We start from the raw sequence: 57,671 nt of genomic DNA, 5'->3' as shown, positions 1-57,671 counted from the left end.
GGGAAAAGCCGGTCCGCATAAGATCCAGGGGATTGGCGCCGGATTTGTTCCGGATATCCTGAACACCAAGATTTATGATGAAGTGATCAAGGTAGAAAATGAGGATGCTTTTGAAACATCCAGAAAGCTGACTAAGAATGAAGGAATCCTTACCGGTATTTCCTCAGGTGCAGCTCTGTATGCAGCTATTTTGCTGGCTAAACGCCCGGAAAATAAAGGGAAAACCATCGTTGCCCTTCTTCCCGACAGTGGTGACAGATATTATTCTACACCATTATTTACAAAATAATTACGGAGGTATGGTATGAAGATATCCACCAAAGGCAGGTATGCCCTTCGTCTGATGCTGGATCTTGCCAGCAATGATTCGGGAACACCGATCCGTTTGAAAGATGTGGCAAAGAGGCAGGGAATTTCCGAAAAATATCTGGAACAGATAATTTCTATATTAAATAAAGCCGGATTTGTCAGAAGCGTGCGAGGTCCCCAGGGCGGTTATTCTTTATCCAGGACACCGGCAGATTATACGGTTGGTATGATACTCAGGCTTACAGAAGGCAGTCTTTGCCCGGTTGACTGTGCTGCTGAAGAAAATGGCAGCTGTGACAGGGAAGACACCTGCGTCACACGTATGCTGTGGAAGAAGCTGGATGATGCCATCAGTAGTGTGGTAGATCATGTAAGTCTGGAGGAACTTCTTTCCTGGCAGAACGCCAGAGCAGACGATTATGTGATTTAACATTTTTATAAGATAATTGAAAACTCCCCTGTACAGGTATTGTACCTGACTGGGGAGTTTTATGCATTATAGTTCATGATGAAAGAAGTAAATATTTCCATATGAAACGTAGGCAATTAGTTTGTCGAATTTGATAATATTTGGAAAACAACAAACATTTGACGAAATTTTGACTCTGGGGTATCATTGAAATACCAGTAAATCGCAGACAACAGGAGATTCTTATGAATGTTAAAAATAGTATTTCTGAGTCAATGAATGCGATACGAGGAAAAGAATCAAAAGATCAGTCGGCCAAGAGTATTTTTTCATATAAACCGATCATGAGCAATATTCTTAAATATACTGTAGAGGAATATAAAAACTGTTCCCTGGAAGAAATCATGGAATGCATTGAAGGAGATACGATACAAACCGGCACAGCGTTAATTGAAGAAGACATGGCGAAAACGATACGGGGAGAAAGAAATGAGTTACATACCACTGATGAAGCTGCTGCAACATTTGACATTCTGTTTCGGTCATTGGTTCCTCAGACAGAAAGAAATGTGTTGATTAATCTTCATGTGGATTTTGAACTTCAGAAAAACTATCAGCCAGGCTATCCAGTTATAAAAAGAGGCGTATATTACGGATGTCGCAAGCTATCAGCACAGTTAGATAAGATTTCGCCAAATGGAAAAGGATATAAATATTTGGAAAAGGTATATTCTATTTGGATTTGCCTTGATCGGATTCCGAAGAAACTACAGAATACAGTATCTTATTATAAGATAACAAATTATGAAAACGAAGGATTTGAAAATGAGAGTATCCAGGTGGATGCAGATGAAGTAGACCTTATAGAAATTATTATAGTTCGACTTGGAGGAGAAGCACAGAAAGAAAAAGGCCTTATGGATCTATTATATGGAGTATTTTCTGGTAATCAGGAAAAAGTATTATCATATATTCCAGATCCGGACAATGAAGTATGCCAAAAGGAGGTGGCAGATATGTTAAGTATGGTGGCTTATGCCAAAGAGCAGGGAGAGAAAAAAGGGAAAAAGATAGGTAAAGAGCAGGGAGAGAAGATAGGTGAAAATCGTTTGGGAATGCTTATGAATATCCTCTTGAAAAATAAAAAGTATTCTGATGCAGAAAGAGCTTCTGAGGATAAAGAATATCGAGAAAAGCTATATAAAGAATATGGATTATAATTTGTTTTCCAAATAACCGGATAAAAACTGAAATGCAAGAAAAAAGAGTCCCAAGGGGCTCTTTTTTTATGCTCTGAAGGAGATTCCTCTGCAAGCGTACAAACACAGAACTTTACTTTCTCTCAATTTCTTTTACATGTTTTTAACAAAACTACGCTTTTTCCTTTTACAAAGGGCATCTACAATAGCACCTGTAAATGAGGCAACAGGAAAAATTAAATAAAGCGAATCAAGAAAGAGGAGAAAGATTATCATGAAGAAAAAAATTGCAGCAGTTTTAACAGCAGCAGTATTAGGAGCTACAGCATTTGCAGGTACAGTAAGCGCAGCAAGCGGAGATATCACCGTTGTATCCCGTGAGGATGGTTCCGGTACAAGAGGCGCATTTATCGAACTGTTCGGAATAGAAGAAAAACAGGGTGATGAGAAGGTAGATATGACTACAGAGGAAGCAAGCATCACAAACAGCACATCTGTTATGATGACAACCGTTGCTGGTGATGAGAATGCAATCGGATACATTTCTCTTGGATCCCTGGATGACACAGTAAAGGCTGTAAAGATCGATGGTGCAGAAGCCAGCGTAGAGAATGTATCTGACGGTTCTTACAAAGTATCTCGTCCGTTCAACATCATTACAGGCGATTCTGTAAGTGATGCAGCTCAGGATTTTATTAACTACATTATGAGCGCAGACGGACAGCAGATCATCGAGGATAATGGATACATTAAAGTAGATGCAGAAGCTAAAGCTTATGAGAGCGCAGCACCATCCGGAAAAGTTGTTGTAGCAGGATCTTCTTCTGTAACACCAGTAATGGAGAAACTTGCTGAGGCTTATCAGGCAGCAAACAAAGACGTAACAGTAGAGGTACAGCAGAGCGATTCCACAACAGGTATCACATCTGCAAAAGAAGGTATCTGTGACATTGGTATGGCATCCCGTGATCTGAAAGATGAGGAGAAAGATGGTCTTACTGCACAGGAAATCGCAAGAGATGGTATTGCAGTAATCGTAAACAAAGACAATGATGTAGATGAGCTTACCAGCGATCAGGTAAAATCCATTTTCACAGGCGAGACAACTACCTGGGATGATCTGGCGAAATAAAAATCCTTGATATCACAAGCGAAACGGCGTCGGTGCTTTGGAAATAACAGGGCATCGGCGTTGTAACATGTAACTGTATCTATTAAAAAAGACAGGTGTATTTATGAATCGAGTAAAAGAAAAAGGCATGAAGATGGTATTTCTGATCGCTGCATGCACTTCTGTTCTGGCAGTACTTCTGATCTGTATTTTTTTGTTTGCCAATGGACTCCCTACCATTGAACAGATCGGACCATTAAAGTTTCTGTTTGGACAGGAATGGAAACCTTCTAACAACAAATTCGGAATCCTTCCAATGATCGTTGCCAGCATTTATGTTACTGGTGGAGCAATTCTGGTAGGAGTTCCTATTGCGGTTTTAACATCCGTATTTATGGCCAGATATTGTCCCAAAAGGATTTATGGTGTTTTGAAATCAGGGATTGAATTGATGGCCGGAATCCCATCCATCGTATATGGATTTTTTGGACTTGTACTGATCGTTCCTTTGATCCGGGACGTATTCGGCGGACCTGGAGCCAGCATGCTGGCTGCAATTATTCTGCTTGGGATCATGATCCTACCTACCATTGTAGGTGTGACAGAAGCAGCCATCCGGGGGGTACCGGAAAGCTATTATGAAGGGTCGCTTGCCCTTGGAGCTACAAAAGAAAGAAGCATATATGCGGTTATGCTTCCGGCGGCAAAATCAGGAATCCTGGCAGGTATTGTACTGGGGATCGGCCGTGCCATCGGAGAAACCATGGCAGTGGTAATGATCGCCGGAAATCAGCCCAGAATGCCAAAAGGATTGCTGAAAGGTGTGCGTACAATGACAATGAATATTGTAACAGATATGGGGTATGCAACCGGATTGCACAGACAGGCACTGATCGCAACGGCTGTTGTGTTGTTTGTATTTATTCTGATCATAAATCTCAGTCTTTCTCTGCTGAACAGGAGGAGCGAAAATGAAGGGTGATGCAGCAATGACGATAGGAGGTTCTATGGCTTATACAAGGACGAAGCCAGCAAAACCTAAATATATTGGATCAAAAATCCTGAAATTTTTAACGATCCTGGCAGCAGGTATAACCTTTGCAGTGTTATTATTCCTGATCGCATATATACTGGTAAAAGGAGTTCCTTATCTGAATAAGGATCTGTTTTCCTTCACATATACATCCGATAATGTTTCACTTGTTCCGGCGCTGATCAATACCTTTATCATGACAATCGTATCATTGGCAATTGCTGCACCACTGGGAATTTTTGCAGCAATCTATCTGGTAGAATATGCAAAAAAAGGAAGCCGCCTTGTGAATGTGATCCGTATTACGGCAGAAACACTTTCAGGTATTCCATCCATTGTATTTGGTCTGTTTGGTATGCTGTTTTTTGTAACAGCATTGAAGTGGAAAATGTCCCTGCTTGCAGGTGCATTTACGATGGTGATCATGATCCTTCCACTGATCATGCGTACATCAGAGGAAGCATTAAAATCAGTTCCTGATTCCTACCGGGAAGCCAGTTTTGGCCTTGGTGCAGGAAAGCTTCGGACGATATTTACTATTGTACTTCCTTCTGCAGTTCCAGGGATCCTGGCAGGTGTGATCCTTGCAGTAGGAAGAGTAGTTGGTGAGACAGCTGCGCTGATCTATACCTCCGGTACACTTCCGAAAATTCCGGACAGCCTGATGGGCTCAGGACGTACTCTGGCTCTTCATATGTATGTACTTTCCTGTGAAGGTCTGCACATGAACCAGGCAGCAGCAACGGCTGTGATCATTTTGTTCTTTGTAATGCTTATTAACTGGCTGTCCGGCCGTGTGGCAAAAAGGATAGCGAAAGGATAATTTTATGAGTGAAAAAACGAAAATCCAGATCAGTAATATGGATCTGCATTATGGCAATTTCCATGCGTTAAAGAATATCAATATGGAAATACCTGAGAAGGAAATAACCGCATTTATCGGCCCCAGCGGCTGTGGAAAATCTACGTTGTTAAAGTCCCTGAACAGGATGAATGATCTGGTAGAAGGATGTAAGATCACAGGAAAAGTAGAACTGGATGGACAGGATATTTACGGAGATATGGATGTGAATCTGCTGCGAAAAAGAGTAGGTATGGTTTTCCAGAAGCCCAATCCATTCCCTATGAGTATTTACGATAATATTGCCTATGGACCAAGAACACATGGGATCCGTTCCAAGGCAAAGCTGGATGAGATTGTGGAAAAATCCCTGCGTGATGCAGCAATCTGGGACGAGGTTAAGGACAGATTGAAAAAGAGCGCACTGGGGATGTCCGGCGGCCAGCAGCAGCGTCTTTGCATTGCAAGAGCTCTGGCAGTGCAGCCGGAAGTTCTTCTTATGGATGAGCCTACTTCTGCGCTGGATCCTATTTCTACTTCAAGGATTGAGGAACTGGCAATGGAATTAAAGAAGGACTATACCATTGTGATCGTTACACATAATATGCAGCAGGCAACCAGAATTTCCGACAAAACAGGATTCTTCTTATTAGGCGAAGTGGTAGAGTTTGCCAAGACACAGAAGCTGTTTTCCATGCCTCAGGATAAGAGAACAGAGGACTATATTACAGGAAGGTTTGGTTAAAGACTATGGGAACGCATTTTGAAAGAAAGCTGGAAGAATTGCATGCACAGATGATCGCAATTGGAAATCTGTGCGAACAGGCGATTACTCTTTCCGCAGAAGCTGTTCGTGGAGGCGGGGATCAGGTCGTCCGTCAGGTATTTGAAACGGATCGGGATATTGACGCAAAAGAGCGTGAGATTGAAGGACAATGCATGAAGCTGCTGCTTCTTCAGCAGCCGGTTGCCGGAGATCTTCGGCGGATCTCAGCTGCACTTCGTATGGTGGCAGATATGGAAAGAATCGGAGATCAGGCTGCAGATATTGCTGATCTGGCGCTTCATATGGATACTGCAGCAGTAAAGGTGTCCGCAGATATTGCAGGAATCGCAGATGCTACGGTACATATGGTTCAGGGAAGCATTGAAGCTTTTGTGGACATGGATCTTAAAAAGAGCAGATATGTGATCAACAGTGATGACATTGTGGACAATGCTTTCAATGAGATCAAGGAGAATCTGGCGGATCAGATCTACGGAAAAAAGCTTGATGCGCGTACTGGTCTGGATATTCTTATGACTGCAAAATATTTTGAGAGGATTGGTGATCATGCCGTGAATATTGCTGAATGGGTGGAGTTTGCCATTACAGGAGAGCACAGAAATAACGAGCATGAGTATGATTTTGAAAAAGAGATGGCTGCTTTTATGAAATAATTCATGAAGCAACTATCTGTCTATAATTTGTTAAGGGTTTTGACCCTATCCCCTATAGGGAGCTGCTGCATGAAAACGTGGCAGCTCTTTTTGGCGTTTAAGGGAGTTTTCCGGTTTTGGCAATGACAAAATCGGAAATATCATAATTTATAAGAAAATATATAGTAAAATAGAGAAAAGACTGACTGAAGGAAAAGGAGGGTATGATTATTGAGAATGAAAAAAGGAAGATGGCTGCACAGGCTGGCAGTGGTTTTGGGAACAGCGGCAGCAGCAGTGATGCTGACCCAGGTTCCGGCAGCAGCAAGGGATCTCATATGTACAGAAGGTACCACGTGCCAGGTAAATGCAACAGAAACAGTTACAAGAGAAAATGACTTTTATTGTGGTCCGATTATGCCGGGGGATACCGTGAAGATGGAAGGCAGGAAGGATGTGTCTCAGACCAGTGGCGAACCTGAGCACATTACGCAGGTAGTATCCATGGATGTAGAGAAATATTTTTATTATACCAAGGAAAGTATGAAAACAGGACCCTACACCGCTTCCTATATTTCTGGGCTTCCTACAGATGGGTATAAGTCAGGTATTGAGAATGACAGGCTGAATAATGTGCTGCAGGGTCTGGAGTTTGTTACAGGCAAGGTTTACAATCAGCAGGGCAGTTCCATAGAAGTGATCACAGGCTTTAAGAATAACACAGACAAAGTGATCCAGATCTACGGTAATGGACAGGGGCTGGCCTATCTGACGGATGGGCAGTCTACAAGTGGTCTGCTGGATGAAAAAAATAATCTGACAGGACAAACGATCAGGACTTATAATTTTCGGCGGGAATCCATGTATTTGAAGATTTTTGATCCAGAGTGCGATATCACCTATGATCTGGATGGAGGTACGCTTCAGGGGAAAAACAATCCATCCACATATACGGTAGCAACTCTGGAACCTCGTACAGTAAAGATCTGGGCACCTGTAAAAGAAGGAAATCATTGTGCTGCAATAGGCTCTTATAATGGGGGACACTCTCTGTTTGGGGAAAAGGCTGTGAAGGAACAGGAAAATGGACAGACCTATTATGTGTTTGAATACTGGCCTGGATATTTTGCTCTATTTGCCGATGACAACAATTCTCAAAACAGAGATTTCTGGTTCAGCTTTAATAAGGGCTATACCGCTGTATTCCATGGGAACGGCGGCACAGTGAACGGATTGGATACCTGGATCAGCGAAGTGGATCGGGATAAGGATTCTACCTATCCGTATAAATATACGGATGTGAGTTTTACCCCGGTGAGGGCTGGATATCAGTTTGAGGGCTGGTACCTGGACGAGAATTTCAGCCAGAAGTTCTACGGCTTCCAGGATGACCGGACTTATGATACGACCGGACATGCTGACTGGAAGATCCCGTTCTGGACCACTCGGTCTGATTATATTACAGATCTGTATGCCAAGTGGTCTGGTGGTACTGAGCCGATGCCTAGCACAGCACCATTGCCGTCAGAAGCACCGACGCCAAGCACAGCACCGTTGCCATCAGAAGCACCGACGCCTAGTACAGCACCAACACCTACCAAGGCACCGGAGCAAAGTGTAACACCGGGAAATGCACAGACATCAACACCTACAGCTGCGCCTGCTCTTCCTAAGAAGGGAAGCCAACATAAGGTAAAAGGGCTGATCTACAAGGTGACAGCATCCACAGCTTCCAAAAAGACTGTAACGGTAATGCGTCCTGTAAAGAAAACAGAGAAAAAGATCACCATTCCTGCATATGTAAAGCTTGGCAGCTATACATATCAGGTTACGTCTATCAATGCAAAAGCATTCAGAAATAATACGAAGCTTACTCAGGTAACAATAGGAGCGAAGATCACAAAGATCGGACGACAGGCTTTTGAGGGCTGCAGAAACCTGAAGAAGATCACCATCAGATCCAAAGCAGTGAAGAAGATTGAGGTAAATGCCTTCCGTAAGGTGAAGAAGGGAGCAAAGATCTACGTTCCAAAAGCAAAATACAAAGCATACAAAAAGTACTTAAAGGCTGCAAAGATCACAAAGGATATTAAGGTTATCCGTAAATAACTCTTTCTCAAATATTATATCAGCTGGGAGTCAATCCCCCGGCTGATATAGCCTCCGGCAGGATTGCAGAGGTGCGCAGGAGAAGTATGTCATGCAATTGCATGACGCGCACCTCGCAGCAAGAATGCCGAGGCATTCTTGAAAAGCAGGGCTGTTTCCAGGGCTGAGGAAGCAGCTCTGTTTGCGTGTTGTGAAATGTGCATAAAAATAATGCTTCAAATAAGCGAAACTGACGAAATGATAAAAGGTATATTGACAAATCATAACACGGGTATTATGATTACATCATAAGTTACGTAAAGGTTTACGCAACGAAAAATAAGGTGGTTAATACTATGAATGAAAAGAAGTTGTCCATCATTCGTGTAATCCTTTACTTAACAAATATGTGCAAAAACATTTGAAATATGTTACAAATTATAAAAAATATACAGGAAAGGAGCACGTTCACTTTATAATAACAGAGAAAAATGGTAATATGGAGACTTTACTAAGATTTCTATGAAGGTTGCATCAGTATTATTTGCCAGGAATTAAGTGTAATTAACGAGTTATCTATTTTAGAAAACCTTTTCGTAGGCAAGCTTCCATCATCAGTGGAACAAGCTTTATGGGTGATAAAGGTAAGATCCCGGGAGTTGTAATGGGTGCTCTGATCATTATCTCTGTTGCAATCGACCATTTCGTAGTAAGTAAGAAATAATCTGGATTCAGGTGTTTTCACACCCGGATCATGTTACAAATTCAAATAAAGTTACAGTTTTTGGCTTAAGGAGAGAAAAAAATGAAACCAATGTTTAATCCTTCATTAATGTGTATGGATCTTCTTAATATCAAAGAGCAGATCCAGATTCTGAATAAACGTGCAGACTTTTATCATGTAGATATCATGGATGGACATTTTGTTAAAAATATTACTCTGTCCCCGGATTTTGTAAAAGCGATTCATCCCATCTGTGACATTCCGCTGGATTGTCATCTGATGGTAACTACACCGGATGATTTTATTGAACCTTTGGCAAAAGCCGGTGCAGGCTTTATCTGCCCTCATGCTGAGACTATCAATTCCGAAGCATTTCGTATCATCAACAAGATTCATGATAATGGATGCAAGGCTGGCGTTGTACTGAATCCTGCAACACCGGTATCTTATATTAAGCACTACATCCACAAGCTGGACAAGATCACAGTAATGAGCGTTGATCCTGGGTTTTCCGGACAGCCATTCATCCCGGAAATGTTAGACAAGATCCGGGAACTGAAACAGTTGAAGGAAGAAAATGGATATCATTATCTGATCGAGGTAGACGGATCCTGCAATAAGAGAACCTTCAAGCAGCTGACGGAAGCTGGAACAGAAGTGTTCGTTGTAGGTTCTACAGGATTGTTTGGACTGGATTCCAATCTGGAAACAGCCTGGGATAAGATGATCGCAGACTTCAATCAGGAAGTGAATGCCTGAGGACAGGAGAAATCTATGAAAAAAGTAATCGGAATTGACATCGGAGGAACCAACCTGCGGTTCGGAGTTGTGGATCACAATGGAAATCTGGAACATTTTGAAAAGAAATCCAGTGGTTCTCTGGTATCCGATAATGCAGTTGAAAATCTAAAAAACGAGATACTCAGATATATGGATACATATCAGCTGAATAAAGAAGAGTTGGCTATCACTATCGGAGTTCCGTCAGCAGTAAGCAAGGATAAGAGTTTTATCTATTCTTCTCCAAACCTGAAAGGTCTTGAGAACATGGATCTGGGACATCTTTTAAGAGATGCCCTTCAGATGCCGGTGTTTGTAGACAGGGATGTGAACTATCTCCTGATGAATGATATCAAGAATTTTGATATTGATCCTGATCGTGACAAAACCATTCTTGGTATGTATCTTGGCACTGGCTTTGGAAATGCCGTGTATATAAATGGCAGTCTTCATTGCGGAAAGCATGGGGTTGCAGGAGAGCTTGGTCATATTCCACTTAGAGGTGCCCATGGACAGTGTGGATGCGGCGGCAAAGAATGTAGTGAACTTCATTGTTCAGGCAAGCATCTGCAGGAAATAAGGGCGGAATATTTCCCGGATACAGTGATCGATGATATTTTCACAAAACACGGAGATGATCCGGTGATCCAGGAATATATAGATATTTTGTCTTATCCTATCAGTACAGAGATCACGATTCTGGATCCGGACTATGTATTAATGGCAGGCGGTGTGATGATCATGAAGGACTTCCCTATGGAAAGGCTTCTTGAGCAGATCAGAATACGCTGCAGACATCCTTATCCGGCAGAGGATATTCAGTTTATTTTCCCTGAGCATACTCAGACCAGTGGTGTGATCGGTGGAGCTCTGGCTTATTTTGCCAGTGTAAAATAACATAAATGTAAAAAAGTATTAATGCCGTCATGCAATGCGTGTGCAGATGATCTCAGATATGGAAAAGAAATATGGAGCCCAGTGGCATGAATAAATATATTGGCGTAGAAATCGGCGGTACCAAGCAGCAGATCGGGGTTGGCTATGGGAACGGAAATATTATTGTCAGCAGGAATGTAAAGCTTCAGTATAAAAGAGGCGCAGAGGACATTCTTGACTGGCTGTCCGAAAATATCAGGGAGCTGCTTGATGAGCATCCGGATGTGTCCAGGATCGGCGTTGGATTTGGCGGACCGCTGGAGTCCTCAACCGGTCGTGTGCTTTGTTCACTTCAGGTTCCGGGATGGAAGGATTTTCAGCTGAAAAAGTGGTTTGAAGAAGAATTTCATCTTCCGGCAGTGATCGTGAATGATACCGTAGCCGGTGGGATTGCAGAGCTTTATTGCGGTGCCGGGATCGGTTCAAAATCCATGTTTTATACCAACATCGGAACTGGCATCGGCGGCGGCCTTTACATTGACGGGAAAAATTATGATGGGATCGGTTTTGGGGCAGGCTATCTGGGAAACAGCCTGATCCCGGACTGGCAGAGCAGTACACCAGGGGCAATGACCCGTCTGGAGCTGATCTGTTCCGGCAGAAGCATTGAGACCCGTCTGAATCAGCCTGGCTATGTACCGGAAAGTTCTTTTTTGTACAAGACCGGAGAGCGGATCACCTGTCAGGATCTTGGAGATGGGGTAAAGGCGGAAGATGCTTTCTGTATGGAAGAACTGGATCGGATCGCTTCCAGCTTTTCTATCGGATTGGCCAATGTCCTGGCTCTTGGAGGAATCCAGAAGATCCTTATTGGCGGAGGCGTAGCTAAAATGGGAGAGGTTCTGTTTTCACGGATCCGCAGGTTTACAAAGGAATATGCATTTGTGGCAAATCAGGGAACTTATTTGATCCAACCTTGCAGACTGATGGATGAAGCGGTGATCGTAGGTGCTCTTCTTGCTGCTGAAGGAAAGTGGAGATAAAAGTAAAATAAAAGCAAAATAAAAACCAGGTGAAGACCATAAATAAGGATCTGCATCTGGTTTTTTATTTTGCTTGTTTATTTATGCTTCCTCATGTAATTCCTTTTCCACAGGGAAGGTGATCACTACTTTAAACAGATCTCCGTCAAGATACAGGCGGAAGCTGCCTTTTTGCAGTTCTGTCAGGGTTTTGGCAATGGAAAGGCCAAGACCGCTGCCTTCTGTGCTTCTGGAAAGATCCCCGCGTATAAAGCGTTCTGTCAGCTGGTCAGCTGAGAAGTTAAGAGCCTGTGCGGAAATATTCTTAGCAGTAAAAACAACCTCAGCCCCTTGATTTTCCAGGGAAATATAGACCCGGGTGCCTTCCATTGCGTACTTATAGATATTTGTAAAAAGATTGGAAAGCACTCGCCACATTTTCTGACCGTCAGCCTGGATGGTGGGCTGTTTGGCAGAGAAAAGGGTAACAATGGTCAGCTGCCTGCTTTGGAACTGCTCCTGAAATTCTCCGCACACCTGCTGGGCAAGCTCTGTAAAATTCAAAGGCTGGATATTCAGGGAAACATTTCCGGTACTGATCTTGGAGGCTTCCACCACATCTTCTGTCAGTGTTTTCAGGCGGTGGGCCTTTTCATCAAGGATATCCAGATAGCCACAGATCTTTGGATCTGTAAAATTCTCCTGTTTCAGCAGGGAAATGTAATTGATAATGGAAGTAAGTGGTGTTTTGATGTCATGGGAAACATTGGTGATCAGCTCTGTTTTCAGCCGTTCATCCCGAAGGCTTTTATCAACAGCAGCATCCAGCCCGCTGCCAATATTATTGATATATTCTGCTGTACGTTTCTGATTGCCTTTCAGATGGTCAACCGGTATTTTATACTGCAGATCTCCTTCCGTGATCTTTTTAAGCCCAAGGGTGATCTGATCCTGGCCGTCTGCTTTTTTCAGCACCCATACCAGTGCGGCTGCATCCATAACAAACAGGAGAAGCAGGAAAACCTGCGGAGTATTTACAGCAAGTATGGAAAAAATAAACTGGAAAAACAGGAAAACAGCCAGCCCCAGGGTCAGGGTTATTTTAAGGGCAGTGTTGGTAAAATACAGGGCAAAAAAATCTTTTGATTTACGGAAGAACAGCCGGATCAGAGAGAGAATCCTGCAGGTCAGACTGTTTTTCCAGAAGGTTTTGGTACGGATCCTGCGGATCATGCCAAGGACAAAGGAAAGCATCAGGACAAAGGTATATAACAAAAGGGATATAAGTACAAAAGCATGTGCTTTTCTTCCGTTTTGTGCATTTTCATAAAGCGTGACCAAGGTGCTATGGTTTATTACATAAACAAATGGCAGGAACCAGATCAGGAAAAGCACTGCCCAGTAAATCTCAGTGAACCATCTGTCAGTAAATGTAAGGTGGATATTACCGTCTTTTGAAGTTCTGCCTGCATTGAAGCAAAGCCATAGGGAACCAATCAGTGTAAGGATCAAACCGGCAGCAAAACCGGCCAGGGCAGGCCGTGCCCATTTCTGGCAGATCTGATAAGTGTCAGCATGGGCAGAAAAAACATCTGCTGCAGGATAGTCTGTATCCACTGCCATTGCAAAGGTATAATCTGAAAGGTTAAGGTGATTTTCTATATTCTGCAGCCAGGCAGAAACAGACAGGATGCCATGGCCTGTATTACTGATGGCAGTTCCTGCAGTTTCAAAGGAGCGGTCAGAGCCGGTACGAACATATACCGGTGTTTGCTTCATCTTTGACAGAAGAGATGCTGCCGAAGAGTAGGAGATTTCCTGATTGGAAAAAGCCTTTTTATTCTCATTGTCTACTAAAAGCCAGGTAAGGTTGGAATCAGATTCATATTCCTGGAGCACATTCTGGCTGTCCATATAGGCGGATACTAAAGATAATGTTTTTTCCAGAGCATTCAGTGCATCCAGGACACGGTCATTCCAATTTGGATCATGATTCAGGATATCCAGGAGACTGGTGCCTCCTTCCGGAGAAAAGTCCTCCACCAAAGGGGTTTGTGTACAGCTGGAAACACTTACATATTTCAAAGTAGTTTTATCGCTGCCATAAATTCCGGTCAGGGCATTGACAGAAAACTCTTTTTCAACATAGTCATACTCCAGCTCATCCATGATCATGTTATATGCTTCTTTCTCTGTCCACACATCATCATGAAGGAACTGCTGGTTATACCGGAAGTTAAGAGTGCCGTTTTTTATCTGATCCTGAAAATCAGAGAACGGGAAATATTCTTTTGTGCCGTCTTCTTTTTCACAGATCACAATTGTGTGGCCCGGATCAGAATCATAAGACCAGTCGTCACTGACCCATTTCTTCAGATCAGAAAAGGAATAGGCAAGGCCGGAAGTGTTTTTGCCGGAAAGAGGCTGGTCATTTAAAACTTCATCCAGGTCGATCATGCAGGAATCATCTGCAACAGAAGAAAAACGGGAAGTATTTGAGTAAGCAGCGGCGATCTTTCCAGCAGCGGTATTAAGATCGTCTGCAAACATGCTGGATTTTGGATAGGTATCAGACATCTGTATAGGGGACTGGTCTTTGCTTAGCATGTAAGAAAGAAAGAGTCCACATACAAGGGATACACACAGGAAACCACAGGTCAGGATCCAGACCAGACCTTTCATGGGACGGCTTCTGTAAAATTTGTGATTCATAAGAACTCCTTTCAGAAAAAAAATCAGATTTTTTCTACTTTGTAGCCAAGACCCCATACAACCTTCAGATAACGGGGTTCTTTTGGATTGATCTCTATTTTTTCACGGATATGGCGGATGTGTACAGCTACGGTATTATCCGCTGCTATGGCCTGTTCGTTCCATATATTTTCGTAAATCTGGTTAATGGAATATACCCGTCCCTGGTGCTTGATCAATAACAGCAGGATGTTGTATTCAATAGGGGTAAGCCGTACCGGTTCTCCGTCCACTGTAACTTCTTTACGGTCATCATCTACCATCAGGCCGCCGGTCTCGTAGATATGGCCGCTTTTTTCCTGGGAAACAGAGCCAAGCTTCATATACCGGCGCAGCTGGGAGCGGACCCGTGCCACCAGCTCCAGTGGATTAAAGGGCTTTGTTACATAATCATCTGCCCCTACATTCAGCCCCAGGATCTTATCTGCATCTTCGGATTTGGCAGACAGGATAATAATGGGAAGGGAATTTTCCTCACGGATCTTTAGTGTGGCACGGATCCCGTCCAGCCTGGGCATCATCACATCAATGATCAAAAGGTCTACCTCCTGGGTGCGGAGAACCTGCATAGCCTGAACTCCGTCATAGGCTTTCAGAACCTGGTGGCCTTCCTGCTGCAGATAAATGTGGATCGCTTCTACAATGTCTTTGTCATCATCACATACTAATATATTAGCCAATTTCTTTTACCTCCAATGGTCAGATCGTAACAATTCCTTTTTAAGATAGGCGAAAGGAAAGTCTTAAGAATTTATGAAATTCATAAAATTTATGAGATTTAAACAGTTTTTCGCATTTGTATCAGGGTAGCACATTATTGGTAGTATGGCAAACGATGATTTTGGTTGCAATGAGGGAGGGAGTTGGATATAATATGAAAACTATGAAGATATTATATTTTTGGCGGGAAGGATGAAGGATTTATGAGAAGCATCAGCGAATGGAAAAGGATCTATAATACAGAAGATTTCAAGGATAACTATACATATACAGGGCAGGATCTGGGATGTACCTGCACAGAAGGGAAAACTTCTTTTGTGCTGTGGAGTCCCTTTGCAAAGGAAGTATGTCTTTACCTGTACAATGACGGAGAATCAGGAGAAGCATATGGATCTTTTCCAATGGAAAAGGGCGAAAAAGGAACCTGGAGATGGGAAACAGAAGAGAATCTGAACGGAGTATATTATGATTTCAGGCTTTCGATGGATGGAGAGCAGGTATGGCTTGGAGATCCTTATGCCAGAGCCTGCGGTGTGAACGGCAAAAGAAGTATGGCATTATTGCCTGGAAGTGCAGACCCAAAAGGATGGAAGGAAGATAAGGCTCCTGCAAAAGCCGAGGAAAATATTATATATGAGATCCATGTAAAGGAGTTTTCCTGGGACAGATCCGGTGGATTCCCTGAAAAAGACTGTGGAAAATATACAGCATTTACAAAAGAACATACCACTTTAAATAATGACGGGATCCATCCAACAGGAATGGATTATATGAAGCAGCTGGGTGTAACTTATGTGCAGCTGATGCCGGTATACGATTATGGCTCTGTGGATGAGAAGGATGATCATGGCTTTAACTGGGGGTACGATCCTGTGAATTATAATGTTCCGGAAGGTTCTTACTCTACAGATCCCTGCCATGGGGAAGTGCGTATCCGTGAATTTAAAGAGATGATACAGGCTTTGCACAAAAATGGTTTTCGTGTGATCATGGATGTGGTGTATAACCATATGTATTCTCTGGATACAAATCTGAATAAAGCAGTTCCCTGGTATTATTACCGTTCTTTTGAAAATGGAGAGATCTCCAATGGCTCTGCCTGTGGCAATGATATAGCAAGTGAGCGGCCAATGTGTGGGGATTATATCCTTCAGTCCGTGCTTTACTGGGCAGAAGAATATCATATTGACGGCTTTCGGTTTGACCTGATGGGGCTTCTGGACACAGACCTTATGAACAGGATCCGAAAGGAATTGGATGTACGTTACGGAAAAGGGGAAAAACTGGTTTACGGTGAGCCATGGGCTGCAGACAAAACTGCTATGGAAGGCAGCAGTATTCAGGCATTAAAGTCTAATATTGGCCTTCTGGATGAAAATGTGGGTATGTTTTGCGACGATACCAGAGATGCCGTCAAGGGTCATGTGTTTGAGGCAAAAGTGCCTGGCTTTGTAAATGGAAAGGGCGGATTAGAGGAGAAGATCCTTGACAGCGTAAAGGCCTGGCGCATTCCAGGCAGCCAGATCAAATCACCTGCACAGATCATAAGCTATATTTCTGCACATGACAATCTTACTTTGTGGGATAAGCTTCTGGCAACAATGAAAGGTGCTTCCAGAGAGAAACTTCTCAGAGTGAATAAACTGGCAGCAGCTGTTTATATGACCTGTCAGGGTAATCTGTTCCTGTTATCCGGGGAGGAATTTGCAAGGACCAAGGACGGGGAGGAAAACAGCTTTAACCTGCCCATAGAACTGAACCGTTTGGACTGGCAGAGGGCTTATGAAAATGAAGAGCTGGTAAGTTTTTATCAGGGGCTGATCCGGCTTCGCAAACAGATGCCCGGATTGTGTGACAAAACAGCACAGGCTTTTGAAAGGATCCGGGATCTGTGGGTCCAGTCACAGACGGCAGGCTTTACTGTGGATAATCTGGTTCCCGGGAAACACGCTGCCTGGACACAGCTGTACATTGCGTATAACGCATCTGACAAGGTGATTGAGAGACCCCTTCCGGAAGGTGACTGGGAGATCCTTGTAAAAGATGGCAGGATCTGTGACAAGGCATTCTGCAAAGACGTAGTTACTGTGGAGCCGGTAAGTGCAGTGATCCTTGGAAAAAGACCATGATATGCGAATATAGGGTAGGATTGGGGGAGTGCGTTGTGCGAAACAATCCGTAGCTATCATAGCTTTGGGCTTTTGCCTCCAACATCATGCCATAGGCTTTTGCCTCCAACATCATGCCATAGGCTTTTGCCTCCAACATCATGCCATGTGTTGCATTTAATATAAAAATATGTTACAATTCCTTACAAAACGAATATAGAACAATGACCGGCTTTGAGTCCTGTCTTCTACAACGGGATTGTTTGGAAGACAGCTAAGAGAAGATCAGGTGAGAGTCCTGAACAGTCGTGCTTCTGTGTGAAAACAGGTTGCTGTAAGATACAAAGATTTTGGAATCTGTTTTTAAGTCAGAGATACTGCTCAAAGATGCTGCCAGTTATATAGTGCACGTATTGATAATGGGGAAGGAAATTGTTATTCTTGTAGGCTGCCTGGAAGACAGACTTACAGGGATATTTCTTGCGTAGTGTATTAGGCAGTCCAAAAAGCAGGTTTTGATAATCAGGCGTAATACCACACAAGGTATTACGCTTTTTTACTTTATGGGAAATTACTCCGTAATGTTCCAATAAAGTAAAAAACGCTCCGCGAGGATGCGCAGTGATTCTGTAAAGAATATGTCAGCTTACGCTGACCAGAATCACGCGCCAAGTCTCGCGGCTACTCGACTTGATTGCAGGAAGTTAAGGAAAGGGGAAGTTATGGCAGAAATAATGGAACAAGTACAAAAAGAACTTGCCAGTGTTATTATCGGAAAAAAGGAAGTTACAGATAAAATCCTTATGGCATTTCTGGCCAGAGGCCACATTCTTCTGGAAGATGTGCCAGGGGTGGGAAAAACAACCACAGCGTTGGGTTTAAGCAAGATCTTGGGGCTGGATTTCAGAAGAATTCAGTTTACGCCGGATGTAGTTCCATCAGATGTTACCGGATTTACCATGTATAATAAGGAAAACGGACAGTTCCAGTATCATCCCGGTGCAGTGATGTGCAATATGCTTCTGGCAGATGAGATAAACCGTACTTCCAGTAAGACACAGTCAGCATTGTTGGAGGTTATGGAAGAAGGCAATGTGACAGTGGATGGCGTGACCTATGAAGTGCCTAAACCCTTTGTGGTGATCGCAACCCAGAATCCGCTGGGAACTGCAGGCACGCAGATGCTTCCGGAATCTCAGCTTGACCGTTTTATGGTAAGGCTCAGTATGGGGTATCCGGATGTGAAAAGCCAGGTAGAACTGCTTCGTGACAGGCAGAAAACCAATCCTCTGGATAGTGTGCGTAAAATTCTGGATACTGATAAAATTCTGGAAATGCAGCAGGAGACGGATAATGTATATATTTCGGATCCTATCCTGGAATATATTTCCTTATTAACAGACCAGACAAGAAAAAATCAGGGGATCGTGCTGGGTGTCAGCCCAAGAGGCGCCCTTGCTCTTAGCAGGATGTCAAAAGCAAGAGCATACTTATCCGGCAGGGATTATGTGATCCCAGAGGATATACAGGAAGTCTGGACAGATGTGTGTGCACACAGGATCGTGCTCAGTCCGAAAGCAAGGATCAGCGACCTGACTGCTGTGGGGGTGCTTACTCAGATCCTGAAAAATATAGAAGCACCCAGGGTGGAATAAATGAAGCGTAACAGAATATCCGCAGGCATTCTGCTTGCGGTTGGGATCCTTGTGCTTCTTTATACCGGCTCCTATGGAATGTTCTGTGTATTGGCAGCAGTGCTTTTTTTGCTGCTTTGCCTGGCAATTTATACAGTGCTGGCTGGGCGGAATCTTGCCGGATACATACAGCTTCCGGAAAACGGAGAAAAGAAAGCTAGGATCAGCGGAAAGATCTGTATAGAGAATCATTCCATACTGCCGCTTTTTTGTGTTGGCTGTGATCTGTACTGGGCAAACCGGCTTACAGGGGAAAAGGGAAAAGAAAAGATCCTTTTCGGAATTGCCGGAAAAAAGACAGAAGAAATCCAGTTTTCTTTTGAAACAGTATACAGTGGAGAATGTACTGTTCAGGCACAGACTTTGGAATGCATGGATTCATTGAGAATATTCAGACGTAAGATTCCTGTGTCAATGTATGGAGCAACCGTTATATTGCCGGAAATCTATGATGCAAGGGAAGAGATCACACATTCCGAAAGTTATAATATGGAAAGCTTCCGGTATTCCCAGGAGCATGGAGGCGAGGATGCAGGAGAAACTTTCCAGGTAAGGGAATATGAGGCAGGAGACAGTATGAAACAGATCCACTGGAAGTTAAGTGCAAGATTGAATGATCTGGTGGTACGGGAGCCAGGGTATCCGGTAACACGTTCTGTGCTGGTATTTCTGGAAACCGGATATGAAGGTTCTTTTCCAGATCCTGAATATCTGGATCGTCAGGCATCGGTGGCATTGTCTGTAACAGATGCATTACTCAGGCAGGGAATTACCTGTCAGCTTGGATTTTATGATTTTGCCCTGAATCGGGTATTTCAGGAAAACATACAGGACATGGAAAGCTTCTGGCAGGCAGCAGTGCTGGTGGTGCGTGCAGGAAGACAGGAAAACGGTGTTTCAGGCCTTAGAAGATTTCTTGAAAACTGTGAGGAATGGCAGGCTGGCCATTATATTTATGTAACTGCAAAAGAGGCAGCAAAAGAAGTTGTGCTGCTGCAGGAGTCAGCGGAAGTAACCATACTTAATGGGGAAGACAACAGTCAGGCCTGATAGATAAGGAGAGCATATGTTTTTTTCTGTTGATAAAAAAACAGACCATAAAAAGAATATCAGTGCCTTTTTAACAGAAGGAACAGCAGCCTGGTTTTTGGCAGCGGGTATCCTACTTACTTTAGAGCAGTGGGTTGATACAGGCTGTCCGGCTGTTTTTTATTGGATGGGGACAGGGATTGCTATTCTGATTCTGCAGCTTCTTTCCCTGAAAAAATGGGCACTTCAGGGTACCTTTCTCTTTGCTGGGGTAATTCTGGCAGCAGTTCTGGCAGGAGTTACGCCTTTGGTTAATGGGCTGACGGTCCTTTATAATACACTGGTTCAGACTGTGGGAGAAAGTACCGGTATCGTACTGCCAAAGTTTGTCCTGATCCGTGAGACAACTGTGGGAAGGGATATGGAGGCATCCTGCTTTGTACTGGCATTTGCTGTTGGAATGATTTTTTTCTGGATCATAAGAAGCAGATGGTTCTGGCTGGCAATTGTGGTGGCACTGCCTGCTTTTTTGACTGCCGGACAGGCAGGAAATGTAAAGGTTTATGCAGGGCCGCTGCTTACAGGGCTGGGGGTTACAGGTGCGCTGGCCCTTTCTGTATACGGCACAGGAAAAAAGGCTGTGAAAAATCATACGTCCAGGCTTGTGCCGGAGCTGTATCTTTATCTTTCGGTATTTATGCTGGCAGGAGTATTGCTTGCTTCTACGGTATTCCCTTCCGGATCCCGGACTGTTACAGGTATTTCAAAGGCGCTTCAGGACAATGGAAGTAATCTTCTGAACCATATCCGTTATGAGAAAAAAAAGATCAATTCTCTTCCAAAGGGAAGAGTGGATCAGGCAGGCAGCTGGTCTGCCACTGAGGATACAGCACTGACGGTTACCGCAGACCAGCTGGAATCCTGCTATCTGCGGGGATTTGTGGGAAGCAGCTTTGATGGCAGCAAGTGGAAGCACCTGAAAACAGAGGATTATTATAATAACAATGGCCTGTTTTACTGGCTGCACCAGGCTGGATTGTACGGCAATGCTCAGCTGGATCTGGCTCGGAGCCTGGTAGAGGATAAAAGTATTCCACACCAGGATCAGGTGATGAAGATTACTAATGAGAATGCAGATAGTGAGTATATTTATACACCATATGAAGTAAAAGCAGGTTCCTGGAGTGATGCCTCTGTCTGGGAAAATTCAGACGAAACACTTCGTTCCTTCCGCCTGTACGGAAGCCGGTCTTACGAATACCATGTAAATACCGGTCTTACCAGTTATTTCCCTGAGCTTGCCGCAGAAACATTTTTAAGTATTCAGGATAAGAAAAATACAGAATATGAGCAGGCAGAAAGCTATTACAATGCTTTTGTATATGAGCATTATACAGGCCTGACAAAAAGCCAGACAGAACTGCTTTCCAGGGAACTGGGAGAGGCCGGGGATCAGACAAAGGGACATATAGATTACTATTCTGCCATCACAAAGATCAGGGAGTGTTTGCAGAATAATTTCATATATGATAAAGCATGCAAAAAAATGCCGGAGGGCAGAAGCTTTCTAAACTATTTCTTAACAGAATCCAGAACCGGCTATGATGTACACTTTGCTACAGTGGCAGCACTGATGTTTCGTTACTATGGGATACCGGCCAGATATACAGAAGGCTATGTAATTACTGAAGATGATCTTTCCGGTAAGGAACCGGCAAAGACTTTGGATATTCCAGCATCTAACGGACATGCATGGCCGGAGATTTACGTGGATGGCATTGGATGGGTCCCCATAGAGGTATCGCCGGATTATCTGAAACGCATGAAGCAGCCGGATCTTACCAAAGGCCTGCAGGCAGGCACAAGAAGTGCACAGCAGGCGGCAGAAACACTGGAGACAAATACTCCTGAAGAAGAAACATCACTTCCGGAACTTCTCCGGAAAACCATGTTTGATCTTGTGCGCCTGATCCTGATCCTTCTTCTGGTTTTTGACATCATATTAATTCTCTTTATGATCGTTGTGGTACTGCGAAGAGCGTGGGCATGCTGCAGGAGAAAGAAAGGATGCAATCAGGAGGATAACCGTAAAGCAGTGCTTTATATGATGAAATATGCAATGTCACTTTTGCTTTATGGCCAATCCCAGCTTTATGGCAGCAAAAAGAAAGATATACGAAGTTATCTGGAAAAAGAATTTTCAGGGGAACTGGTAAAACTTTATGATACAGCTGTCACAGTGGGAGAAAAGGCAGCGTTTAGCAAACATGAGATCACCTGGCAGGAAAAGGCTTCCGTACAGGATTATATGAAAAAGCTGAAAGAAGAAAAACTGAAAAAAAACAGATGGTTTGACCGTTTCATGATGCGCTATATTGAACGGCTTTGCTGAAAATCTTTATGAAGGGAGGCGGCACAGATGAAGCATGATCAAAGAAGAAAAGCAGCGGCAGTGCTAGGGCTGATTTTGTGTCTGATCCTGCTTACTGCCGGATTTGCAGCAAAAATAGGATCACAGCAAAAACAAATCCCGGAGAATCCTGTTACAGGTGTAAATCAGGAAAGATCCCAGGTTCTCTACAGAGGTGAAGGGTATTATACTCCTGTGGTCAGCAGCGATGAGGATACAATAGAAGAACAGCCGGAAACAGAAGTGCTGATGCAGGAGGATCCCACTCCTACGCCTTCCCAGGCTCCAAAGGAAGAGCAAAAAGAGGAAATACAGGAACCACAGGAAGAGCCTGTACCGGAGAAGCCTGTACAGGAGAATCTAAATGAGGGAAATTCACAGGAACAGCCGGAAGATCCGGGTACACAGACCAGCGAGCATGGAAATGGGGAGAAGCCTTCCGCTTCAGAGGACGATAAAAATGGAGAAGAAAAGCCAGTTACAAAAATCTTTGATGACACCCAGGTGATAGAGGAAGATCACGCAGAAGCCGGAGATGATGATTATAATCAGGAAGAGGCTGAGGTTCCACAGAATACGCCTACGCCAACTCCAGAGGTGGAGGATCTGCGGCCTTCTATCAGTTCAGACCTGCAGGATGGAGAAGTGATCCACAGGGAATCCAGGGTATTTTCTGTTTATGCAGAGGACTATAAGGAAAGGGCACTGACTCCTTCCCAGTTGACTGTGCTTTGCAATGGACAGCATCTTACCAGTATTTCAACGGATAATGGGGTGATCAAATACAAAGCATATCTTGATGATGTGAATACGATCAGTATTACGGCACAGGACAGATATGGCAATCAGGATACAGTGAGTGTGACTGTATATAAGGAAATCACAGGAGATGAGGAAGAAGAGCAGCCTGCAGGAACCATCACCTTCAGCCTGGAAGCTTCCACTATGGGACTGGGATACCTGATCGGGCCGGCAGAGGTTCCGTTTTATGAAGAAGAAACCCTGCCTTATGTACTGAACCGTGTGCTTTATTCTTCAGGGTTCCAGTATCATTATACAGGATCTATGGATGCTGGGTTTTACCTTAAATCCGTGGATCGTCCGGGAATCACTTTGGGATATCAGATTCCGGCAGAGATTCTGCAGCATCTGGAGGATGTAAATGACATTCCGGATCCGGAAACCTGCTCCCCTGACTGGCTGGGAGATGGTACGCTTACCGGAGGAGCCGGATGGATGTTTTCTGTAAACGGTACGTATCTGAGTTCAGGAATGAATACCTATTTCCCAGCAGATGGGGATGAAATACGGGTACGTTTCACTTTATATTATGGAGCAGATATTGGTGAAGCGATGCTCGGAGGTGAAACATGGGGGGATTGGTAGAATGAAAGAGAAATTGCTGGCCGTTTATATGTCCGTGATACTGCTGTTTAGCAGTGTTCCGGTATTAGCAGAAGAGATAAAAGAGCCACAGATAACCAAAGAAGCAGTCCAGGCAGAGACTGCAGGGGCATCGGCAGTACAGACTGAGGAAAAAACAGGAGAAGCACTGTTTGAACCAACAGCAGCGCCGCCAGAACCAACAGCAGCGCCGCCAGAACCAACAGCAGCGCCGCCAGAACCAACAGCAGCGCCGTCAGACCCCACAATAGCGCCGTCAGACCCCACAATAGCGCCGTCAGAACCGACGATAGCGCCGTCAGAACCCACAATGGCACCGTCAGACCCCACGATAGCGCCGTCAGAACCAACAGCAGTGCCGCCAGAACCAACGACAACGCCGTCGGAAGGAGATAACAGCCAGGAGGGGGCAACAGGGAGTCAGGAAGATCAGAGTCAGGAAACAGACAAAAATAACAGTGCCACGGATTCAGGGAAAGATGCAGATTCTGAGGATGCGACAAAGGATAGTGATGACTGGCTGGAGCAGTTAAGCTTTGCTTCCAGGACTACCATGTCAGAAGGTGATGTGATCTACAAGACTGTACCGGATTTTTCACCGGAGATCCATGAGTATACTCTGTATTTACCGGATTTTACAAAAGGAATTTACGGTCTTGGCGTGTCCAGTTATTCAGAACCTGTACTTTCTACTTATGTAAATCACAATGGGGAAAGGGAAAGCGTAAATCTGAATGCCTATGCAAAGTATGGCAATTATCAGGCAATGGATTATATTGTGGATTATGGACCGGGTGAAAATACCATGCAGATCCATTCAAAAAGCGGCACAAAAGATTACCTGGTACATGTAAAACGTATTCTTTCTCTGGGATATCTGAAAGCAGCCTATCAGGGAACGGAATATGTGCTTTACAACCATGAACGGGAAGAGTTGTTTGCAGATAAAGACCCGGATTTCCAGAAAGAATATGATCTGTATCTTCCGGGAGATACCACAGGACAGACCTTATCCCTGTTTCCTGAGACCTATTATTGCCAATATGCAGATGTACGGGAAAAATACCGGGTTACGATAAATGGAACAGAAACGCCTACTGACGAAGAATATGCCTGTGTATTAAAAGGCGGGGAAGAGGATGTGGAAATCTGTCTTTCCTACGAAGGTGTAGAAGATACGGTTTACACCTTGCATATACATCCTGTGCAAAAATCTCTGAACATGACTTTTTCTACAGAGAGCCAAGGGGCTGGAGATACTTTTTTTGTGGAGATGCATGATCAGTATGGGGCCAAGATCACCTCTAATAAAGAAGATCCCCTTATTTTTACAGGACTTCTTGAAAACAACAGTTATTCCTATGTAGCCTATGCAGATGGATACCAGCGGGTAAAAGGCCAATTTACGGCAACAGAGGAAAACGGTCATATTAATATTGAATTTACACAGAAAGCCAAGGGCCATTATCTGGAGGAAATGACTCTGAACACAAGGCAGCACAGTGGTTCCGGTGGAATGGAAAAAACACTGGTACGCCATGAAGAGCTGGATCAGGAACTGGGAGGTATTACCTATGTTGCTGAATACAGCAATCAGTACAGTTCCAATTACTCGTTCTTTCTGTCTGCAAGCCTTTCTGCTTTTGCACCTGCTGGTTCGGAAGCTGTAATGAGTGCCACAGATGTAAATGGAAATCCACTGAGCCGGAAAATGCTGCTGTCGAAAGAAAATCTGGATTATCGTAATGGATTTACCGGAGATTTCTTCAAATCAGGTGAATATGGCGCCAGAAGAGGAATCTGTACAGTCACTGTAGGAAACGGTGAAGAACAGGAGGTTTACAAGATCCTTGTCACTCGCACCCTGGCGTTGAATGATCTGACCTGTTCGGACTCGTCAGACGGAGAATCAATTTTTAACGAGAAAAGATTTTTCAGTAATGTTTTTGATTATACAGCCTCTATAACCGATCAGGTAAAACAGGTTTATGTGAAGGCAACCATCAAACAGGAGGAAGGGTACAGCCTGTTTATCAATGGACAGCCATGGGAAAGCGGCGAAGAGCTTGAAATTCCCATCACCGATCCGGTTACAGTGATCCCTGTCAGGCTTGCAAAGGAAGAAACTTATGTGGAAGGGGCTCTGGCCGGGAAAACGTATACCACAGAGGGAAATTATTCCATCACCATAAAAAGATCTGCTGTTTCGGATATGACTTTCCAGACAGACCCGGAGGATGCATTAGTCTGTGTATATGATCCTTTGGGAAAAAGGGTGATGCCCTCAGAGAATCAACCCAATATGTTTGCAGGCCTGAAAGGAGATACGGAATATTCCTATACGGTCAGCTGTTACGGGTTTAAAACTGAGTCAGGAACCTTTACTGCACAACCTGGTGGAAGTCTGAAGGTCCGTCTGGAACGGGCAGATACCAAGCATGAGGAACTGACAGACAATGAGTGGTGGAATTACCGCAACAATGAAGAAAATAACGGTGTTACCAGCGTAAGTACACCAAATAACCCTAAGGAAACCAGCGAAAAGTGGGCACTTCAGATCAGCAGCAGCTGGAGCGAATCCTGTACTCCCCCACTGATCCTCGGGGGACAGCTGTATACAGGATCAGGTAAATATATTTATAAGGTTGATAAGGAAACAGGCAAGATCCTGGCTGTAAGTGACCAGTTGAAGGGAAGTCTTGTTTTTGCCTTAAATCCCCTGACCTATGCGGAAGGAATGATCTTTGCACAGGTAGGAAACGGGCAGGTCCAGGCAGTAGATGCCACGACCCTGAAATCCGTATGGATCAGTGAGGTGCTGGGAGGACAGACGCTTTCTCCTATTACCTATAAAAACGGGTATATTTATACAGGAACCTGGAATTCAGAAAGCAAGGAGGGTACATATTTCTGCCTTTCTGTTACAGACGAGGATCCGGACAATCCGACAGAGATCAAGAAATGTGCCTGGAAATTCTCCCATATGGGCGGATTTTACTGGGCCGGCTCCTATGCAACAGAAAAATATCTGGTTTTCGGATCAGATGACGGTTCACGGGAGGGCAGTTATACAGCCTCATCGATCCTGTATTCCGTATCAGCAAAAACCGGAATCCAGATTGATATGATTTCCGGACTGGATGGGGATATCCGTACTTCCATTGTGTACGACAACGGATACATTTATTTTGCAACAAAAGGCGGCATCCTTTACAGGGTGCAGATGCATGCGGATGGAACTTTTGGCCAGCTTGTGGCTATTTCCCTGGGAGGAATGGCAACTGCGTCACCGGTGGTCCATAATGGTCGTATCTACATTGGTGTATGCGGAACCGGCGGACAGTTCCAGGAGGATGCAGGCCATCATTTTGATGTACTTACTGAGGATGCAAACGGGTTGTACCGTGCATATTCCGTGCCTATCCGGGGATATCCCCAGGCAGGGGCAACCCTTTCCACTGCCTATGAAAACGAGGATTATAACGGAGACGGCAAACCGGATGGAAGGGTGTACGTTTACTTTACCTATAATGTATACCCGGGCGGAATCAGCTTTATCTCTGACGAGCCGGGACAGACAGAAGGAAAAGCCGAGGACCTGTACATTCCGGACAAAAAACAGCAGCAGTACTGTATCAGTACTATCTGTGCTGACAGCGACGGTACTTTGTATTATAAGAACGACTCCGGATATCTGATGGCAATTTCCTCTAACAGTGCTTATCTGGATGATGTGGATATCACCTGTCAGGAGGGAAAAGTAAAATGGGACGATGATTTTTCTTCTTCCACAGGCTCCTATACACTGACCATGCCAAATGGCACAAAGGCGGCTTTTGTAAAGCTGACTATACCAAGTGGCAGGACTGCTACTGTAAACGGGCAGCCATATACAGGCATTACCACAGTGCCCCTGAATGAACAGGGCGAGGGAGAGATACAGGTAGTTGTTGAGTATGGTCAGCAGAAACGAACCTACCGTTTTAAACTTTTGGGACTTGGAAGCAATGCAGACCTGGCATCGCTGATCGTCAGCGATAATAATGCAGTGAATGTTACAGCAAGTCAGATCCCGGTAACGCCGGCTTTCTCAAAGGATATTACGGATTATACTTCCGATGTATATACAGGGGGAAAGAAATTTCTGAATATTTTCGCTTCACCGGCAGGAAGCTTTGGAAAGGTTACAGCAGAAGCCGGCGAAGGAACCCGAAGGATCATGCGTTTTGAAAATACAGCAGGAACTTTGGGTGCGACCCGGTTTGCAGTTTACTTTGATGACCAGGCAGCTGTGGCACAGGTTACATTGAAGGTAACAGCCGGGGACGGAGTAACGGTGAAAGAGTATCATGTAGCGCTGCGGCGCACAGATACATATCCGCCGGTTCTTTCCGATACCAGGGCAGTGCGGATCGACCAGGACCATGCACAGGTTTCTTTTAAATCTAATGAAACCGGATATTATTACCTGGCGGCTGTGGACAAGGGGGCAGATGCACCGGTATTTGATCTGTCTGTGCCAGGTACAGAACTTCTGCAGGGGGAAAATTCCTTTGAACTGGATGTGACCGGAGGCAGTGCAAAAGACATTTATATTCTGGCTGTAGACAGCTATGGAAATAAAATGGAAACACCTGTCCATCTGGAACTTCAGGAATATAAGCTTTTGACGGTGTCCTTTGTGGTAACACCGGCACAGGCACAGGTAGTGGTCCAGGATGATACAGGAAGGACGGTTCCTCAGGAGAACGGAAGCTGTACACTGTTTCCGGGAAACCATTATACAGTTACGGTGTCTTTGGATGGATATTACACAAAAACACTGGATTTTGTTGCATCAGAGGAAACTACCCGGTTTGAGATCACGCTTGAAAGCAGCCGAAGCTCAGATTCTGCATTGAAACAGCTGTATGTAAGCAGCTCTGACAAGTATGGAAAAGGAATATTGAAACTCACTCCTGCATTTTCATCTGAAACCATTAACTACCAGGCTGTATATGAGGGAGAGAGAAGTTACCTGAACCTGTGGCCGCAGGTTTCCGACCCAAAGGCAACGGTAAAGGTTTATGCAGTGGGCGGTGTTAAGAAATCCACAGTATCAAAAGAAGATGAATCCATAGAGGTAGATCATACAGGCAGCCATCCTGTGTGCAGGGTTTATTTTGAAAAACAGGTTTTTGAGGCATCCGTCCGGATCGCTGTAACAGCAGAGGATCAGACAAGAACAGATTATTTTGTGAAGCTTTATATCAAAGATACAACAGCTCCGGTGCTGAAGCCGGTTTCTGCAAGCCGCATTTCCCGGAAAAAGGCCTCTGTGATCTTCAAATCAGGAGAAAAGGGAAGATATTATTACAAGGTAACAGAAAAGGGTGGAAGCGACCAGATCGATACCTCAGGAAAAGGAATTGAAGGGATCGCCGGAACCAATATTATTACTTTGAAAAAGCTGTCAGCCGGTGAAAAAGAAATCCATATCATTATGAAGGATGAAGCCGGCAATTTCAGCAATGTACTTACAGTCAGTATTCCCGACAGCCGTAAAAGCGGCAGCACGGATAAGAATAAGGCAAACAATATTTCCGGTTCCTCAGGGAAGAAAGGGCCGGGAGGACAACAATCCACTGCATACATCCGAAATAACAAGGACAGCGTGGAAGAAGGAGATGGAGTACTGAAAAAAATGAATAAAACTTCTTCCGGATCATCAGAAAACCCACAGGAAAAGCGTGGAGCTGTGGGATCTGACAGGAAGAAGCCAGATCAAAAAGAAGGGAAGAGTGATACAAAGAAGAAAAAACTGAAAAAAGAGAAAAGCAAAAAGGAAAGTACAGAGGGACAAACGCCGGAAAAATCAGAAACAAAAACAAGCCTGGGAAGCAGTAACAGCGGAGCTGCCAAACAGGCAAATGTGGCTAGTGCAAGCAGTGGTCAGAGGCTGCCTGGAGAACTGAAGGTTGTTTCCGGGATCGCACTGGCCGGCGGGCTTTATCTTTTATTCTGGATCAGGGCCTGTGTGGTAAATAGAACAAGAACTGCGTGGAAGCGCAGAAAAAGAGAAAGGAACCAAGTAGTATGAAAAACATGAAGAAACATGCAAAATTGTTTTTATCCGCTATGGCAGCAGCTGTTATGATGGCAGCACCGGCAGCTGTAAAAGCAGACGATGCAGATCCTGTACAGCTGGACGGAGAGAATAATTATACGGATGATAATGGGATCGTATATAATTTTGTGATAAGTGGCTCAAGTGCAACTCTGGGCATGATCGATCTCAGTGGTGCTGATGCGTATGATGTGGTTGTTCCAGGAGCAGTGACGAAAGGTGATGTAACGGCTTCTGTATCCCAGATTAAAAATGGGATTTTCTGTAAAAAGACAGAAATTACCAGTATAGATATTTCCGCTACCAAAGTTACAACATTCCAGACAAAAGGACCTGGACGCACTGCTTTTGAGGGATGTTCAGGGATGGTCAGCATTAAGCTTCCTGAAACACTTACCCAGTTGCCAAACTATATGTTTGATGGATGTTCCAGTCTGGAGATGGTGGAAATTCCGGCAAGTGTAAAAACATTTGGTACCAATCCGCAGGGAATTGCCCATACACGTATCTTTAATGGCTGTACCAGCCTGATGGATATTCTTGTAGATGAGAAAAGCACCAGCTTCAAGGATATAGATGGTGTGCTTTATGATAAAGCAGGTACTATCCTGTATGCATATCCGGCAGGAAGGAACGCTGAAACCTATGTTGTACCGGATGGCGTAACAAAAATATTCCATGGTGCATTTCAGAATGCCCAGCATCTGAAAAAGGTTCGCTTTCCATCCAGCCTTACAGAAGTAGGACAGTATGCTTTCTATGGCATTGTTCAGGGAGATACTAATGATAATTCTCTGGAAGAAGCCTGGTTCTATGGTAATCTGGCATCAACAAAGATGGGAACTAGTGCATTTCTTTCTACTATGAGCAAGATCCAGAAAGCAAACGGGATCAGCCTGGACAGTGTACCGGAGGAATGCCGTGGAAGTGTTAAACTGGAAGCGTCTGTATTACCTGCAGCAGCAGATCAGGGAATTGTCTGGAGCATTGACAGTACAGAATATGCAGACCTGACCAGTGATGGTACACTTACACCAAAGGCTGCAGGCACAGTGACAGTAACTGCAACATCCACGGATGAGAAATGGAGTGACAGTGATGCTGATGTAACTGCTTCCAAACAGATCACCATTGTGCCCTATGCTTCAAAAGTAACTGTTTCTGGAGAGAAAACGGAAGTGGTTGAAGGTGATGAGGCAACATTCACAGCACAGGTTCAGCCGGAGGGCATCAGGGACAGCCAGATTACATGGTCTGTAGATAATGCGGAACTGGCTGGTATTGATGAGAATGGAATCCTGACAGCAAAAAAGGCCGGAACTGTAACGGTAACCGCAGCAAATAAGGACGGAGATCCTGCTGTTAATGATGGCAAGGTAGAGGGAACCTTCCAGCTTACCATCAAAGCAAAACCGGTAGAGCCAACAGCAACACCGGTTCCGGCAGAGCCAACAGCAACACCGGTTCCGGCAGAGCCAACAGCAACACCGGCACCAGTAGCACCAACAGCAACACCGGCACCTACTCAGGCTCCGGAGGTTACTGTAGAACCTACCAAGGCTCCGGAAGCACCGGTAAAAGCAGTAAAAACATCTGAAACACAGATCAAGATCACATGGCAGAAGGATCCGGCTGCGAAGAAAGGCTATCGCATTTATGTAAAAGGTGGAAAGAGCAAAGGCTGGACAAAGATTGCTGATGTTGCTGCAAACAAGAACAGTTATGTATTTAAGAAACTGAAAGGTCAGGCACTCCAGAGCGGAACTACATATCAGTTCCGGATCGTGTCTCTTACAAAGAACAAGAAAACAGAAGGCAAAACAGAAATCCTGAAGACGAATACCGCACCTGGAAAGGCTGCACTTAAGGCTTCATCTCCGAAAAAAGGAACTGTAAAACTGACCTGGAAGAAAGTAAAGGGTGCTGTTGGATATGAGATCCAGCTGAAAACATCCAAGAAAGGTTCCTATAAAACTGTGAAGGTACTTGGAAAGAAAGCAACATCCTATACTCAGAAGAATCTGGGCAAAGGAAAAACTATTTATATTCGTGTGAGGACCTTTAATACAGCAAATGGGGCAAAGATTTATAGCAAATGGGCAGCAACAACTGTTAAATTGAAATAATCTGTAACGATACGGGATTTTTACAGATGTAAGTATTCTCATTCTCTCCACAGCGCAAAGGTTGCTTTTGCTGGCGATTTATGGCATAATAAGTCAATACAAAAAGACAAAGTAGTGGAACTGCAGAAGCATACAAGTTTGGAACAGGCAGGAAAGAATAATGGCGGGTTTTACAAAAGAGATTATCATTCAGACACTTTTAGAGCTGCTTAATGAGAAGCCGCTGGCGAAAATAACAGTAAAAGATATTGTAGAACGCTGTGGAGTCAACAGAAATACGTTTTACTACCATTTTCGGGACATTCCGGATGTGATGTACTTCGCACTGAAGCGTGAAGCAGACAGGGTGATGAGCAGCCAGATGGAGATCGGCAGTTTTATGGAAGGACTTGTGCTTCTAGCTGAGCGTCTGGGAGAGAACAAAAAAGCAATCCTTCATATCTATCGGTCAGCAGATAAGGAGATCATGGCAAAATATCTTCGTGATCTGGCAGAGTACATTATCACCCAGTATGCAGGGAAAGACAGTGATCTTGCACAGATCCCTGAAAACGACAAGAAGCTTCTCATACATTACGAAAAATGTGTGATCGTAGGGATGCTTCTGGACTGGATGGACCAGGGGATGAAATATGACCTGGTTGAGTATGCACGAAGATTGAATGCTATTTTAAAAGAACATGGTATGTGGTAAATGCCATTATTTTCTATATTATAGCCTGGGACTTTTAACAGTCCGGCATCATTTGTTAAATCGTATAACAACAAGAACGGATTATGTTTATTTTTAGACATAATCCGTTTTTTGTCTGTTTTGATCTTCTTTTTTTTGAGGTATACTTAGTTTAATGAAAGGATGATGCCGCTTGACAATGTCATCACCATATAAGAAAGGAGGAGCAGGAAATGGATTCTCTGAAAATGCTGAAGATAGCCAGAAATGGTTACATAGCAATTTCCCTGATCTTTTGTGCCATGGGATTGTTTCTTGTGTGCAAACCGGGATGTTCTGCGGTTATTTTTTGCACCATCATAGGTCTTTTGTTTATTGCTGATGGGATCATCAAGATGATCGGCTATTTTTCAAAAGATGTTTACTGTCTGGCATTTCAGTTTGATTTTGCATTTGGCATACTGATGGCAGCAGTGGGGATCGTGATCCTGGTAAGGCGCGAAAGTATTATGCACCTGATCTTTGCAGTGCTTGGGCTTATGGTACTTATGGATGCCCTGATACGGATACAGATGTCCATTGATGCCAGACGCTTTGGCTTAAGTCTCTGGTGGAGGATCCTGCTGGCAGCCATACTGGTTGGGATTTTCGGGATGATCCTGCTGATCGATCCTTACGGAGGGGCGAAGATGACCATGGTTCTTACAGGGATCAGCTTCCTGCTGGAAGGTGCCTTAAATCTGGGTGTAGCCATATACACTGTGAAAGTGATCGAAGGCAAATGGGACAGGTATGATCAGTAAAATAATTTATACAATATAGAAAGATGTATCTATAAGGAGGAAATTATGAAGATTACAGACAAGGTAAAACAGGCGGCTATCAGCGCCGCAGTAAAGCAGGGCTTAAGCTATCTGGAGAAAGATCCTGAAACCAATATTCCAAAGCTGATGGATCTGGTTGACAAGTACTCACCAGATGACTGGTATGCAGGCCAGAGAAATGCCATCCGTAATGCGATTAAAGATAAAGACAGCAACTGGTATCAGCTGATCATGCGTATTTATGATCTTGATCCTGAGGTAAGAAAAGTATTTTTCCAGAATTTTATCATCAATGCCAGCCTGAAAGGAAGTGCAAGACAGGATGAGGTGGCAGCAGAGAACAACTGTAATGTACCATGGGCGATCCTTCTGGATCCTACCAGTGCCTGCAATCTGCACTGTACCGGATGCTGGGCTGCTGAGTATGGACATAAACTGAACCTGAGCCTTGAGACCATTGATTCTATTGTAAGACAGGGTAAAGAGCTTGGTACTTATATGTACATTTATACAGGCGGTGAGCCTACCGTGCGTAAGAAAGATCTGATCAAGATCTGTGAAATGCATCCGGATTGTGAGTTCCTTTCTTTCTCCAATGGTACATTATTTGACGAGGAATTCTGTGATGAGATCCTGAGAGTAAAGAACTTTGTTCCTGCATTCAGCCTGGAAGGCTCTGAGGAAGCCAATGATGGGCGTCGTGGAGAGGGTATCTATCAGAAGGTTATGCATGCAATGAAGCTTTTGAAAGAAAGACATCTTCCCTTTGGTGTATCCACCTGTTATACAGGAGCAAACGTAGACAGTGTAAGCAGTGAAGAATATTTTGATCATCTGATCGATTGCGGTGCTCTGTTTGCATGGTTCTTCCATTATATGCCGGTAGGAAACGATGCTTCACCGGAGCTGCTTCTTACACCGGATCAGCGTGAGAAAATGTATCACAGCATCCGTAAATTCAGAGGTACAAAGTCTATCTTCACACTGGATTTCCAGAATGATGCAGAGTATGTAGGCGGATGTATTGCAGGAGGAAGACAGTATCTGCATATTAATGCAAATGGCGATGTGGAACCATGTGTATTTATTCATTATTCAAACTGCAACATCAAAGATACATCCCTGCTGGATGCACTGAAGAGCCCGATCTTCCAGGCTTATCATGATAATCAGCCATTTAATGAAAATATGCTCAGACCATGCCCAATGCTTGAGAATCCGCAGATCCTTCGCCGTCTTGTAAAAGAGACAGGAGCCAAGTCCACAGATCTGCAGTCTCCGGAGACAGCAGATCATCTGTGTGGTAAGTGTGATCAGTATGCAGCATGCTGGAAAGAAAGAGCAGACCAGATGTGGGCAAAGACTCTGGAAGAAAAGAAAGCAAAAGCAGCAGAATGATTTTTTTGCAGTAGCAAGCTGATAGAAACATAAAATAAAAGCGGTGCACTGTCATTGATCCTTGAAAGGATCTGACAGATGCACCGTTTTTTGATAACGGAATTTTCATCATGATTACACGGATTGTTCCGTGCTTTGCACTTCTACAAGCCTTCCCGTTATTCGCATATCGTGGGATTCTATTTTGTAAAGTAAAGGAAATCAGCACAGGGACGCTGGTAATCGCTGATCAGGCTGTTCATAACATTTCCATTGTAATACAAAGTGGCTGAGCCGCCTCCGTCCAGATTGTAGGCATAGGTGCAGCCATAAGACAGAAAGATATTAACCATATCCCAGTGATTCAGCCCTGTATAGGAACCGGTATTTGTAACAAGAAGCACGTAGTTACAAGGAGAGATCATCCCAATGGCAGTTCTTGGATAATATTTGGCTGTTTCGGACCAGGCTGGCTGTACTTTGCCATCTTTGATCAGCACAGGGCCAAAGTTGTAGGTATCCTTTACCCCATCTGCCAGCAGGTCTTTTCCCATCAGTCCCTGGGCAGGGGTATAAATGGTTCCGTCTTTTTTTACTGCCATCACACTATAACTGGTCATGTAATTTCCGTAGATCTTACCGTTTTTGATGCACATGCCCAGTGGGGAAGGCTTCCCTGTCTGGTAGCTGAAAGCACTGCCGTTCACACCAATGATCCCGCCGTTAGATGATACAGCACTGGATGTGGTCTGGCGTGTGCCTCCGTAAGTACCATAGGATAATGCAGAACGCAGCTGGGAAGGACTGGAAATATGTATTTTGGCAGCCCAGTAAGAAACCCCATGCATGGATTTTTTGCGAAGATCGATCTTCAGGGTGCTGCTTGTGTAGGTATAATGGGAGGAACTTAAGGTCTTGGCCGGCTGCGGCTCCCTGGTAGCAATCCTTTGACCGATGTTGTTAACATAAGCATCATCAATCCATTGATTCCTGGCCATAACGCCAGAGGCTTTATCAAAATAGTAATAGAAATTGCCTATTTTCTGCCAGCCCTTTGCCATGGTGGAGTCTGCCAGGAAGTAATAGCGTCTGCCTTTGGAAGTAAGCCATTTCTTTGCAATGGCAACCCCATTTTTGTCAAAACAGTAACGCTTGCCTTTGCTGGTAGCCCAGCGGTTGCGGAACATGATCCCTGTACTGGGAGAACAGTAATATCGCCGGCCTCCTTTTTTGAGCCAGCCAGAAGCACGGCGTCCGTTGGTATAGCTGTAATAGTAATTGCTCTTGTACTTGATACGGCCATACATCAGCCGTCCCTTCGTATTGTAGAAATAATAATGCTTGCCAAGCTTTACCCAGCCTCTTCTGGTGGAGGAGGTGGTTTTTACCTGGGTTTTGGAAGCCTTTACATAGGAAGCTGCCTGTGCGGAGGCAGTGTCTGTAAAGCCAAGAAAGAAAACAGACAGGCAGATCAGGAACCATTTCCAAAATCGCTGTGCCTGTACAGGTCTTGATACATCATTCATCATAATCATCCTCTTTAATGCATGGAAAAGCAGGAGAAGTCCTGCTTTTCTCAATAATCTGTTTTATGGTAAAAACGTCCGTTGATATAGTCTGTTTTGATCAGATTTACAAAGGCAGAAGGATCTGTTTCGTGTACCTTTTTCACAAGAAGCTTTGCTTCATCTCTGGATACTACGGAATAGAGCAGGCTGGTCCCCTCACCGGTATAGCAGCCATTCCCCTCAAAACGGGTGGCAGAATGGTGGGTCAGCTGGGAAATCTCGTGGTAAACCAGATCAGGATGTCTGGTAACGATGAATAGCGTATGCTTCTTGTAACGCTGATGAAGCATCTGTATAGTCTGGGTGGAGGTGAACTGGAAAATAATGGAGTACAGTGCACGGTCCCAGCCAAACAGGATACCTGCGGCCACAAGGATGCAGGCATTGGCACAGAAAACATAATTCCAGATATCTTTGCCGCTTTTTTCGGAAAAATAAATGGCAAAGAAATCGGTGCCGCCGCTGCTGGTATTGCCGATCAGACAAAGGCTGATGGAAAAGCCGTTGATCAGCCCTCCGAAAATGCTGATCAGTAGAGAATCATAGGTGATAGGCTGTGCAGGGATCAGGTCTGTAAGCACACTGGAAAGAAGGATCACACAACAGGAGCTGATGGTGAACTTCTTGCCGATAAAGCGGAAGCCTACGTAAACAGGAATACTATTCAGCAGGATATTGATCACAGTGTAAGGAATCTGAAGCCCTAAAAACTGGGCAAAAATGTTCTGGATCAAAAGGGTAAGACCACTGACGCCTCCTGGATAAAGACCGCCTGCTCTTACAAAGGTTTTGATATTAATGGCAAAAACAGTAGCTGCAAGTACAGCACAGCCATAGCGCTTACATTCATGCTTGATATTCAATTGTTCCATAACACTCTCTCCTTGTTACAGATGTTATTAGATGTTATTAATGGAAATCTGCCTCCCACCGTCCGGATGCTCCGCAGGGAAGGATCAGACCGTTATTTCTGACAGGAAGTCCGATCTCCTGGGAATCTACATGGCCATTGAACCTGCCAAGCTCTGTAGACAGCATATAAGTAAGTACAGCCGGTGCCAGCCCTGTAGTGTAGGAATTAACAAGGAAGAAAAGGGGCTGATCAGAAAGAAGGGAAGCACACAGCTTGATCAGGGGATGGATCGCTTCCTCGATCTTCCATACTTCTCCTTTGGGACCACGGCCATAAGAGGGAGGATCCATGATAATGGCATCGTAATGATTGCCCCTTCGGATCTCACGCTCTACAAACTTTACACAGTCATCTACAAGCCAGCGGATGGGGGCGTCTCCAAGACCTGAGGCCACAGCATTTTCTTTGGCCCAGGTAACCATACCTTTGGATGCGTCTACGTGGGTCACACTGGCTCCTGCAGCAGCTGCTGCAAGGGTAGCACCTCCTGTGTAGGCGAAAAGATTCAGCACCTTGATGGGACGACCTGCATTACGGATCTTGTCCCCAAACCAGTCCCAGTTGGCAGCCTGTTCCGGGAAAAGACCGGTGTGCTTGAAGCTGAATGGCTTCAGATGGAAGGTCAGCTCCTTATAATGAATGTCCCATTGCTGCGGCAGATCAAAAAATTCCCATTCTCCACCGCCTCTGGAGCTTCTGTGATAGTGTGCATTAGGCCTTTTCCAGCCTTTGTCTGTGCGTGGGGTGTCCCAGATCACCTGAGGATCCGGACGGATCAGAAGGTAGTCCCCCCATTTTTCCAGCTTTTCCCCACGGGAAGTGTCTATTACCTGATATTCTTTCCAGTTATCTGCAATCCACATGAAATAAAACCTCGTTCTTTTTGAATTTCCTTTGATGGCAGGTGTGCCTTATAAGGACAGTATAGTGGAAAAGGGAAGGTTGTGCAAGGCAAAAAGAGGGAAGGGATACAGTAAAATAATCATTGACAAATTTGATTATACTGTATTTGTATAGGTTGCATTGTACAGAAAAGATATGTTTATATATCAGGGCTTCATTTTCGGATTTCTCCCGGGCATTTATTATCTCTGTCATTTGCCAAACTCGCACTTACAGTGCTCAGACACGGCAAATAACAGAGAAATTAGCCCAGTCGAAATCTACGAAAGCCTCGCATGATATATAACCAAGATCTTTTCTGTCATGCAACTGACGATACGATATGATTAATTTGCCAATGTTTATTTTACTGTATCTGACGGTCCGGTGGTAAATATGGTTGGAATATACGAAAAAAGTGCATACCCCATATAAATATTGTATGGGGAAAAGGCTTGACAACCAATAATTTAGCATACTAAAATGTAACAGATATAGCCTCCGGCAGGATTGCAGAGGTGCGCAGGAGAAGTATGTCATGCAATTGCATGACGCGCACCTCGCAGCAAGAATGCCGAGGCATTCTTGAGGGAGTGGTAAAATCCCTTGAAATACAGGCAAGAGGAGGAAATTATGAAGAAATATACCGAAATGAACAAGGAAGAACTGCAGGCACTGAAAAAAGAACTGGACGCTCAGTTTGCAGAGGTAAAGGCACAGGGACTTGCCCTTGATATGTCCAGAGGAAAGCCAAGTGCTGCACAGCTTGATCTTTCTATGGAAATGATGGATGTTCTTGGCAGCGGTGATGACCTGAAATGCGAGACAGGGGTTGACTGCAGGAACTACGGGGTGATCGACGGTATTCCGGAAGCCAAAAGACTTCTTGGAGAAATGTCTGAGGTGGATCCGGATCACATCATTATCTACGGTAACTCAAGCCTGAATGTTATGTTTGACAGTATTGCACGTTCTATGACACACGGTGTTATGGGGAATACACCATGGTGCAAGCTGGATGAAGTAAAATTCCTCTGTCCTGTTCCAGGATATGACCGTCATTTCAAGATCACAGAGTTTTTCGGAATCCAGATGATCAATGTTCCTATGACACCACAGGGACCGGATATGGATATGGTAGAGGAGCTGGTAAGCAAGGATGCATCAATTAAAGGGATCTGGTGTGTACCTAAATACTCTAACCCACAGGGATATACCTATTCAAAGGAGACAGTTGAGCGTTTCGCCAGACTGAAACCGGCAGCACCGGATTTCCGTATTTACTGGGATAATGCATACAGCATCCACCATCTGTATGATGACAATCAGGATTTCCTGGTAGAGATCCTGGCTGAATGTGCAAAAGCAGGCAATCCAGATCTGGTCTACAAGTTTACATCCACATCCAAGGTAAGCTTCCCTGGATCAGGTATTGCAGCAGTAGCAGCTTCTAAGGCTAACCTGGATGATTTCCGCACTTATATGCAGATACAGACCATTGGTCATGACAAGCTGAACCAGCTGCGTCATGTAAAATTCTTTAAGGATCTGGACGGACTTCGTGCACACATGAGAAAGCATGCAGCCCTGCTTCGTCCTAAGTTTGAACTGGTACTGGATACTCTGGAAAAAGAACTGGGAGGTCTTGGTATTGGTCAGTGGACCAGCCCCCACGGCGGTTACTTTATTTCCTTTGATTCACTGGATGGCTGTGCAAAGGCAATCGTAGCAAAAGCAAAAGAAGCAGGCGTTGTGCTTACCGGAGCCGGTGCAACCTATCCATATGGAAAGGATCCGAAAGATTCCAATATCCGTATTGCACCGTCCTTCCCTACACTGGAAGATCTGGAAAAAGCAGCACAGGTATTTGTTTTATGTGTAAAACTCACAAGTGTGGAAAAACTATTAGCAATGTAAGAACAGCGGGCCTGTAAAGCCACAGACCCCTGTGACTGGATCGGAGGCAGTTTATGGCAGAAGAAAACAGGAAAATGGGAGCAGGAAAGAAGATAGTGATAGTTTTGATCGTGATTCTCCTCCTGTGTACTGTAGGAGCATATGCTTATGGAGTATATTATTTCAGCAGCCATTTTCTGCCTGGATCCACAGTAAATGGATTTAATTGTTCTTATATGACAGCAGGGGAGGCAGAGAGCCTTCTTGGAGAAAGAGTGCATGCATATGCACTGGCGATCGGTACGAAGAATAATGGACAGGAAGGGATCACAGCAGAGGACGTGGGACTTTCCTATCAGTCTTCTGGAAGTGTACAGAAGCTGATCAAAGATCAGAATCGTTATAAATGGTTCCTGGCTTTTGGACAGGATCAGGTGTATGATGTAGCTGAAGACATTTCCTATGACGAAGGGAAGATGACAAAGGCCATAGACAATCTGAAGTGCATGGATCCGGACAAAGTGGTCCAGCCTGTGGATGCCCAGATCAGGGATACAGGGGAGAAGTTTGAAATCGTGTCTGAGGTGGCAGGGAATGCCCTGGATCCTTTGAAGGTAAAGCAGGTGATCGCCAATGCAATGGTAACAGGACAGAACCAGGTGAATCTGGAGGATGAAGCCTGTTATCTGAAGCCGGCAGTATATAGCACAGATGAGCAGCTGATCCGTAATTGTGAGCAGATGAATCAACTGTCAGATGTGATCATTACCTATGATTTTGCAGACAGGACAGAAACAGTAGACAGAAGCGTGATTGCTGATTGGTTTAATATAGATCAGAACGGAGATGTGTATCTTGACGAAACACTGGTAGCAAAATATGTGGATGCGTTAGGATACAAATATGATACATTTGGAAAGACACGTACTTTCCTCACATATGATAACAGGGAAATTACAATAGAAGGCGGAGATTATGGATGGGCCATTGACCAGCAGGCGGAGACTAAGGCATTGATCGCAGCAGTAGAAAGCGGGGAAACCCAGGTGCGGCAGCCGGTTTATGCTTACTCCGGATGGAGCCGTGCAGCCAATGATATCGGCTACACTTATGTGGAGATCGACCTGACTAATCAAAGACTTGTATTTTATAAAGACGGGAAACCGATCATAGATACTCCTGTAGTAACAGGAAATCCAAATATAGATGGCTGTGCTACACCTACCGGATGCTTTGCACTGGCAAACAAAAAGTCTCCTTCTGTACTCACAGGAGAGGATTATGCAGCAGAGGTCACTTACTGGATGCCTTTCTCTGGAAATGTAGGGATCCACGATGCTGTATGGAGAACTGAATTTGGCGGTAATCTTTATCAGCTGGAAGGGTCTCATGGATGTGTAAATTTACCTTATGACCAGGCAGCAGCTCTTTACAGCAATGTGGAGATCGGCATGCCGGTAGTGGTATATCAATAGAAGAAAATGAATATAAGAAATTGGATATACGGAATTAGGTTATAAGAAATTAAATATAAGGAAATGAATATAAGGAGATGAATCTTATTATGAAGATCGTTGTTTTGGCAGGCGGAACCAGTACAGAACGGGATATTTCCATTATGTCAGGTACAGGCATCTGCAAAGCACTGAGACAGAAAGGACACCAGGCAGTTCTGGTGGATATTTTTTGTGGTACAGAGAATGTGGACTGGGCAGATCCTTTCCCTGAGGAATACGATGTTGACCAGGCTGTAGAATATATGAAGAGCTTTAATCCTCAGATTGAAACCATGAAAGCCGAAAGACGCAGTTTCTTTGGACCAAATGTACTGGAATTGTGTCAAGCAGCTGATATTGCATTTCTGGGACTTCACGGGGCTAACGGGGAAGATGGTAAAGTACAGGCGGCTTTTGATCTGATGGGGATCAAATATACAGGAACCGGTTATCTGAGCAGCGCCATTGCCATGGACAAATGTATGACAAAGGAATTTTTCCTGGCAAATCATGTGCCCACTCCTAAGGGGGCTACCCTGACAGGAGAAAATGGCTTTGATACAGATCTGTCAGTTCTTGGACTGGAGTTCCCTGTGGTTGTTAAGACCAGCTGCGGTGGTTCCAGTGTAGGCGTTTACATTGTAAATGACCAGAAAGAGTATGAAGAAGCTTTAAAAGAAGTAAGTATTTACGGAAACGAAGCAGTTGTAGAGGAGTACATAAAGGGGCGGGAGTTTTCTGTATCCGTAGTAGACGGAAAGGCGTATCCAATTATTGAGATCGCACCGATCCAGGGCTTTTATGATTACAAGAATAAATATCAGGCTGGATCTACCGTAGAAACCTGTCCGGCACATATTTCGCAGGAGTTGACAGACAAGATGCAGGATCTGGCTGTAAAGGCGGCAAAGGCTTTGAAGCTGGAAGCTTACAGCAGACTGGATTTTCTTATGAAGGAAAACGGGGATATGTACTGTTTGGAGGCAAATACACTTCCGGGGATGACTCCTACCAGCCTGATCCCTCAGGAAGCCAAGGTTCTGGGCATGGATTATCCACAGCTTTGTGAGGAACTGATCCGTTGCTCCATGAAGAAATACAGGTAAAGTTTATGAAGAATCTTACATTAGCAAATATTGCAAAGGCCTGTGGAGGTGTTTATCATGGGCCTGAAAATAAAAAAGACATACAGGTTTCCTCTATTACCACAGACAGCAGGCAGATACAGCCGGAAGGTCTGTTTGTACCCATAGCAGGTGAGCGGGTGGATGGACACACGTTTATCCCACAGGTTATGGAAAAGGGTGCTCTTGCCACATTATCAGAAAGACCACTGGAAGGAGCTCAGTATCCTTACATCCAGGTGCAGTCTTCTCTTCAGGCAGTGAAGGATATTGCAGAATTTTATCTTAAGCAGCTGGGGATACCGGTAGTGGGAATCACCGGCAGTGTAGGCAAGACAAGTACCAAGGAAATGATCGCTTCTGTTCTGAAGGAAAAATATAAAACCCTGAAAACCCAGGGGAACTTTAATAATGAACTGGGACTTCCCCTTACTGTATTCCGGCTGCGGGAAGACGATCAGATCGCAGTTCTTGAAATGGGGATCAGCGATTTTGGGGAAATGACCCGTCTTGCAAAGATCGCCAGACCGGATACCTGCGTGATCACCAATATTGGTACCTGTCATCTGGAGTTTCTGGGAGACCGGGACGGAGTATTAAAGGCAAAAACAGAGATTTTCCAGTATGTGAACCCGGATGGGCATATTGTGCTGAACGGGGACGATGACAAGCTGTGTACAGTGAAGGAATATCATGGTATAAAACCGGTATTTTTCGGCATGGATCAGGGACTGCCTGTTTATGCAGATGAAGTGAAAAGCCTGGGACTGAAAGGGATGTCCTGCAGGATCCATATGGGAGAAGAAAGCTTTCCGGTAAAGATCCCTATGCCTGGACAGCACATGATCTATAATGCACTGGCAGCAGCTGCTGTAGGCAGGATTTATGGACTGACCATCCCTCAGATCTGTCAGGGCATTGAAAGCTATGAATCGATCAGTGGCAGATTCCATATGATCGACACAGAGAAATATCTGATCGTAGACGACTGTTATAATGCCAATCCTATGTCTATGAAAGCATCACTGGATGTATTAAAGGATGCCGATGGCAGGAAGGTGGCAATCCTTGGAGATATGGGTGAACTGGGCGAGGATGAGATCGCCCTTCATGAAGGTGTGGGAAGCCATGCGGCAAAGTGCGGGATCGACCTTCTGATCTGTTGCGGCAGCCTTTCCGGATATATGGCACAGAAGGCAAAGCAGGACAATCCTTCTCTGGATGTGATCTATGAGCCGGATCGGGAGGCTTTGCTCAGTAAGATTGGAAGCTATGTAAAAGAAGGAGACACCATCCTTGTAAAGGCTTCTCATTTTATGCATTTTGAAGAATTGGTAAATAAACTGCAGAAAGTCTGAGACTTAGTGATCCTGCCGGCAAGCAGCTGGCAGGATATCAGCTGGGAGTCAATTCCCCAACTGATATAGCCTCCGGCAAGCTGCAGATGCGAAATTTGTCAGGCAGGTATAGAATTTGACGAACGATTTATGTACCGCAGGCTCCTGTTTCGGGGTATAATCTTCTTTAGCAAGAAGATATAAGGAGGAGCTTATGGTAAAAAAAATCATGGATCTGTACCTGCTGCTTTATTGTATGGCTGGACTTGGAGTCCTGGGCGCTGCAGGTATGCTTGCCACAAATCTTTCTTACAGAAGAATAATCAGAAAAACAGGCCGCTTATCAAATCTTAAAGAGAAGTGGCTTAATTTATGGAAAACAAGAGACAGGCTGCTGCATCGGATGAATCGATTTGTATGGTATTGTTCCCTGTTATCAACAGCGGTCCTGGGACTGGCTTTTTATCTGACAACTGCTTATGACCTGGAAAAAGGCATGCCATTAATCTATTTGTATATCGGAGCTGCAGTACCTGTGGTGCTGATGCTTTTAAGGTGGGGACTGGACTTTTCTTACAAGGAAAGCCTGGTCATGGGCACATTATCCGACTATATTGAGCAGATGCGTACTTGGGTGGAGGAGATCCCAACGAAGGAGAAAGCAGATCCTATCCTGAAGGAGCAGGTAGTGGACAAGATCACAGCCAGCATCCGCCAGACTGCTGCATCCGGCAGTCATTTCAGCAAGATGCTTACTCCGGAGGAGGAAGAGATCATGCGTGAGATCATACGGGAATTTATGGACTGAATCGTTACATTTAGGATACATGGGATGTGCACTTACGTCCGCCTTTATAAGCAGTGGGTAACAAATGAGTCTCAGTGAAGAGAGGAGATACAACATGAAGATCGTAATATTGGAAGCAGACAGTCTGGGAGAAGATATGGTATTTACTCCTTTTGAAGAGTTTGGGGAAGTGGTGATCTATCCTTCTTGCACCAGTGAACAGGCGCCTGAGCGTGTGCAGGATGCAGATGTAGTGATCGCCAATAAAGTACCTATCTGTGAAGCAACCATTGGACAGGCAAAGAATCTGAAACTGGTATGCCTTACTGCTACAGGGATCAATAACCTGGATGGGGATTATCTTAAAGCAAAAGGGATCGCTGCCTACAATGTGGCTGGGTATTCTACGAACGGAGTGGCACAGCATACCTTTGCACTGCTTTTCTATATTTTGGAAAAGCTGTCCTATTATGATCAGTATGTTAAATCTGGAGAATATGCAAGAGGAAGCTGTTTTTCCCATTTCGGAAAAAGCTTCTGTGAACTGCAGGATAAAACCTGGGGGATCGTTGGACTAGGCACTATTGGCAGAAGAGTGGCGCAGCTGGCAGAAGCCTTTGGCTGCAAGGTGCTGTGCTATTCAGCATCAGGACATAAGTATGACAGCAGATATGAGCAGACAGATTTTGATACTCTGCTGGCAAAGTCGGACTTTATTTCTGTCCATGCACCATTAAATGCATATACTGAAAATCTGTTTACGCTGGATGCTTTTAAAAAGATGAAGAATACAGCCATCTTTATTAATGTGGCAAGAGGAGCCCTGGTAAATGAGCAGGATCTGTACACAGCATTGACCACAGATGAGATCGCAGGTGCTGCACTGGATGTACTTTGCAGGGAGCCTATGGATCCGGAGAATCCGCTACTGAAGATACAGGACAGCACCAGGCTTCTGATCACACCTCATATTGCCTGGGCTGCAAAAGAAACACGTTTCCGGGTAGTAGAGGAGGTAGTCCAAAATATACGCCGTTTCCAAAGGGGAGATACTGTAAACCGGGTTTATTGAAGCGGCGGCAGATCCTGCCATAGCGGGATCATCACATCAATATAAAATTCAGTACCAATATGGGAGAACCGGGCGAAGCCATGGTATTTTTCAGCGATAGTCTCGATGGAAGACAGACCGATCCCGCTTCCTCCCTGTTTATACACGGGCAGATACTGCCCGTTTCTTTTGTTTATTTTTCCGTCAAAGTTGTTGGTGGAAACAATATAGAGATTCTTTTCCTTTTCTACAGATACGGACAGATCATGGTATTTAGGACTGTCTGTCACAGTATTACATCCTTTGATCACATTTTCCAGAAGATTTCCCACTAAAGTGCAAAGATCCACATCCCCCACAGGGATTTTGTAAGGAAGCTGGATTTTCCAGTGTGTCTTGATCTGCTGATTCTGTGCTGCCTGCTGATAGTAATTCAGCAGGGAGTTTAAGGCATAATTCTGGCAGAAATCACTGGTTTCCTTTACAGGCAGGGTTTTCATATATTCATCCAGATAAGAACTAAGAGAAGCGTAATCCTGTTCATTTAAAAGACCCTGGAGAGTGACTACAGTCTGACGGAAATTATGGCGCAGCACAGCTGTCTGCTCTATGTATCGCTGCTGTCTCTGATACAGGGATTCCTGCATGCTCATAAGCCGCAGCTTCCGGGAATTCTCTGCATTTGTCAGAATTGTCTGCGCTACAAAATAGAAAACAAAATAAATGAAACAAAGCATAAAGATCATACAAACCAGTATCTGCCAGAATACAGTAAATACACGATACGAATAAAGTACCTGGTAGTTATGGGGAATGATGAAAATATTCAAAATAAAAAATGTACAGGAAACAAGAGACATGGCGTACCAGGGGGCATCTGCCTTCAGAAAATGGATCAGCCTGCTTCCAAAATGGGCAACCGGCCACCCAAGAAGCAGAACCAGAAGAATACTGCATCCGAATTGAAAAAGACAGGCTTCCAGACTGAAACTGTTTGCAGGTGCAGCAGGATGGAGCAGGGCGTCAAAGCCTCTGGCAAAATTGCTGCAAAATGCCATCAGTGCTATGCACAGGCAGAACGTATTCAGGTTCTGGCTGAAACGGGTAGTAAGAAGGCGGTTGTAACCGATGAAAAATATGATGATCATAATCCCCACTGTGATATTGTCATCCAAATGAAAGAAAAATCCCAAACAGACTCCAGCAGGCACCATCAGGATGAAAAGAAGTGAAAATGCAAGGATCACGGACCGGGATGACCATTTCATATATTGCTTGGTGGGAAGAAAGCAGAAAATGGCTGCAGGGATAATGGCAAGGTAGGTGCAAACGTCAGAGAAAAAATACTGTAAAGTCATGAATGAAGTCTCCTTTCTGCCATCTTGTGACGGATGGAGGCAAACGTATAATCCTCCCATTGCTGACGGATCCTGGAAAGTCTGCGTGTAGATACAGGAAGCTTCTGGCCGTTGGAAAGGATACACAGATTGCTGTCAAAACCGGAAATGTAGTCCATATTCACAAGTATCCCCCGGTTAATCTGCCTGAAACGGCTTTCATTTTCAAGATCAGCAGTCAGCTTTGAAAAGCTGATCAGCGGATCATAACGGCCGCCTTTATTGTCTGTAACAACGGTACGGTGGTCATCAGAAAGGATGCTGATGATCTCACTATGGGGAATCCGAACCGTCTGGCGGTTATGAGTGAATTCCAGATACTGGATATCTGTCTGCATCAGACGCAGGGCATCCTGAAGGACACGGGAAATATCCTTCTGCGTGACAGGCTTTTGGAGATAGTCAAAAGCATGACAGTGGAAGGCTTGAGGCAGATGGTCACTGCTGCTTGTCAGAAAAACGATCAGGCAGCTTTCATCCTGTCTGCGGATCTGCTGGGCAGCTTCAATGCCTGGCAGTCCGTCCATATAGATATCCATAAAAAGTATGGAATATTTATGTGGGGTAAAATCTGCAAGCAGTTCCTCACTGCTGGAGTAGCAGGTGATGGAAAAATCTATATTGCTGGAATCAGCAAATTGCTGGATCAGCTTCCTGGTATGGGTAAGTACTTGGGGCATGTCATCAATTAATGCTATGTTCATTGTCTGTCACCTCTTATGTTTATGGTAAAGTATAACATGAATTCGGGAGAATGAACAGTATTTTCACAATTTGAAAAGCTAATGAAAAGCTGATTAAAAGCATATCAAAAGCATATCAAAGCTTGAAAAAGCTTATGAAAAACAGGAAAATGTGTTGTTTGTATTTATACTGCATGATATAATTTTTCGTGAAAGAATGTACAGAAATAAAAAATGTACAGAAACGAGGGAAAGAAGATGAAGAGAAAGAGGTTGAAACAGTTTTTATGTGCATTACTGACTGTATCCATGGTTGCAGGGCAGCCGCTTTCACTGCTGGCAGCAGAAGAAGCTGTGACAGAGGTGGGAGCTGAAGGATTTTCAGATGCACAGGAAGCCGTAGAGGATGTGGACGAGGAACAGGTGCTGGACGCATAGGAGATCCCGCCACAGATGTCTGGTGATACAGACAGTGTTTTTTCAGATGCATCCGATACAGCACAGACAGACTCCCTGTTTGGGGATGGCAGTACAGAGGCAGAAGAGTTCTCTGATTCCGGTGAGGAAGGATCAGAAGAGCCGGAAGCGCTTCTGTCTTTCAGAGAATATCTGGAAAGTCAGGGTGTGGATGTGGACAGTCTTTCAAAAGAAGAGAACATCCATCTGTATGAGGTCTATAAGGCCTATGTAAGACAGTACCTGGGAGTGAATCCGGAGACTGCGGCGGTTCATTCTTCAGGAACTGAAGGCTGGCTGAGAAATAATTATCTGGAAGCAGTAGTAAACAGCGAAGGCAAGTTTACCATGGGAACCTGTGAAGGAAATCCAAACTACGATTCTGACAATAACAGAAAGCTTCTGTATGGACATCCCAATCCAAATACATCAGAAACCCTGATCAAAGTAGGAGATCAGGAACGCTTTTTTGAGGCAGATACAGTAAACAGTGTGGGCAATAAAGTAATTGCCAGCATGACCTACAACGGTGTACAGATCATACAGACCCTGGAACTGGTAAAAAGCGGAAATGCCAGCTATGCAGATACAGTAAGGATTTCTTACCAGGCCATCAATGTATCCGGAAGTGCAGTAGATGTAGGTATCCGTATTATGCTGGATACCATGCTTGCTAACAATGACGATGCACCTTTCAGGATTCCAGGAGTAGGAAACCAGACCACGATCCGTACTTTTACAGGGGCAGCAATCCCTCAGTCCTATCAGGTATATGACCGTCTGGATGATCCCACCACACTGGCTACAGGATATCTTTACAGAGGAAATGAGCGCAGACCTGATGTGGTATATTTTACCAACTGGTCATCCATCCGTGGAGAATACTGGGATTATGATCCATATGAGGGAAGCAGTCTGGGAGACAGTGCAGTAGCGATCCGCTTTGATCCTAAAACACTGGCTGCCGGCAAATCCATGGAAGTTTCAACCTATTATGGAATCAGTGTAGGTAATTCCATTACAGCAGGCTCAGGTAATGAATCAGTAGGGAAAAACCAGTTCCTGATCAAGGTAAAGGATACCGGTACAGAAGAATATCTGGAAGATGTGGATGTTGCTCTTACAGGACAGAATGGGCAGACACTTCAGGGAAAAACAGATGAAAACGGCAAGATTCTTTTTGATGACATAAAAAGCATTGCCGGAGATGTGGATATTAGCATTTCCAAAGACCAGTATCGCACCAAGGTGATCCGCAAGAAACTTAAGGGTGGAGAATCAATGGTCTTTACCCTGAAAAATCTGAATGACACCACTCCGGAGATTGAGTCCGTTACAATGGGAGACAAGAACCTTCTGATCGATACGGTTTCATTTCTGGAGGATTCAAGCGCTGAGATCGCAAAAGCCAAGAATACAAAGACCGTTAAGATCAATGTTGAGTCCGACATGGATGACTGTGTCTATTTCCTGATGCAGGACGAGTCTGTGGTAGCCAAGAATAAAACCGGTGTATTTGAATTCAAAACACTGGAAAAGAAAAACGGCACTGTGATCGAGAAGCTTACTTCCCAGTCAAAAAGATACGTAAAATGCGTTTCCAAGGATGGTAAATCTTCCAAAGAGATCCAGTTTGGACTGAAGGTTTCCAAACCAGTAGTTTCGGCAAAGGGTATTACCAAGATGAAATTCATGACCATGGGAGAGGGGAATGTGGGAAAATCTTCCCTTGCAGCCTTGTTCATGGGAAATGCCCTGAAATTCGGTATGAATGATCTGCTGGATCTGGAAGTGAAAACCGATGACAATGGAAAGGTAAGCGTTGGTCTGAATCTGAAGTTTATGCCTAGCACCCAGAAGGAAAAGGAAAAGCTGAACAAAGAACTTCTGGAATCTAAGGCAAAGGACTTTAAGCTTGGAAAGAAGCAGCCAAAGCTTAATATAGGAAGCTTTAAGACTACATTTAATGTTGCCGGATATGGAGAAGGATATCTGGATAACGGAAAGGTAATAGTCAATATAGTCGTCAGGGCATGCGGTTCTGTTTCTGGAAGCCATACCACCAATTTCTTCTGGATCGTTCCTACATACATCTCAGTAAGCGGAGAAGGAAAGATCGAAGCAGAGATCAGAGGAAGTATTATAAACCAGAACGGATTGAACCTGAACGGACTTTTGCCGAAATGGACCAGCGGAACCATTGCACCTTCTATCTCTGTAGCAATTGAAGGCGGCGTAGGTTCCAAGGGGATTGTCAATTTTGGCGCAGAGGGAAGAGGAACCGTTAAGTATACAGCGGACTTTGTAAAGTCTACCCAGCTTTGTGAGCTGACAGCATCTGCCAGCCTGAAAGCTGCAGTGTGGAAGTTTGAGAAGAGTTTGAAGCTGGCAGAGGCTACGGTCACTGTATATGACAGCAACCGGAAGGATCGTTCTGTATATTGCCAGGATCAGAATATTTACGATGAACTGAATGCACAGCCTTTCCTTCTGGCGTCAGAGGAAGGTGTGGAGACAGATAACGGAATTACTGCAGGCTCGGATTCCAATCCCATTTTTGTAAATGCAGGCGGAACCAATTATAAATTCTGGATCCATGAGGATCCATCAAAGCAGATCTGCAACAGCAGCCAGCTGGTATATCAGAAAGCAGGAGAAACAGGATATACCATTATTGACGATGACGGAACTTCTGACTTTGCACCTGCAGTTGCAGTAGACGAAGCAAAGAAAGTGATCTATGTGGCATGGCAGGATACAAAGAAGGCCTTTGACGATTCTTCCGCTACGGTAGATCAGATGGCAAACGCATCTGAGATCTGTGTAGCTGTGATCCACTATGGCAGCGGTTCTGATATGATCCGTACATATCCTCTTACAGATAATAATGTGACAGATACCATTCCTGGAATCGCAGTGAAAGACGGTGTTGCATATGTGGCATGGTATCATACTGAAAACAAGGCGCTTGAGACTACACTGCCAGGTTATGTATACTATACTTCTATCAATGCAAATGGTAATAAAGGAAGCGTACAGTCTGTAGATATTGGATCAAACCGTTATATTTCCCAGATCTCTGTAGCTGCATCAGGCTCCGGCCCGGTTGTTACCTATACCTTTACCTCTGGTGAAGGCGTACAGGCCCTTGCAGATGTAGATGAAACAAGACAGAGCGGCTATATTCAGATCAATACAGGTGAAACAGGAAATCTTGGTACAGAGGAAGGAAGTGCAGCCTCCGGCATCATTACCGGAAGCCTTGATGGAACAGAGTATATGTTCTGGTATCAGGATGGGAATATTGCTTATAAAGCAAATGTAAATGACAAAGCTTCTTATGTGTTTGACCCGGCACAGCTTCCGGAAAATCTTACAAAGGATTTCCAGGTGATCAGTTCCCAGACAAAAACCTATATCCTGTGGACTGCCACTGCTTCATCTGATCAGGATCAGAATCAGAAGGCTGTCTATGGATGTATCTGGGAAAAGGGTGCTTTTGGAAAGGTACATTGTCTTGGAAACCTTGGAGCAGGTATTATTTCCGGCCTTTCAGGAGCCTTTAATGAGGATGGCAAGCTGGTACTTTCCTACAACAGAGCAGAATATGACGAAAATGGCACCACAAAATATTCTGATCTGGAAGAAAAGACAGTAGAAGAAACTGTGGATCTGAAGATCCAGTCAGTAGATTTTGAGGACAGCGATGTTGCTTCTGACCAGGCTCTGCCGATGACGGTCACTGTAAAGAACAATGGAAATCTTGCAGCAGAGGGAATTGATCTTTCCTACATTTGTGCAGAGAAAGATTATGAAGTTGGTCAGGGTCATAAAGACGTAGTGATCCAGCCTGGTGAAGAAAAACAGATCCAGATCGATTACCCTGTTCCGGAACTGAATGTGGATGATGAGCCGGAAACTTACAGAATAGAAGTGTCTGCGGCTGGCAGTGGGGTACGCCAGGATGCAGCAGAGTTTGAACTTGGCTATCGTGTGCTTTATGTAGAGCAGCTGGATGATGTAATGATGGATAATCAGGAATGTATCGTCCTGCAGATTGTAAACGACAGCGGTCTGGAAACTAAAAACGTAGGCTTCCGTATCCTGGCAGATGCTAAGGACGGTGCTGTGCTTTACACGGAAAATATGGGAACCCTGGAGCCGGGAGAAGTACGGACTGTTTATTTCCCAAGAACCACAATGGATGGTTCCAAGGCAGCATACCTGTATCTGGCTACAGATTCTCCAAGACGTAATGAAGAGGATGCATATTCTCTTCTCAGTAATTCATCAGAAAATGTGCGTCTGCTTACAACAAGCTCCTTTAAGATCACAGCTGGTGAAGGCGGAACCATTGTAAGCGAAAATGAGAAGAACTATGATTCAGACACAGAAATAGATGTGATCGCAGCTGCAAAGAATGGTTATGTGTTTGACCACTGGACTGCAAATGCTGGAATTTTTGAAGACGAAGACAGCCCAAGCACTACCTTTATCATGCCTGAGAAGGATGTGGAGGTTACTGCACTCTTTAAGAAAGAGAAAAAGGCGACTGGTGTATCCTTACCGGAAACACTGGAACTTTCTGTTGGAGATGTGGAGCAGTTAAATGCAACAGTTACTCCATCAGATGCAAGTGACAAATGTACATATACAACAGAGCAGACAGATATCATCAGTGTAAGTAAAAAAGGCGAAGTAGAGGCCCTGAAAGCAGGAACAGCACAGATCAAAGTGACCTGCGGAGCTTATTCTGATACTTGTAGTGTAACTGTAAAGGATGTTCCTGTAACAGATATCCGCATGATCTATCCAACACTGGAACTGGATGGTGTGGGAGCGCAGGACACGGTAGAAGTACTGCTTACTCCTTCCAATGCAACAGAAGCCCTTACTTATACTTCTGATCATCCGGAGATCGTATCTGTAGATGAAAATGGAAAAGTAACTGCTAATGCAGTGGGAGATGCAGAGATCACAGTCAGCACAAAGAGCGATGTGAAAGGAACTTGCAAGGTAAGAGTGACGAATCCGCTTACCGGTATCCAGATCAGTGAAAGTGCATTAAAACTTAAGAAAAATGATTCAGCTGTTTTAAGTGTGAATTTCCTGCCCTTTGATACAACAGAAAAGCAGGGAGTTGACTGGACCATTTATGATACAGATGTGGCAGAACTGGTTACATCAGGAGAAAACAACAGCATTGCTTCTGTTAAAGCAATATCTTCAGGAACAACACTGATCGAGGCAAGTATAGGAGATACCTTCCATGCATATTGCAATGTAACGGTTTATGTACCTGCTGAAAGGATTACCCTGAATACTCAGAATATTACCATAAGAGATGGACAAAGCTATTATCTGAGTTATGATATTTATCCGTCAGATGCAACGGACCGTGTTACTTTCACATCCAGCAATTATGATGTGGCTGACGTATATGGTGATGGTGAGGTCTATGGACGAGATCCAGGAACTGCAGTGATCACTGCAGCTACAGAAAGCGGTCTTTCTGCTTCTTGCCAGGTAACTGTTGTAGCTCCGGAAGATAACATGGTGAATGTAACAGATCTTAGCCAGTTTCAGTCAGATCATCCATATGCAAACAATGAAGACAGAACCTGGAGCTATCATGTAGATGGTGCTGGTTCCGTGTCCATTACCTTCAGTTCGGATACCGAGACAGAGGATGATTTCGATTACATTTACATCATGGATGGCACAGGAAAGAAGGTTGGTACTTATACAGGTACAGAGCTTCGAAACCGGACAGTTACGGTTTCTGGAAGCACCATTAAGGTAAGACTTACCTCTGACAGCAGTTATGCAAAATATGGATTCCGGGTGGTAAGGGCATCAGGAACCACATCCATTGGCTATGCACAGATTGCGGCAGTTCCCAATCAGTATTACACAGGAAGTGCTGTAACACCTGCCCTTAATATTACTTATATGGGACGTACACTTACTGCAGGTGTGGATTATACAGTATTCTATTCCAGCAATATCAATGTTGGAAAGGCAACTGCAGTGATCAGCGGTCTTGGAAGCTTTGCAGGATCCGCAACAGTGGAATTCTACATTGTGAAGCCTAACCTTAAGAAAGTAACCGGAGGCAAAACGGTTAGTGCTACCCAGAAGAAACTGACCATTGGCTGGAATCAGCAGTCTGGTGCAACCGGATACTATGTATATCGCTATGAAAAAGCGAAAAAGAAATATGTGCTGCGTGCAACCTTAAACGGCGGTACCAACACACGGTATACGGATAAAGATAAGAAACTGAAGTATGGCACCAAGTACAGATACAAGGTGATTCCATTCTTTATCCAGGGCAGCTTAAGCGCCAAAGGCCCGGCAGCAGTGATCGAAAGTACACTGGCACCGAAGAAGGCAGCCATCTCCAGAGTAACAGGCGGCAAACGATCTCTGACTGTGAAATATGGCAGAATTTCCAGAGTCAATGGATATGAGGTTTATGTTTCAAAAAGAAAGGGAAGCGGCTATAAGCTGGCTGCTACTGTAAAGAAAGGTACAGTTACAAAAGCAACTGCTAAGAGGCTTACCAGCAAGAAAACCTATTATGTGAAAGTGCGTGCATATATCAGCACAAAGAGCGGTAAGGTATACGGAGCGTATTCCTCACCGAAAAAGGTACGTGTGAAGTAACAGAAGCGTGCTATAAATAAAGCTTACAACGCAAAGATGGCAAGATAATGACAAAACGGAGAAGTTCCCGGGAATGTGGGGGCTTCTCCGTTTTTTTCTGGATTCAGTAAAATAAGATGATGTTATATGCGGCTTGTATCATGAGTTCCATTCATTTAATCTTCTTCAATTACTTGGATCTCCAGGTAGTCAAAATCAATTTGTTCAATAAAATTATCCTGGTAAAAACGCGCTTTATCATGCTTCTGGAAATGGCGGACCGTAGTATCCAGCCAGATGGGATTGCCAAGATCCATATCATAACAAAGCTGTTCAAGACAGTGGAAAACCTTGTGTGTGCGGGTGTCTTCACGGTCATCACATACCACTTCGTCTTTAAGCATATGGTTGTCTTTCCAAATTTTCCCCCATAAACGGAACATATATTTACCTCCCCGTCAGATCTGCCCCAGGGCTATACTTGCTTTTGGGATTCTGTCTTCTGGCTGCGTTTTCGATTCAGATATCGTTCAATGCGGAGAAGAGCTTCTTTCAGCTCCTCAATGGAATAAGCATAAGAAATACGGATAAAACCTTCACCGCAATCGCCGAAAGCGCTGCCTGGAACAACGGCTACCTTTTCTTCCTTCAGAAGGTCAAGGGCAAAATCCTCACTGGTCATGCCAAATTCCCGGATATCCGGGAACATATAGAAAGCTCCCTCCGGAAGGAAACAGGGGAGCCCAAGACGCTGCAGCTCATGATAGAGGAAACGACGTCTCTGGTTGTAGGATTCCCGCATGTAAACAACATCCTGATCGCCGTTGTACATGGCTTCAATTGCAGCATACTGGCTTACGGTAGGAGCACACATGATGGCATACTGATGGATCTTGATCATTTGCTTCAGGATCTCCTTATTGCCCAGAGCATAGCCCAGACGCCAGCCGGTCATGGCAAAGCCTTTGGAAAAACCATTGATCACAATGGAATACTCCTTCATGCCGGGAAGGGATGCAATGGATACATGCTCCTTTCCATAGGTAAGTTCGCTGTAGATCTCGTCTGAGATCACCAGAATGTGATGCTCTTTGATCACATCCACAATAGCCTCCAGATCCTCTTTTTCCATAATGGCTCCTGTAGGGTTATTGGGGAAAGAAAGGATCAATGCCTTGGTCTTGGGAGTGATGGCTGCCTCCAGTTCCTCACGGGTAAGGCGGAAACGATTTTCGGCTTTTAATTCAATTGGAACCGGAACACCATCCGCCAGAAGGATACAGGGCAGATAAGAAACGTAGCTGGGCTGAATATAAATCACTTCATCCCCTGGATTAATAATGGTACGGAGAGCTACGTCGATAGCTTCGCTGCCGCCTACAGTAAGCATGATCTCAGATGCAGGATCATAGGTAAGTCCTGTACGTCGTTTGGTAAAGTCAGAAACTGCTTTACGAAGCTCCATCAGGCCGCTGTTAGAAGTATAGAAGGTCTTGCCGGCCTGCAATGCCTGGATCCCGGCCTCACGGATGTGATATGGAGTTTCAAAATCCGGTTCTCCAACACCAAGGGAGATGGCTCCAGGGATCTCCTTTACTATATCAAAAAATTTACGTATTCCAGATGGCTTTAAAGCCTTTACCTTTTCAGATAGAAATTCATTCATGGTGTCATTATCATTCTTTCATCAGATTTTTTACTGTTAAAGTCAACGCCCAGTTCTTTATATTTGGTAAGGGCGAAATGGGTGGCTGTGCTTTGTACCTCATCAATAGAGGCAAGCTTACCGGAAACAAACAGGGAAATCTCCTTCAGGGTTTTTCCTTTTATCATAACAAGGAAATCGTAGGCTCCGGACATCAGATAAAGAGAAAGTACCTGCGGATACTGTTTGATCCGGTCTGCCAGCTGCTGATAGCCATTGCCTCCCTGCGGGGTGACATGAAGCTCTACAAGAGCTGTAACATCGTTGTCATTTACTTTATCCCAGTTGATCAGTGTATGATAACCACAGATAATATGCTTTTTTTCAAGGGATGCGATCTCATCATGGATCTGCTCCTGTGTGACGTCAAGCATGATTGCCAGTTCTGCATTGGTCAGCCGGCTGTTATTTTCTAATAATTTAAGAAGCTGTTCTCTGGTATGGTTCTCCATTTTTGTTCCTCCTGCTAAAATCGCCAAATAAGGTTATTCTTGCGTTAATCATTAGGGTATCACTCTTTTTCAGTGGTTTCAACATAAAAATAAATTGGTTAATGATTATTTATTATTTTACGGCATTGCCTTGGTAACATCTTACTCTTGTGACTTGAAAAAGTAAATTCCAGTGCAAAAGTAAATTTCACAGCACTTTAAATTTTGTTGTTTTTACGAGAGATTTTTAAGCAAAATCTCTCG

40 protein-coding genes (1 of these 40 running past the window's edge) are annotated in these 57,671 nt (G+C 44.4%); 30 read left to right on the top strand and 10 right to left on the bottom strand.

The window, feature by feature from the left end; all coding sequences use genetic code 11:
- The 12 genes from cysK to G5B11_RS05525 form a co-directional block, all read left to right on the top strand.
- Window positions 1–289: the end of a cysteine synthase A gene (cysK, locus tag G5B11_RS05585; RefSeq protein WP_158422483.1), read on the top strand. Its footprint begins 644 nt before the window's first position; the window shows 289 of its 933 coding nt (coding positions 645–933); its start codon lies off the left edge, out of view; it ends in the stop codon at window positions 287–289.
- Between the two features lie 15 nt (window positions 290–304).
- Window positions 305–739 carry an RrF2 family transcriptional regulator gene (locus G5B11_RS05580; protein WP_158422484.1) on the top strand — a complete coding sequence of 145 codons (435 nt, stop codon included), beginning with the start codon at window positions 305–307 and terminating at the stop codon, window positions 737–739.
- Between the two features lie 224 nt (window positions 740–963).
- The gene (locus G5B11_RS05575; RefSeq protein ID WP_173727150.1) at window positions 964–1,938 is read left to right on the top strand and encodes a hypothetical protein; all 975 of its coding nucleotides are present in this window, start codon (window positions 964–966) and stop codon (window positions 1,936–1,938) included.
- A gap of 253 nt (window positions 1,939–2,191) precedes the next feature.
- Window positions 2,192–3,049 carry a substrate-binding domain-containing protein gene (locus tag G5B11_RS05570; protein WP_173727149.1) on the top strand — a complete coding sequence of 286 codons (858 nt, stop codon included), beginning with the start codon at window positions 2,192–2,194 and terminating at the stop codon, window positions 3,047–3,049.
- 103 nt (window positions 3,050–3,152) lie between these two features.
- Entirely contained in the window at window positions 3,153–4,010 is an 858-nt protein-coding gene (gene pstC, locus G5B11_RS05565; RefSeq protein ID WP_173727148.1) for a phosphate ABC transporter permease subunit PstC, read from the top strand.
- A 25-nt stretch (window positions 4,011–4,035) separates the two neighbouring features.
- Window positions 4,036–4,884, top strand: a complete 849-nt coding sequence (gene pstA, locus G5B11_RS05560) for a phosphate ABC transporter permease PstA (RefSeq protein WP_173727173.1) — start codon at window positions 4,036–4,038, stop codon at window positions 4,882–4,884.
- 4 nt (window positions 4,885–4,888) lie between these two features.
- On the top strand, window positions 4,889–5,647 hold the full coding sequence (pstB, locus tag G5B11_RS05555) for a phosphate ABC transporter ATP-binding protein PstB (protein WP_158422489.1): 759 nt from the start codon (window positions 4,889–4,891) through the stop codon (window positions 5,645–5,647).
- 5 nt (window positions 5,648–5,652) lie between these two features.
- A complete protein-coding gene (gene phoU / locus G5B11_RS05550; RefSeq protein ID WP_173727147.1) occupies window positions 5,653–6,342 on the top strand; it encodes a phosphate signaling complex protein PhoU in 690 nt (229 codons plus the stop codon).
- A 216-nt stretch (window positions 6,343–6,558) separates the two neighbouring features.
- Window positions 6,559–8,430: a leucine-rich repeat protein gene (locus G5B11_RS05545; RefSeq protein ID WP_244092925.1), complete on the top strand. Its 1,872-nt coding sequence runs from the start codon at window positions 6,559–6,561 to the stop codon at window positions 8,428–8,430.
- A 784-nt stretch (window positions 8,431–9,214) separates the two neighbouring features.
- Complete coding sequence (alsE, locus tag G5B11_RS05535; RefSeq protein WP_173727145.1) at window positions 9,215–9,892, top strand: D-allulose 6-phosphate 3-epimerase; 678 nt, start codon at window positions 9,215–9,217, stop codon at window positions 9,890–9,892.
- Window positions 9,893–9,907: 15 nt separating this feature from the next.
- Entirely contained in the window at window positions 9,908–10,810 is a 903-nt protein-coding gene (gene alsK, locus G5B11_RS05530; protein ID WP_158421206.1) for an allose kinase, read from the top strand.
- A gap of 86 nt (window positions 10,811–10,896) precedes the next feature.
- On the top strand, window positions 10,897–11,832 hold the full coding sequence (locus G5B11_RS05525) for an ROK family protein (RefSeq protein WP_173727144.1): 936 nt from the start codon (window positions 10,897–10,899) through the stop codon (window positions 11,830–11,832).
- A gap of 81 nt (window positions 11,833–11,913) precedes the next feature.
- Here the strand turns inward: G5B11_RS05525 and G5B11_RS05520 are convergent, their stop codons facing one another.
- Window positions 11,914–14,523, bottom strand: coding sequence for a sensor histidine kinase (locus tag G5B11_RS05520; protein WP_173727143.1), 2,610 nt, complete (start codon window positions 14,521–14,523; stop codon window positions 11,914–11,916).
- Window positions 14,524–14,546: 23 nt separating this feature from the next.
- A complete protein-coding gene (locus G5B11_RS05515; RefSeq protein ID WP_158421203.1) occupies window positions 14,547–15,242 on the bottom strand; it encodes a response regulator transcription factor in 696 nt (231 codons plus the stop codon).
- Window positions 15,243–15,485: 243 nt separating this feature from the next.
- Here G5B11_RS05515 and pulA point away from each other — a divergent pair, with 243 nt between their 5' ends.
- The 10 genes from pulA to G5B11_RS05465 all read left to right on the top strand — a co-directional run bounded on the left by pulA (window position 15,486) and on the right by G5B11_RS05465 (window position 35,054).
- Complete coding sequence (gene pulA / locus G5B11_RS05510; protein WP_173727142.1) at window positions 15,486–17,411, top strand: type I pullulanase; 1,926 nt, start codon at window positions 15,486–15,488, stop codon at window positions 17,409–17,411.
- Between the two features lie 701 nt (window positions 17,412–18,112).
- The gene (locus G5B11_RS05505; protein ID WP_173727141.1) at window positions 18,113–19,045 is read left to right on the top strand and encodes an AAA family ATPase; all 933 of its coding nucleotides are present in this window, start codon (window positions 18,113–18,115) and stop codon (window positions 19,043–19,045) included.
- On the top strand, window positions 19,046–20,134 hold the full coding sequence (locus G5B11_RS05500) for a DUF58 domain-containing protein (protein ID WP_158421200.1): 1,089 nt from the start codon (window positions 19,046–19,048) through the stop codon (window positions 20,132–20,134).
- A gap of 16 nt (window positions 20,135–20,150) precedes the next feature.
- Complete coding sequence (locus G5B11_RS05495; RefSeq protein ID WP_173727140.1) at window positions 20,151–22,505, top strand: transglutaminase-like domain-containing protein; 2,355 nt, start codon at window positions 20,151–20,153, stop codon at window positions 22,503–22,505.
- Between the two features lie 27 nt (window positions 22,506–22,532).
- Window positions 22,533–23,909 (top strand): DUF4430 domain-containing protein, encoded by a 1,377-nt coding sequence (locus tag G5B11_RS05490; protein ID WP_173727139.1) that lies wholly within the window; start codon window positions 22,533–22,535, stop codon window positions 23,907–23,909.
- A gap of 1 nt (window position 23,910) precedes the next feature.
- A complete protein-coding gene (locus G5B11_RS05485; protein ID WP_173727138.1) occupies window positions 23,911–30,006 on the top strand; it encodes a cadherin-like beta sandwich domain-containing protein in 6,096 nt (2,031 codons plus the stop codon).
- Entirely contained in the window at window positions 30,003–32,159 is a 2,157-nt protein-coding gene (locus tag G5B11_RS05480) for a leucine-rich repeat protein (protein WP_173727137.1), read from the top strand. The genes G5B11_RS05485 and G5B11_RS05480 overlap by 4 nt, the downstream gene beginning before the upstream one ends.
- Window positions 32,160–32,319: 160 nt before the next feature.
- The gene (locus G5B11_RS05475; RefSeq protein ID WP_173727136.1) at window positions 32,320–32,853 is read left to right on the top strand and encodes a TetR-like C-terminal domain-containing protein; all 534 of its coding nucleotides are present in this window, start codon (window positions 32,320–32,322) and stop codon (window positions 32,851–32,853) included.
- 212 nt (window positions 32,854–33,065) lie between these two features.
- Entirely contained in the window at window positions 33,066–33,635 is a 570-nt protein-coding gene (locus G5B11_RS05470; protein ID WP_173727135.1) for an HdeD family acid-resistance protein, read from the top strand.
- Window positions 33,636–33,680: 45 nt separating this feature from the next.
- On the top strand, window positions 33,681–35,054 hold the full coding sequence (locus G5B11_RS05465) for a radical SAM protein (RefSeq protein ID WP_173727134.1): 1,374 nt from the start codon (window positions 33,681–33,683) through the stop codon (window positions 35,052–35,054).
- Between the two features lie 179 nt (window positions 35,055–35,233).
- On the opposite strand, the gene G5B11_RS05460 is transcribed toward G5B11_RS05465, so the two are convergent.
- The 3 genes from G5B11_RS05460 to G5B11_RS05450 are packed head-to-tail and all read right to left on the bottom strand — an operon-like array spanning window position 35,234 to window position 38,377.
- Window positions 35,234–36,562, bottom strand: a complete 1,329-nt coding sequence (locus G5B11_RS05460) for a phosphodiester glycosidase family protein (RefSeq protein ID WP_173727133.1) — start codon at window positions 36,560–36,562, stop codon at window positions 35,234–35,236.
- A gap of 47 nt (window positions 36,563–36,609) precedes the next feature.
- Window positions 36,610–37,473 carry a YitT family protein gene (locus G5B11_RS05455; RefSeq protein WP_158421191.1) on the bottom strand — a complete coding sequence of 288 codons (864 nt, stop codon included), beginning with the start codon at window positions 37,471–37,473 and terminating at the stop codon, window positions 36,610–36,612.
- Between the two features lie 37 nt (window positions 37,474–37,510).
- On the bottom strand, window positions 37,511–38,377 hold the full coding sequence (locus tag G5B11_RS05450) for a class I SAM-dependent methyltransferase (protein WP_173727132.1): 867 nt from the start codon (window positions 38,375–38,377) through the stop codon (window positions 37,511–37,513).
- A 652-nt stretch (window positions 38,378–39,029) separates the two neighbouring features.
- Between G5B11_RS05450 and G5B11_RS05445 the strand changes: the two genes are divergently transcribed.
- The 6 genes from G5B11_RS05445 (at window position 39,030) to G5B11_RS05420 (ending at window position 46,108) form a co-directional block, all read left to right on the top strand.
- The gene (locus G5B11_RS05445; protein WP_173727131.1) at window positions 39,030–40,313 is read left to right on the top strand and encodes an aminotransferase; all 1,284 of its coding nucleotides are present in this window, start codon (window positions 39,030–39,032) and stop codon (window positions 40,311–40,313) included.
- A 53-nt stretch (window positions 40,314–40,366) separates the two neighbouring features.
- Window positions 40,367–41,767, top strand: a complete 1,401-nt coding sequence (locus G5B11_RS05440; protein WP_173727130.1) for a L,D-transpeptidase family protein — start codon at window positions 40,367–40,369, stop codon at window positions 41,765–41,767.
- 89 nt (window positions 41,768–41,856) lie between these two features.
- Window positions 41,857–42,894, top strand: a complete 1,038-nt coding sequence (locus G5B11_RS05435) for a D-alanine--D-alanine ligase family protein (RefSeq protein ID WP_158421210.1) — start codon at window positions 41,857–41,859, stop codon at window positions 42,892–42,894.
- A 5-nt stretch (window positions 42,895–42,899) separates the two neighbouring features.
- Window positions 42,900–44,270: a UDP-N-acetylmuramoyl-tripeptide--D-alanyl-D-alanine ligase gene (locus tag G5B11_RS05430; protein WP_173727129.1), complete on the top strand. Its 1,371-nt coding sequence runs from the start codon at window positions 42,900–42,902 to the stop codon at window positions 44,268–44,270.
- A 193-nt stretch (window positions 44,271–44,463) separates the two neighbouring features.
- Complete coding sequence (locus G5B11_RS05425; RefSeq protein ID WP_158421186.1) at window positions 44,464–45,057, top strand: hypothetical protein; 594 nt, start codon at window positions 44,464–44,466, stop codon at window positions 45,055–45,057.
- 94 nt (window positions 45,058–45,151) lie between these two features.
- The gene (locus G5B11_RS05420) at window positions 45,152–46,108 is read left to right on the top strand and encodes a D-2-hydroxyacid dehydrogenase (RefSeq protein ID WP_173727128.1); all 957 of its coding nucleotides are present in this window, start codon (window positions 45,152–45,154) and stop codon (window positions 46,106–46,108) included.
- Here G5B11_RS05420 and G5B11_RS05415 read toward each other — a convergent pair.
- Both G5B11_RS05415 and G5B11_RS05410 read right to left on the bottom strand, forming a co-directional pair.
- Window positions 46,102–47,445, bottom strand: coding sequence for an ATP-binding protein (locus tag G5B11_RS05415; protein ID WP_173727127.1), 1,344 nt, complete (start codon window positions 47,443–47,445; stop codon window positions 46,102–46,104). The two genes, G5B11_RS05420 and G5B11_RS05415, sit on opposite strands and share 7 nt — an antisense overlap.
- Entirely contained in the window at window positions 47,442–48,188 is a 747-nt protein-coding gene (locus tag G5B11_RS05410; protein ID WP_173727126.1) for a LytR/AlgR family response regulator transcription factor, read from the bottom strand. The genes G5B11_RS05415 and G5B11_RS05410 overlap by 4 nt, the downstream gene beginning before the upstream one ends.
- A 237-nt stretch (window positions 48,189–48,425) precedes the next feature.
- Here G5B11_RS05410 and G5B11_RS05405 point away from each other — a divergent pair, with 237 nt between their 5' ends.
- Together G5B11_RS05405 and G5B11_RS05400 are read left to right on the top strand one after the other, a co-directional pair.
- The gene (locus G5B11_RS05405) at window positions 48,426–48,605 is read left to right on the top strand and encodes a hypothetical protein (protein ID WP_173727125.1); all 180 of its coding nucleotides are present in this window, start codon (window positions 48,426–48,428) and stop codon (window positions 48,603–48,605) included.
- A 15-nt stretch (window positions 48,606–48,620) separates the two neighbouring features.
- Window positions 48,621–55,292: an Ig-like domain-containing protein gene (locus G5B11_RS05400; RefSeq protein WP_173727124.1), complete on the top strand. Its 6,672-nt coding sequence runs from the start codon at window positions 48,621–48,623 to the stop codon at window positions 55,290–55,292.
- Window positions 55,293–55,447: 155 nt separating this feature from the next.
- Here G5B11_RS05400 and G5B11_RS05395 read toward each other — a convergent pair whose 3' ends face one another.
- Genes G5B11_RS05395 through G5B11_RS05385 form a run of 3 tightly spaced genes read right to left on the bottom strand, consistent with a single transcriptional unit; the run spans window position 55,448 to window position 57,428 of the window.
- Window positions 55,448–55,714: a hypothetical protein gene (locus G5B11_RS05395; RefSeq protein ID WP_158421181.1), complete on the bottom strand. Its 267-nt coding sequence runs from the start codon at window positions 55,712–55,714 to the stop codon at window positions 55,448–55,450.
- Between the two features lie 32 nt (window positions 55,715–55,746).
- Entirely contained in the window at window positions 55,747–56,937 is a 1,191-nt protein-coding gene (locus tag G5B11_RS05390) for a pyridoxal phosphate-dependent aminotransferase (protein WP_173727123.1), read from the bottom strand.
- Window positions 56,934–57,428, bottom strand: a complete 495-nt coding sequence (locus G5B11_RS05385; protein ID WP_173727122.1) for an Lrp/AsnC family transcriptional regulator — start codon at window positions 57,426–57,428, stop codon at window positions 56,934–56,936. Before G5B11_RS05385 ends, G5B11_RS05390 begins: the two co-directional genes overlap by 4 nt.
- Window positions 57,429–57,671 lie beyond the last annotated feature (243 nt).

The organism is Blautia glucerasea, from assembly GCF_013304385.1.
Classification (GTDB): Bacteria; Bacillota; Clostridia; order Lachnospirales; family Lachnospiraceae; genus Blautia_A; species Blautia_A ammoniilytica.
This window is presented reverse-complemented; position numbering and strand designations above follow the sequence as displayed.

What these genes read in the sequence shown, in the direction of transcription:
- G5B11_RS05545 (WP_244092925.1), top strand. Translation starts at nt 6,559, where the DNA reads ATGAAAAAAGGAAGATGGCTGCACAGGCTGGCAGTGGTTTTGGGAACA.
- G5B11_RS05440 (WP_173727130.1), top strand. Translation starts at nt 40,367, where the DNA reads ATGGCAGAAGAAAACAGGAAAATGGGAGCAGGAAAGAAGATAGTGATA.
- G5B11_RS05395 (WP_158421181.1), bottom strand. Translation starts at nt 55,714, where the DNA reads ATGTTCCGTTTATGGGGGAAAATTTGGAAAGACAACCATATGCTTAAA.
- G5B11_RS05390 (WP_173727123.1), bottom strand. Translation starts at nt 56,937, where the DNA reads ATGAATGAATTTCTATCTGAAAAGGTAAAGGCTTTAAAGCCATCTGGA.
- G5B11_RS05385 (WP_173727122.1), bottom strand. Translation starts at nt 57,428, where the DNA reads ATGGAGAACCATACCAGAGAACAGCTTCTTAAATTATTAGAAAATAAC.
- G5B11_RS05455 (WP_158421191.1), bottom strand. Translation starts at nt 37,473, where the DNA reads ATGGAACAATTGAATATCAAGCATGAATGTAAGCGCTATGGCTGTGCT.
- G5B11_RS05420 (WP_173727128.1), top strand. Translation starts at nt 45,152, where the DNA reads ATGAAGATCGTAATATTGGAAGCAGACAGTCTGGGAGAAGATATGGTA.
- G5B11_RS05500 (WP_158421200.1), top strand. Translation starts at nt 19,046, where the DNA reads ATGAAGCGTAACAGAATATCCGCAGGCATTCTGCTTGCGGTTGGGATC.
- G5B11_RS05495 (WP_173727140.1), top strand. Translation starts at nt 20,151, where the DNA reads ATGTTTTTTTCTGTTGATAAAAAAACAGACCATAAAAAGAATATCAGT.
- G5B11_RS05415 (WP_173727127.1), bottom strand. Translation starts at nt 47,445, where the DNA reads ATGACTTTACAGTATTTTTTCTCTGACGTTTGCACCTACCTTGCCATT.
- G5B11_RS05465 (WP_173727134.1), top strand. Translation starts at nt 33,681, where the DNA reads ATGAAGATTACAGACAAGGTAAAACAGGCGGCTATCAGCGCCGCAGTA.
- G5B11_RS05570 (WP_173727149.1), top strand. Translation starts at nt 2,192, where the DNA reads ATGAAGAAAAAAATTGCAGCAGTTTTAACAGCAGCAGTATTAGGAGCT.
- alsK (WP_158421206.1), top strand. Translation starts at nt 9,908, where the DNA reads ATGAAAAAAGTAATCGGAATTGACATCGGAGGAACCAACCTGCGGTTC.
- alsE (WP_173727145.1), top strand. Translation starts at nt 9,215, where the DNA reads ATGAAACCAATGTTTAATCCTTCATTAATGTGTATGGATCTTCTTAAT.
- G5B11_RS05400 (WP_173727124.1), top strand. Translation starts at nt 48,621, where the DNA reads ATGTCTGGTGATACAGACAGTGTTTTTTCAGATGCATCCGATACAGCA.
- G5B11_RS05445 (WP_173727131.1), top strand. Translation starts at nt 39,030, where the DNA reads ATGAAGAAATATACCGAAATGAACAAGGAAGAACTGCAGGCACTGAAA.
- pstB (WP_158422489.1), top strand. Translation starts at nt 4,889, where the DNA reads ATGAGTGAAAAAACGAAAATCCAGATCAGTAATATGGATCTGCATTAT.
- G5B11_RS05460 (WP_173727133.1), bottom strand. Translation starts at nt 36,562, where the DNA reads ATGATGAATGATGTATCAAGACCTGTACAGGCACAGCGATTTTGGAAA.
- phoU (WP_173727147.1), top strand. Translation starts at nt 5,653, where the DNA reads ATGGGAACGCATTTTGAAAGAAAGCTGGAAGAATTGCATGCACAGATG.
- G5B11_RS05575 (WP_173727150.1), top strand. Translation starts at nt 964, where the DNA reads ATGAATGTTAAAAATAGTATTTCTGAGTCAATGAATGCGATACGAGGA.
- G5B11_RS05425 (WP_158421186.1), top strand. Translation starts at nt 44,464, where the DNA reads ATGGTAAAAAAAATCATGGATCTGTACCTGCTGCTTTATTGTATGGCT.
- pstC (WP_173727148.1), top strand. Translation starts at nt 3,153, where the DNA reads ATGAATCGAGTAAAAGAAAAAGGCATGAAGATGGTATTTCTGATCGCT.
- G5B11_RS05505 (WP_173727141.1), top strand. Translation starts at nt 18,113, where the DNA reads ATGGCAGAAATAATGGAACAAGTACAAAAAGAACTTGCCAGTGTTATT.
- G5B11_RS05485 (WP_173727138.1), top strand. Translation starts at nt 23,911, where the DNA reads ATGAAAGAGAAATTGCTGGCCGTTTATATGTCCGTGATACTGCTGTTT.
- G5B11_RS05475 (WP_173727136.1), top strand. Translation starts at nt 32,320, where the DNA reads ATGGCGGGTTTTACAAAAGAGATTATCATTCAGACACTTTTAGAGCTG.
- G5B11_RS05470 (WP_173727135.1), top strand. Translation starts at nt 33,066, where the DNA reads ATGGATTCTCTGAAAATGCTGAAGATAGCCAGAAATGGTTACATAGCA.
- G5B11_RS05580 (WP_158422484.1), top strand. Translation starts at nt 305, where the DNA reads ATGAAGATATCCACCAAAGGCAGGTATGCCCTTCGTCTGATGCTGGAT.
- G5B11_RS05450 (WP_173727132.1), bottom strand. Translation starts at nt 38,377, where the DNA reads ATGTGGATTGCAGATAACTGGAAAGAATATCAGGTAATAGACACTTCC.
- G5B11_RS05490 (WP_173727139.1), top strand. Translation starts at nt 22,533, where the DNA reads ATGAAGCATGATCAAAGAAGAAAAGCAGCGGCAGTGCTAGGGCTGATT.
- G5B11_RS05430 (WP_173727129.1), top strand. Translation starts at nt 42,900, where the DNA reads ATGAAGAATCTTACATTAGCAAATATTGCAAAGGCCTGTGGAGGTGTT.
- G5B11_RS05520 (WP_173727143.1), bottom strand. Translation starts at nt 14,523, where the DNA reads ATGAATCACAAATTTTACAGAAGCCGTCCCATGAAAGGTCTGGTCTGG.
- G5B11_RS05405 (WP_173727125.1), top strand. Translation starts at nt 48,426, where the DNA reads ATGAAGAGAAAGAGGTTGAAACAGTTTTTATGTGCATTACTGACTGTA.
- G5B11_RS05410 (WP_173727126.1), bottom strand. Translation starts at nt 48,188, where the DNA reads ATGAACATAGCATTAATTGATGACATGCCCCAAGTACTTACCCATACC.
- G5B11_RS05525 (WP_173727144.1), top strand. Translation starts at nt 10,897, where the DNA reads ATGAATAAATATATTGGCGTAGAAATCGGCGGTACCAAGCAGCAGATC.
- pstA (WP_173727173.1), top strand. Translation starts at nt 4,036, where the DNA reads ATGGCTTATACAAGGACGAAGCCAGCAAAACCTAAATATATTGGATCA.
- G5B11_RS05435 (WP_158421210.1), top strand. Translation starts at nt 41,857, where the DNA reads ATGAAGATCGTTGTTTTGGCAGGCGGAACCAGTACAGAACGGGATATT.
- pulA (WP_173727142.1), top strand. Translation starts at nt 15,486, where the DNA reads ATGAGAAGCATCAGCGAATGGAAAAGGATCTATAATACAGAAGATTTC.
- G5B11_RS05480 (WP_173727137.1), top strand. Translation starts at nt 30,003, where the DNA reads ATGAAAAACATGAAGAAACATGCAAAATTGTTTTTATCCGCTATGGCA.